The organism is Cryobacterium sp. TMT4-31 (assembly GCF_004403385.1).
In the GTDB taxonomy this organism is placed as follows: domain Bacteria; phylum Actinomycetota; class Actinomycetes; order Actinomycetales; family Microbacteriaceae; genus Cryobacterium; species Cryobacterium zongtaii.
In genome coordinates, this window is the sequence record NZ_SOGI01000022.1 from 1 (window position 1) to 57,671 (window position 57,671).

Annotated in this window: 49 protein-coding genes and 1 tRNA gene (1 of these 50 running past the window's edge); 16 read left to right on the forward strand and 34 right to left on the reverse strand. The window is 66.3% G+C overall.

Annotation, left to right across the window (positions count from 1 at the left end; translation table 11 throughout):
* The first annotated feature begins 148 nt into the window (after nucleotides 1-148).
* The gene (locus tag E3T19_RS04985) at nucleotides 149-718 is read left to right on the forward strand and encodes a histidine phosphatase family protein (protein WP_241980024.1); all 570 of its coding nucleotides are present in this window, start codon (nucleotides 149-151) and stop codon (nucleotides 716-718) included.
* 58 nt (nucleotides 719-776) lie between these two features.
* On the opposite strand, the gene E3T19_RS04990 is transcribed toward E3T19_RS04985, so the two are convergent.
* Both E3T19_RS04990 and E3T19_RS04995 read right to left on the reverse strand, forming a co-directional pair.
* On the reverse strand, nucleotides 777-1,862 hold the full coding sequence (locus E3T19_RS04990) for a glycosyltransferase family 1 protein (RefSeq protein ID WP_134408262.1): 1,086 nt from the start codon (nucleotides 1,860-1,862) through the stop codon (nucleotides 777-779).
* Nucleotides 1,863-1,882: 20 nt separating this feature from the next.
* Nucleotides 1,883-2,812, reverse strand: coding sequence for an alpha/beta fold hydrolase (locus tag E3T19_RS04995; protein ID WP_088456222.1), 930 nt, complete (start codon nucleotides 2,810-2,812; stop codon nucleotides 1,883-1,885).
* 146 nt (nucleotides 2,813-2,958) lie between these two features.
* Here E3T19_RS04995 and treS point away from each other — a divergent pair, with 146 nt between their 5' ends.
* Nucleotides 2,959-4,656 carry a maltose alpha-D-glucosyltransferase gene (treS, locus tag E3T19_RS05000; RefSeq protein ID WP_103459805.1) on the forward strand — a complete coding sequence of 566 codons (1,698 nt, stop codon included), beginning with the start codon at nucleotides 2,959-2,961 and terminating at the stop codon, nucleotides 4,654-4,656.
* Between the two features lie 65 nt (nucleotides 4,657-4,721).
* On the opposite strand, the gene E3T19_RS05005 is transcribed toward treS, so the two are convergent.
* From E3T19_RS05005 to glgA, 3 genes are all read right to left on the reverse strand, one after another.
* The gene (locus E3T19_RS05005; RefSeq protein ID WP_066595443.1) at nucleotides 4,722-4,973 is read right to left on the reverse strand and encodes a type B 50S ribosomal protein L31; all 252 of its coding nucleotides are present in this window, start codon (nucleotides 4,971-4,973) and stop codon (nucleotides 4,722-4,724) included.
* Between the two features lie 133 nt (nucleotides 4,974-5,106).
* Nucleotides 5,107-5,889 (reverse strand): ABC transporter ATP-binding protein, encoded by a 783-nt coding sequence (locus E3T19_RS05010; protein ID WP_134408245.1) that lies wholly within the window; start codon nucleotides 5,887-5,889, stop codon nucleotides 5,107-5,109.
* Between the two features lie 40 nt (nucleotides 5,890-5,929).
* On the reverse strand, nucleotides 5,930-7,111 hold the full coding sequence (gene glgA / locus E3T19_RS05015) for a glycogen synthase (RefSeq protein ID WP_088456225.1): 1,182 nt from the start codon (nucleotides 7,109-7,111) through the stop codon (nucleotides 5,930-5,932).
* A gap of 81 nt (nucleotides 7,112-7,192) precedes the next feature.
* On the opposite strand from glgA, the gene E3T19_RS05020 reads away from it, so the two are divergent.
* Together E3T19_RS05020 and serB are read left to right on the forward strand one after the other, a co-directional pair.
* Nucleotides 7,193-8,437 carry a glucose-1-phosphate adenylyltransferase gene (locus tag E3T19_RS05020; RefSeq protein WP_088456226.1) on the forward strand — a complete coding sequence of 415 codons (1,245 nt, stop codon included), beginning with the start codon at nucleotides 7,193-7,195 and terminating at the stop codon, nucleotides 8,435-8,437.
* Nucleotides 8,437-9,081 (forward strand): phosphoserine phosphatase SerB, encoded by a 645-nt coding sequence (serB, locus tag E3T19_RS05025; protein WP_198418768.1) that lies wholly within the window; start codon nucleotides 8,437-8,439, stop codon nucleotides 9,079-9,081. The genes E3T19_RS05020 and serB overlap by 1 nt, the downstream gene beginning before the upstream one ends.
* A 54-nt stretch (nucleotides 9,082-9,135) precedes the next feature.
* Here serB and fabG read toward each other — a convergent pair whose 3' ends face one another.
* Nucleotides 9,136-9,846: a 3-oxoacyl-ACP reductase FabG gene (fabG, locus tag E3T19_RS05030; protein WP_088456228.1), complete on the reverse strand. Its 711-nt coding sequence runs from the start codon at nucleotides 9,844-9,846 to the stop codon at nucleotides 9,136-9,138.
* Nucleotides 9,847-10,023: 177 nt separating this feature from the next.
* Between fabG and E3T19_RS05035 the strand changes: the two genes are divergently transcribed.
* The 3 genes from E3T19_RS05035 to E3T19_RS05045 are packed head-to-tail and all read left to right on the forward strand — an operon-like array spanning nucleotide 10,024 to nucleotide 11,458.
* Nucleotides 10,024-10,392, forward strand: a complete 369-nt coding sequence (locus tag E3T19_RS05035; RefSeq protein WP_241980026.1) for a DUF3099 domain-containing protein — start codon at nucleotides 10,024-10,026, stop codon at nucleotides 10,390-10,392.
* Nucleotides 10,389-10,619, forward strand: coding sequence for a hypothetical protein (locus tag E3T19_RS05040; protein ID WP_088456229.1), 231 nt, complete (start codon nucleotides 10,389-10,391; stop codon nucleotides 10,617-10,619). The genes E3T19_RS05035 and E3T19_RS05040 overlap by 4 nt, the downstream gene beginning before the upstream one ends.
* Nucleotides 10,616-11,458, forward strand: a complete 843-nt coding sequence (locus E3T19_RS05045) for an SURF1 family protein (protein ID WP_103459809.1) — start codon at nucleotides 10,616-10,618, stop codon at nucleotides 11,456-11,458. The genes E3T19_RS05040 and E3T19_RS05045 overlap by 4 nt, the downstream gene beginning before the upstream one ends.
* 70 nt (nucleotides 11,459-11,528) lie before the next feature.
* Here E3T19_RS05045 and E3T19_RS05050 read toward each other — a convergent pair whose 3' ends face one another.
* The 7 genes from E3T19_RS05050 to sufB form a co-directional block, all read right to left on the reverse strand.
* Nucleotides 11,529-13,127: an ABC-F family ATP-binding cassette domain-containing protein gene (locus E3T19_RS05050; protein WP_088456231.1), complete on the reverse strand. Its 1,599-nt coding sequence runs from the start codon at nucleotides 13,125-13,127 to the stop codon at nucleotides 11,529-11,531.
* Nucleotides 13,128-13,247: 120 nt separating this feature from the next.
* Complete coding sequence (locus tag E3T19_RS05055) at nucleotides 13,248-13,898, reverse strand: TetR/AcrR family transcriptional regulator (protein WP_166788796.1); 651 nt, start codon at nucleotides 13,896-13,898, stop codon at nucleotides 13,248-13,250.
* A 171-nt stretch (nucleotides 13,899-14,069) separates the two neighbouring features.
* On the reverse strand, nucleotides 14,070-14,399 hold the full coding sequence (locus E3T19_RS05060) for a metal-sulfur cluster assembly factor (protein WP_088456233.1): 330 nt from the start codon (nucleotides 14,397-14,399) through the stop codon (nucleotides 14,070-14,072).
* A 4-nt stretch (nucleotides 14,400-14,403) separates the two neighbouring features.
* Nucleotides 14,404-15,168: a Fe-S cluster assembly ATPase SufC gene (gene sufC, locus E3T19_RS05065; protein ID WP_088456234.1), complete on the reverse strand. Its 765-nt coding sequence runs from the start codon at nucleotides 15,166-15,168 to the stop codon at nucleotides 14,404-14,406.
* An 84-nt stretch (nucleotides 15,169-15,252) separates the two neighbouring features.
* A complete protein-coding gene (locus E3T19_RS05070; RefSeq protein WP_134408246.1) occupies nucleotides 15,253-15,579 on the reverse strand; it encodes a non-heme iron oxygenase ferredoxin subunit in 327 nt (108 codons plus the stop codon).
* Between the two features lie 2 nt (nucleotides 15,580-15,581).
* Nucleotides 15,582-16,808 carry a Fe-S cluster assembly protein SufD gene (gene sufD / locus E3T19_RS05075; protein WP_134408247.1) on the reverse strand — a complete coding sequence of 409 codons (1,227 nt, stop codon included), beginning with the start codon at nucleotides 16,806-16,808 and terminating at the stop codon, nucleotides 15,582-15,584.
* A complete protein-coding gene (sufB, locus tag E3T19_RS05080) occupies nucleotides 16,809-18,227 on the reverse strand; it encodes a Fe-S cluster assembly protein SufB (RefSeq protein WP_088456237.1) in 1,419 nt (472 codons plus the stop codon).
* A 285-nt stretch (nucleotides 18,228-18,512) separates the two neighbouring features.
* Here sufB and E3T19_RS05085 point away from each other — a divergent pair, with 285 nt between their 5' ends.
* Entirely contained in the window at nucleotides 18,513-19,454 is a 942-nt protein-coding gene (locus tag E3T19_RS05085; RefSeq protein ID WP_088456238.1) for a heme A synthase, read from the forward strand.
* A gap of 149 nt (nucleotides 19,455-19,603) precedes the next feature.
* On the opposite strand, the gene E3T19_RS05090 is transcribed toward E3T19_RS05085, so the two are convergent.
* Nucleotides 19,604-20,527 carry a heme o synthase gene (locus E3T19_RS05090; protein WP_088456239.1) on the reverse strand — a complete coding sequence of 308 codons (924 nt, stop codon included), beginning with the start codon at nucleotides 20,525-20,527 and terminating at the stop codon, nucleotides 19,604-19,606.
* Between the two features lie 294 nt (nucleotides 20,528-20,821).
* Here E3T19_RS05090 and tkt point away from each other — a divergent pair, with 294 nt between their 5' ends.
* Genes tkt through pgl form a run of 6 tightly spaced genes read left to right on the forward strand, consistent with a single transcriptional unit; the run spans nucleotide 20,822 to nucleotide 28,984 of the window.
* Nucleotides 20,822-22,915 carry a transketolase gene (tkt, locus tag E3T19_RS05095; protein WP_088456240.1) on the forward strand — a complete coding sequence of 698 codons (2,094 nt, stop codon included), beginning with the start codon at nucleotides 20,822-20,824 and terminating at the stop codon, nucleotides 22,913-22,915.
* Nucleotides 22,916-22,958: 43 nt separating this feature from the next.
* A complete protein-coding gene (gene tal, locus E3T19_RS05100) occupies nucleotides 22,959-24,071 on the forward strand; it encodes a transaldolase (protein WP_134408248.1) in 1,113 nt (370 codons plus the stop codon).
* Nucleotides 24,068-25,675 carry a glucose-6-phosphate isomerase gene (locus tag E3T19_RS05105; protein ID WP_088456242.1) on the forward strand — a complete coding sequence of 536 codons (1,608 nt, stop codon included), beginning with the start codon at nucleotides 24,068-24,070 and terminating at the stop codon, nucleotides 25,673-25,675. Before tal ends, E3T19_RS05105 begins: the two co-directional genes overlap by 4 nt.
* A 44-nt stretch (nucleotides 25,676-25,719) precedes the next feature.
* The gene (gene zwf, locus E3T19_RS05110) at nucleotides 25,720-27,261 is read left to right on the forward strand and encodes a glucose-6-phosphate dehydrogenase (RefSeq protein ID WP_088456243.1); all 1,542 of its coding nucleotides are present in this window, start codon (nucleotides 25,720-25,722) and stop codon (nucleotides 27,259-27,261) included.
* The gene (locus tag E3T19_RS05115) at nucleotides 27,258-28,217 is read left to right on the forward strand and encodes a glucose-6-phosphate dehydrogenase assembly protein OpcA (protein ID WP_088456244.1); all 960 of its coding nucleotides are present in this window, start codon (nucleotides 27,258-27,260) and stop codon (nucleotides 28,215-28,217) included. The genes zwf and E3T19_RS05115 overlap by 4 nt, the downstream gene beginning before the upstream one ends.
* The gene (pgl, locus tag E3T19_RS05120; RefSeq protein WP_088456245.1) at nucleotides 28,214-28,984 is read left to right on the forward strand and encodes a 6-phosphogluconolactonase; all 771 of its coding nucleotides are present in this window, start codon (nucleotides 28,214-28,216) and stop codon (nucleotides 28,982-28,984) included. Before E3T19_RS05115 ends, pgl begins: the two co-directional genes overlap by 4 nt.
* Nucleotides 28,985-29,047: 63 nt before the next feature.
* Here pgl and E3T19_RS05125 read toward each other — a convergent pair whose 3' ends face one another.
* The 16 genes from E3T19_RS05125 to polA all read right to left on the reverse strand — a co-directional run bounded on the left by E3T19_RS05125 (nucleotide 29,048) and on the right by polA (nucleotide 50,124).
* Nucleotides 29,048-29,416 carry an RNA polymerase-binding protein RbpA gene (locus E3T19_RS05125; RefSeq protein WP_066595496.1) on the reverse strand — a complete coding sequence of 123 codons (369 nt, stop codon included), beginning with the start codon at nucleotides 29,414-29,416 and terminating at the stop codon, nucleotides 29,048-29,050.
* Nucleotides 29,417-29,538: 122 nt separating this feature from the next.
* Entirely contained in the window at nucleotides 29,539-29,790 is a 252-nt protein-coding gene (secG, locus tag E3T19_RS05130; protein WP_066595498.1) for a preprotein translocase subunit SecG, read from the reverse strand.
* Between the two features lie 115 nt (nucleotides 29,791-29,905).
* Nucleotides 29,906-30,697 carry a triose-phosphate isomerase gene (tpiA, locus tag E3T19_RS05135; RefSeq protein WP_088456246.1) on the reverse strand — a complete coding sequence of 264 codons (792 nt, stop codon included), beginning with the start codon at nucleotides 30,695-30,697 and terminating at the stop codon, nucleotides 29,906-29,908.
* Entirely contained in the window at nucleotides 30,688-31,902 is a 1,215-nt protein-coding gene (pgk, locus tag E3T19_RS05140; RefSeq protein WP_088456247.1) for a phosphoglycerate kinase, read from the reverse strand. Before pgk ends, tpiA begins: the two co-directional genes overlap by 10 nt.
* 14 nt (nucleotides 31,903-31,916) lie before the next feature.
* On the reverse strand, nucleotides 31,917-32,921 hold the full coding sequence (gene gap, locus E3T19_RS05145) for a type I glyceraldehyde-3-phosphate dehydrogenase (RefSeq protein ID WP_088456248.1): 1,005 nt from the start codon (nucleotides 32,919-32,921) through the stop codon (nucleotides 31,917-31,919).
* A 78-nt stretch (nucleotides 32,922-32,999) separates the two neighbouring features.
* Nucleotides 33,000-33,626 (reverse strand): superoxide dismutase, encoded by a 627-nt coding sequence (locus E3T19_RS05150; RefSeq protein WP_088456249.1) that lies wholly within the window; start codon nucleotides 33,624-33,626, stop codon nucleotides 33,000-33,002.
* A 139-nt stretch (nucleotides 33,627-33,765) separates the two neighbouring features.
* The gene (whiA, locus tag E3T19_RS05155; protein ID WP_088456250.1) at nucleotides 33,766-34,746 is read right to left on the reverse strand and encodes a DNA-binding protein WhiA; all 981 of its coding nucleotides are present in this window, start codon (nucleotides 34,744-34,746) and stop codon (nucleotides 33,766-33,768) included.
* Between the two features lie 58 nt (nucleotides 34,747-34,804).
* Entirely contained in the window at nucleotides 34,805-35,680 is an 876-nt protein-coding gene (rapZ, locus tag E3T19_RS05160; RefSeq protein ID WP_088456251.1) for an RNase adapter RapZ, read from the reverse strand.
* Nucleotides 35,681-35,739: 59 nt separating this feature from the next.
* Nucleotides 35,740-37,698, reverse strand: a complete 1,959-nt coding sequence (gene uvrC / locus E3T19_RS05165; protein ID WP_134408249.1) for an excinuclease ABC subunit UvrC — start codon at nucleotides 37,696-37,698, stop codon at nucleotides 35,740-35,742.
* Nucleotides 37,699-37,710: 12 nt separating this feature from the next.
* Nucleotides 37,711-40,578, reverse strand: coding sequence for an excinuclease ABC subunit UvrA (gene uvrA, locus E3T19_RS05170; protein WP_241980028.1), 2,868 nt, complete (start codon nucleotides 40,576-40,578; stop codon nucleotides 37,711-37,713).
* A gap of 65 nt (nucleotides 40,579-40,643) precedes the next feature.
* The gene (gene uvrB / locus E3T19_RS05175; protein ID WP_088456254.1) at nucleotides 40,644-42,707 is read right to left on the reverse strand and encodes an excinuclease ABC subunit UvrB; all 2,064 of its coding nucleotides are present in this window, start codon (nucleotides 42,705-42,707) and stop codon (nucleotides 40,644-40,646) included.
* A gap of 9 nt (nucleotides 42,708-42,716) precedes the next feature.
* Complete coding sequence (coaE, locus tag E3T19_RS05180) at nucleotides 42,717-43,361, reverse strand: dephospho-CoA kinase (protein WP_088456255.1); 645 nt, start codon at nucleotides 43,359-43,361, stop codon at nucleotides 42,717-42,719.
* Between the two features lie 121 nt (nucleotides 43,362-43,482).
* Nucleotides 43,483-44,940 carry a 30S ribosomal protein S1 gene (rpsA, locus tag E3T19_RS05185; protein WP_088456256.1) on the reverse strand — a complete coding sequence of 486 codons (1,458 nt, stop codon included), beginning with the start codon at nucleotides 44,938-44,940 and terminating at the stop codon, nucleotides 43,483-43,485.
* Nucleotides 44,941-45,108: 168 nt separating this feature from the next.
* Nucleotides 45,109-45,708: a DUF4166 domain-containing protein gene (locus tag E3T19_RS05190; RefSeq protein ID WP_103479493.1), complete on the reverse strand. Its 600-nt coding sequence runs from the start codon at nucleotides 45,706-45,708 to the stop codon at nucleotides 45,109-45,111.
* 10 nt (nucleotides 45,709-45,718) lie between these two features.
* Nucleotides 45,719-47,395 carry a DUF885 domain-containing protein gene (locus tag E3T19_RS05195; protein ID WP_134408251.1) on the reverse strand — a complete coding sequence of 559 codons (1,677 nt, stop codon included), beginning with the start codon at nucleotides 47,393-47,395 and terminating at the stop codon, nucleotides 45,719-45,721.
* A 26-nt stretch (nucleotides 47,396-47,421) separates the two neighbouring features.
* Nucleotides 47,422-50,124: a DNA polymerase I gene (polA, locus tag E3T19_RS05200; protein WP_134408252.1), complete on the reverse strand. Its 2,703-nt coding sequence runs from the start codon at nucleotides 50,122-50,124 to the stop codon at nucleotides 47,422-47,424.
* Nucleotides 50,125-50,178: 54 nt separating this feature from the next.
* Between polA and E3T19_RS05205 the strand changes: the two genes are divergently transcribed.
* A complete protein-coding gene (locus E3T19_RS05205) occupies nucleotides 50,179-50,619 on the forward strand; it encodes a PaaI family thioesterase (protein ID WP_088456260.1) in 441 nt (146 codons plus the stop codon).
* 90 nt (nucleotides 50,620-50,709) lie between these two features.
* Here E3T19_RS05205 and E3T19_RS05210 read toward each other — a convergent pair whose 3' ends face one another.
* The gene (locus E3T19_RS05210; protein WP_066595563.1) at nucleotides 50,710-51,315 is read right to left on the reverse strand and encodes an ANTAR domain-containing response regulator; all 606 of its coding nucleotides are present in this window, start codon (nucleotides 51,313-51,315) and stop codon (nucleotides 50,710-50,712) included.
* 38 nt (nucleotides 51,316-51,353) lie between these two features.
* Here E3T19_RS05210 and E3T19_RS05215 point away from each other — a divergent pair.
* A tRNA-Leu gene (locus E3T19_RS05215) sits at nucleotides 51,354-51,439 on the forward strand.
* Between the two features lie 263 nt (nucleotides 51,440-51,702).
* Here the strand turns inward: E3T19_RS05215 and pyk are convergent.
* From pyk to gltB, 3 genes are all read right to left on the reverse strand, one after another.
* A complete protein-coding gene (gene pyk, locus E3T19_RS05220) occupies nucleotides 51,703-53,148 on the reverse strand; it encodes a pyruvate kinase (protein ID WP_088456261.1) in 1,446 nt (481 codons plus the stop codon).
* A gap of 87 nt (nucleotides 53,149-53,235) precedes the next feature.
* Nucleotides 53,236-54,693 carry a glutamate synthase subunit beta gene (locus E3T19_RS05225; protein WP_088456262.1) on the reverse strand — a complete coding sequence of 486 codons (1,458 nt, stop codon included), beginning with the start codon at nucleotides 54,691-54,693 and terminating at the stop codon, nucleotides 53,236-53,238.
* Nucleotides 54,686-57,671 carry the 3' portion of a glutamate synthase large subunit gene (gene gltB, locus E3T19_RS05230; protein WP_134408253.1) on the reverse strand. Its footprint extends 1,592 nt past the window's final position, so only the last 2,986 of its 4,578 coding nucleotides appear in the window; its start codon lies off the right edge, out of view; it ends in the stop codon at nucleotides 54,686-54,688. The genes E3T19_RS05225 and gltB overlap by 8 nt, the downstream gene beginning before the upstream one ends.

Sequence of the window (57,671 nt, forward strand, 5' to 3'; positions counted from 1 at the left end):
ACCTCCGGACGGGTTGGGGAACTAGACAGCTCCACCCTCCACCGGAGGTCTTCGTCATTTCAAGACGTCACACATCAACCAACGTCCCTGGGCAGTACATCTAGCCGGCCAGCCGCCGAGCAGCACCCGTCCAGCAGAAGGCAGCGTTGTGATCACCAAGTTCGCGATTGTCAGGCACGGCCAGACCGACTGGAATCTCGAAAGACGGATTCAGGGCAGCACCGACATCCCGCTGAATTCCACGGGCCGGGCTCAGGCGGCGGAAACCGGTCTGCGACTGAGCCGTCGCCACTGGGACGCGGTCGTGACCAGTCCTCTGCTGCGTGCGCACGAAAGCGCCAGGATCATCGCCGGTGAGCTGGACCTCCCGGCGCCGCTCGTTGTTCCCGAGCTGACCGAGCGTCACCACGGCCAGATCGAGGGGCTGACCTTTGCCCAACGCCAGGCGCGGTTCCCGGACGGTTCCTCGGTGCCGGGACTCGAAACCCGCCAGGCCGTGCTCGACCGGGTGCTGCCGGCGTTGGAAGACATCGCCCTGACCTACGCTGGGCGGGAGATGGTCGTGGTCTGCCATGGCGGTGTGATCGGCACGCTTCTCCGCTACGCCACGGACGGCACCAGGCCGGCCGCGGGTGAGCTCATCCCGAACGGTTCGATTCACGAGTTCCGGTGGGAGAGCGGCCGGCTCCAGCTGGAGGACGTCGTTTCGGCGCGCTGAGAGACCGCGCTGGCAGACCGCGCTGAGAGACCGCGCTGTACCGCGCCGTAAACCGCGGTCAGCGTCGGCGGGAGGCCGCCTGGGTGCTCTGCAGCACCCGGAGCAGCCGTTCGGCGGACTCGGCCCAGGTGAAACGCCCGGCCTGAATCACGGAGAGCCGTGAACGGCTCAGCCACTCCCCCGGCGCCTCGAGTCCGCGCACCGCGGCCGCCAGCGCATCCGGGTCCAGCGGCGGGACATAGCCGGCCGCATCGCCGCCGATCTCCCGGAAGATGGGGATATCGCTCACCAGCACCGGAATGCCCAGGCTCATCGCCTCGACCAGGGGGATGCCGAAGCCCTCGTCGAGGGACGTCGTCACCAGGGCCGTGGCGCTGGACAGCAGGGAGACGTATTCCTCGTCACTGACTCCGTTGTGGAAGACCAACGTCGCCTGAGGGGCGAGGGCGGTCAGCCGGGCGCGTTCGGCGTCACCGACGCGGCTGAGCAGGTGCAGCTCATACCCGGGCAGGGCCGCGGCTGCTCGCACCAGGGTGTCCACGTTCTTGTATGGCATGAACGAACCCATGTAGATCAGGCGTGTGGTCTCCGGTCCGGATCGCTCACTCGGCGCCGACGCCGCGGCGACGGAATCGGCCGCGTTGGGCACCACGGAGACCGGCCGGCGGGTGAGCCGGTGGCGGTTGATCAGCGCGCCGGTGGTTTCCGACACCGTCACGACGCCGTCGGACCGGTTCAGCAGCATCCGTTGGGGCACCCAGGACAGGTGGTACAGCCGCCAGAGCAGGCGGATACCGATGGAGAAGTCTCGCGGCGGGGTGCGATTGCGGTAATAGATCAGGTCGTGCACGGTCAGCACCAGCTTGTAGCGCCTGCCCCACGAACCCATTGTCTGCATCGGGCTGAACACGATGTCGGGGGCCAGCCTGTTCACGGTCAGGGCCACCAGCGGTTCCAGCAGGCTGGTGGGCGAACGCACGAGTTGCCACGGCAGCGCCGGCAACATTGCCAGCTGCCGGTGGTCGCTGATCAGCATCGTCACCGGATGCAGTCGGCCCAGTTCGGTGACCAGACCGGCGGTGTACCGGCTGATGCCGTCGTGCCGGTCGATCCGGGTGTAGCGGCAGTCGAAGACTATCCGCAGGGGGCCAGAGGCCGAGGCCGTCACGACGCGGCTGCTTCGGGTGCGCCGGCCGGGCTGACCGGATCGAGGAAGGCACGCAGGGCTTGCGCCGCGTCCTCCGGAACCTCGTAGTGGATGAGGTGGCCTACCCCGGGCAGGACGTGCAGCCGGGCATCCGGGAACTGGGCGCGCAGCCGAACCTGGGCGGGCACCGGGGTGATGTCATCCTTCTCGGCGGCGATCAGCAGGGTGTGGGTATCGATGGCGGCGGCGTATTCGCTGACGTCGTGGCTGACGGATGCCGTGAACGCCTCCAGCACCACCGTCCGGTCCGCGAAAGCGGAGAAGTACCTGTCGTGCTGGTTGTGAATCCAGCGTCGCCGTTGCCGACTCCGGGTTTTGGCCATGGTGATGCTCATCACCCGCACGATCACCCGGTTGCGCAGGAGCGCGAACCCGAGCCGTTCGGGAAGCTTGGACGCCAGCCAGTAGTAGAAGACGGCAAGCCGGGTCAGGATGCCCCGGGGCCCGGACAGGGCGGGGGCGGCGATCGGGTTGACCAGTACCAGTTCCTGGGCGGGCAGGCCGCCCGGTGCCGCGGCGGCCGCGGCGACGACGATCGACCCGAACGAGTGGCCGAGGACCACGACCCGGCCGGGCAGCGCCAGGAGGCGCAGGAACTCGGCCAGCCAGGCGGCATAGGAGTCGATGGAGTGCGGTGCCGTGTCGAATGCCGCCGATTCGCCGAAACCGGGTAGGTCCGGCGAGATGATGCGCAGACCCTGGAGCTGGGCGACGACGGCTTCAAGGCCGTGGTGGTCGCCGCGGAACCCGTGCACCATCACGATTGTCGTCGGGCTTCTGGGGTCTCCGTACTCCCAGTAGCGGGTGTCGCTGCCCAGCACGGCGAGGGTGTGGGCGCGCGCGTCCATGAGGGTGAGCAGGTCGGCGTAGGGCGAAGGAACGATCATCGCTCCCAGTTTAGGCTGGCGGCGAGCGAGTGGCCCGACCGAAGTTGCACCGATCGACCTAGAATCGGTCGTATCTGCACCATCCACATCCGCGTCGGGTGGTGGCCGCCCCCGGCCACGGCCGCGTCAGGGACGGAAGGAACGCCGTGAGCTTCACCGCACCCATCCAGCTGCCCGGGTTGACCCTCGATCCAAGGTGGTACCGTCGCGCGGTGTTCTATGAGGTGATGGTCCGGTCATTCCTCGACAGCAACGCGGATGGCACCGGGGACCTGTCCGGGCTGATATCGAAGCTGGACTACCTGCAGTGGCTGGGTATCGACGCGCTGTGGATCCCACCGTTCTTCACGTCCCCGCTGCGTGACGGCGGCTACGACGTGGCCGACTACCGCACGATCCTGCCTGAGTTCGGCACCCTCGACGAGTTCAAGGAACTCGTCACGAAGGCGCACGAGCGCAACATGCGCATCGTCATCGACCTGCCGCTCAACCACACCTCCGACCAGCACCCGTGGTTCCAACAATCCAGGCAGCAGCCCGACGGAGAGTTCGGTGACTTCTATGTGTGGAGCGACGACGACGGCAAGTACCCGGACATCCGGATCATCTTCACGGACACCGAGGACTCGAACTGGGCTTTCGACTCCGTCCGGCGCCAGTTCTACTTCCACAGGTTCTTCTCCCACCAGCCCGACCTGAACTACGACAACCCGGCCGTGCACGACGCAATCCTCGGCGTGGTCCGGTACTGGCTGGACCTGGGCGTTGACGGGTTCAGGTTGGACGCGATCCCCTATCTGTACGAGTCGGACGAGGGTAACGGCGAGGGCGAGCCGCTGACGCACGAGTTCATCAGACGGCTGCGGGCCATTGTGGACCGGGACTATCCGGGGCGCATCATGATCGCCGAAGCCAACCAGTGGCCGCGGGAGGTGGCCGCCTTCTTCGGTACCGAGGATGAGCCGGAGTGCCACATGGCCTTCGACTTCCCGGTGATGCCCAGGATCTTCTATTCGCTGCGCTCCCAGCGCGCCGATGAGCTCGTGCGGGTGCTCTCCGAAACGACCGACATCCCCGAGGGCGCCGGCTGGGCGGTATTCCTGCGCAACCACGACGAACTCACCCTGGAGATGGTCAGCGAGCAGTACCGGCAGGCGATGTACGGCTGGTACGCCTACGACCCACGCATGCGCGCCAATATCGGTATCCGCCGTCGCCTGGCACCGCTGCTGGACAACAGCCGCTCGGAACTCGAACTGGCCCACGCCCTGCTGTTCTCCCTGCCGGGGAGCCCGTTTTTGTACTACGGCGATGAGATCGGGATGGGCGACAACATCTGGCTGCCCGACCGGGACAGCTCCCGCACGCCGATGCAGTGGACACCGGACCGCAACGGCGGGTTCTCGGCGGCGGACCCCGGCAAGTTGTACCTGCCGGTTGTGCAGTCACTGGTCTACAACTTCGGCCAGACCAACGTCGAATCCCACCTCGCGCAGTCCGGTTCGCTGCTGCACTGGATCCGCAACGTCATCCACGTACGCACCAACCATCCAGCGTTCGGGTTGGGGTCGCTCACCGTGCTGTCCACCGATCACGAGTCCATCCTGGCCTTCACCAGGGTGTACGCCGGTTCGGGGTCGAGCTTCGGCGACCAGCCGGAGACCCTGCTCTGCGTGTTCAGTTTCGCGCACAACCCCGTCGCGTTCCGGATCCAGGAACCCGACCTGGCGGGCACCCGGCTCTACGACATCTTCGGCGGGGCCGTGTTCCCCTCCTTCGACGAGGAGGGCGGGCTCACCCTCACCCTGGGTGCGCAGAGCTTTTACTGGTTGCACTGCGGCTGACCGGAGGGCGCAAAAAAAGGGCGACCTGCCTCAGCAGGTCGCCCTTCAGGCGTAATGCGGCGTGGTTACTTGCCGAAGCCCTTGTAGCGCGAGTTGAACTTCTCCACGCGTCCGGCGGAGTCCATGATGCGCTGCTTGCCCGTGTAGAACGGGTGCGACTCGGAGGAGATTTCCACGTCGATGACCGGGTACGTGGTGCCGTCTTCCCACTCGATGGTCTTCGAGCTGGAGACCGTCGAACGGGTAAGGAACGTCGCACCCGACGCGAGGTCGCGGAAGACCACGGGAGCGTATGTGGGGTGAATGTCAGACTTCATGGAGACTTCCTTGTTGCGTTTCGATGGGTGGGATCTGGCTCGCCGGTTGCGGCAGAAAAGTGTATCGGTCACGAGGACCAGCTACCGAGTTTAGCAGAATCTTGAGGCCGGGAGTGGCCAGACGCTGGAAAGCTCAGATTGCGCGTGCCGAGTAGCGTCCGTCGGTCTCGGTGAGTTCGATCGGGAGACCGAACGCCTCGGTGAGAGTGTCGGAGGTCAGCGCCTCGGCCAGGGGGCCCGCGCTGACGACCTTGCCGCCGGCGAGCAGCAGCACGTGGGTGAATCCACGCGGGATTTCCTCCACGTGGTGGGTGACCATGATGATGGCCGGGGAGTTGGGCTCGCTCGCGTATCCGCTGAGCAGGCGCAGCAGTTCTTCCCTGGCACCGAGGTCGAGGCTGGCGGCCGGTTCGTCCAGAAGCAGGATCTCCGGGTCGGTCATGATGGACCTGGCGATCTGCACCCGCTTCTGCTCGCCGTCGCTGAGGGTGCCGAACTTACGGTCGGCGAGGTGATCCAGCTTCCATTCGCCGAGGACGCGCTGGGCGTGACGCTCGTCGATCTCCTCGTATTCCTCGTTCCAGCGGCCGGTGACCGAGTATGCGGCGGTCATCACCACGTTCAGAACGGTCTCACCGGCGGGCACCCGGCGGGCCATGGCGGTGGACGCGAAGCCGATCCGCGGACGCAGTTCGAACAGGTCGCTACCGCCGAGCGGCTCTTCGAGGACCTCGGCCGTTCCCTGGGAGGGATGGATGAGCGCGGCCGCGATCTGCAGCGTGGTGGTCTTACCGGCACCGTTGGGGCCCAGGATCACCCAGCGCTGATCGCCGTCGACGCTCCAATCCACTGAGTCCAGGATGGTTGTGCCACCCCGGACGACGGAAACTCCGGTGAAGTGAAGAACGTTGACCATACAGCCATGTTATCGGGCGCCGCCCGGGCCCCCGGTCACGCTAGAGCAGCGCGGCGTAAATCTCCCGAGTGCTCGCGGCGATCTGACCCCAACTGAACATTTCCTCAGCACGCACTCGGCCGGCGCGGCCCATCTGCGCCGCCAGGGCGGGGTCGGCCAACACCTCGGTGAGGGTCCGGGCCAGATCGGACACGAAGATGTCAGGGTCGGTCGGGGTGCCGGTGCCGTCGGTGAGCTGGTTGATCGGTACCAGACGTCCCGTCACGCCATCCGCCACGACCTCGGGGATGCCGCCGGTTGCGGTGCCGACGACGGGCAGACCGCAGGCCATGGCTTCAAGGTTGACGATGCCCAGCGGCTCGTACACCGACGGGCAGACGAAAACGGTTCCGGCGGTGAGCACGGCCGACAGTTCGTGCTGCGGAAGCAGCCTGTCGATCCACACCACACCGGAACGTTCGCGTTGCAGAGCCTCGACCAGCTCGGTCACCTCGGCGAGGATGCCGGGGGTGTCGGGGGCGCCGGCACACAGCACGAGCTGCACCTCCGGCGGCAGCAGGGCGGCCGCACGCAACAGGTACGGCAGACCCTTCTGGCGGGTGATCCGGCCGACGAACACGACGGAAGGCCGGTCGGGATCGATCCCCAGGGCGCGAACGACGTCATCGTCGGTGGTCGGCTTCCACCGGTCGAGGTCGATGCCGTTGTAGACAACGTGCACCCGCGACTCATCCAGCGCCGGGTAGCTGCGGAGGATGTCGGCGCGCATTCCGCCGCTGACAGCGATGACGGCATCCGCCGCCTCGAAGGCGGTCTTCTCGATCCAGCTCGACACGCGGTAGCCGCCGCCGAGCTGCTCGGCCTTCCACGGGCGCAGCGGTTCGAGGCTGTGCGCCGTGACGACGTGGGGCACGCCGTGCAGCAGTTTGGCGATGTGGCCGGCACCGTTGGCGTACCAGGTGTGCGAGTGCACCACATCGGCGCCCTGCACGTCCTGGGCCATCTGCAGGTCCACGCCGAGCGTGGTCAGCGTGGCATTGGCGTCGGCGAGTTCGGCCGGGACGCCGTAGGCGACGGTGTCGGCTTCGGCCCGCTGGGCACCGAAACACCGTACGGTGACATCGATGTCGGTACGGAGGGCCTTGACCAGCTCGGCGACGTGGACGCCGGCTCCTCCGTAGATCTCGGGCGGGTATTCCTTGGTAAGCAGATCGACGCGCATGCAGTAAAACTAGCGCAGGCTGAACGACGGACACACCCCCACACGCTGGTCGTTCCCCCCGTATGGCCCTACTGTGAAGGTATGAAGGCCAAGAAGATCTTTGGAATCGTTCTCGCAGGCGGCGAGGGGAAACGGCTGATGCCGTTGACCGAAGACCGCGCTAAGCCAGCTGTACCGTTTGGAGGGCATTACCGTCTGATCGACTTCGCGCTGTCGAACCTGATCAACTCCGGTGTCACCCAGATCGTCGTGCTCACCCAGTACAAGTCGCACAGCCTCGACCGCCACGTCTCGCAGACCTGGCACGTGTCCGGGGGCCTGTTCAACTCCTACATCGCCTCGGTCCCGGCCCAGCAGCGGCTCGGTAAGCGCTGGTTCAGCGGCTCGGCCGACGCCATCCTGCAGAGCCTGAACCTCATCCACGATGAGAAGCCTGACATCGTCGTCGTGGTCGGTGCCGACCACGTCTACCGGATGGACTTCTCACAGATGATCGAGGCGCACATCGCGTCCGGTGCGCAGGCGACCGTCGCCGCCATCCGCCAGCCGATCGGCCTGGCCGACCAGTTCGGCGTCATCGAAGTGGATGCCGCCACCCCGGACCGGATCAAGGACTTCCTGGAGAAGCCCAAGGACGCCGTCGGGCTCGCCGACGCGCCGCACGAGGTCTTCGCCTCGATGGGCAACTACGTCTTCAACGCCGATGCCCTGATCGAGGCCGTGCGCCGCGACGGCGAACGCACCGATTCCAGCCATGACATGGGTGGCGACATCGTTCCCGACTTCGTCTCACGTGGTGAGGCCGGTGTATACGACCTGCAGCGCAACGACGTGCCGGGGTCGACCGACCGCGACCGCTATTACTGGCGCGACGTGGGCACCATCGACTCGTTCTTCGAGGCCCACCAGGACCTGATCTCCGCCCTGCCGGTGTTCAACCTGTACAACCAGAGCTGGCCGATCTTCAGCCAGCAGCTGAACTCTCCGCCGGCCAAGTTCGTGCGCGACAGCAAGGGCTCCCTCGGTACCGCCATCGACTCCATAGTGTCGCTGGGCTGCGTCATCTCCGGCGCGCACCTGGAACGCAGCGTCGTCGGCCCGTGGGCCGTCATCGACTCCGGCGCCCACGTGGTGGACTCGATCGTGTTCGACAGGGTGCAGATTCGTCCGGGCGCCGTCGTGCACCGCGCCATCCTCGACAAGGACGTCATCGTTGCGGAGGGCGCCGCCATCGGCGTCGACCGGGACCGTGACCTCGCGCGGGGCTTCAGCGTCACCGAATCCGGGATCACCGTGGTCGGCAAGGGCGTGCACGTCCACCCGTGATCCCTGCAGCCCGATTCCTGGTCGTCCTTGATGCCGATTCGACCCTCATCGAGAACGAAGTCATCGAGCTTCTCGCCGACGCGGCCGGTTCCCTCGCCCTGGTGGCCGAGGTGACCGACCGCGCCATGCGCGGCGAGCTTGATTTCGCGGCGAGCCTGCGGCAGCGGGTGACCACCCTGGCCGGCCTGTCGACCGATGTCTTCGCCGAGGTGGGCGCACTCATTCGCCCCACCACCGGGGTGCACGCGCTCATCGACGGTATACACGCCGGCGGTAGCCGGGTCGGGGTCGTCTCGGGCGGCTTCCACGAACTGCTGGACCCGCTGGCCGAGACCCTGGGCCTCGACCACTGGCGGGCCAACCGTCTCGAGGTGCGGGACGGCCGGTTGACCGGCGGTCTGATCGGTCCGATCATCGATGCCACGGCCAAGGCGCACGCGCTCACCGAATGGGCGGCCCTGGACGGCATCGACCTGTGCGGGACCGTCGCCGTCGGGGACGGTGCCAACGATCTCACCATGATGCGGGTGGCCGGCCTGGGAGTCGCTTTCAACGCCAAACCCGTGGTCCGCCGCTCGGCTGACCTGGTCATCGACACCGCCGACCTCAGCCAGATACTGCCGCTGCTGGGTCTGCGCGGCTGACCCGACCCGGGGTTGCCCGGGTCGGTCCAGTCGTCTGTGGTCCGCGGCTACGGCCTAGTGGCCCATGCCCAGTCCACCGTCGACGGGGATCACGGCGCCGGAGATGTACGCCGCGTCGTCGCCGGCGATCCAACTGACCACCCGGGCGACCTCGCTCGGGGACGCGAACCTGCCGGCCGGGATGTTGCGCTTGTACTCGGCCTGCTGTGCCTCGGGCAGTGCGGCCGTCATATCGGTCTCGATGAAACCGGGGGCGACGACGTTCGCGGTGATGCCGCGGGCACCGAGTTCGCGGGTGACGGACCGGGCCAGGCCGACCAGGCCGCTCTTGGACGACGAGTAGTTGACCTGTCCGGCGGAACCGTAGAGGCCCACGACGCTGGAAATCAGCACGATCCGGCCGAACCTCGCCTTGAGCATGCCCTTCGAGGCCCGCTTCACCACCCGGAACGCTCCGCTGAGGTTGGTGTCGATGACCGAGGTGAAGTCCTCCTCCGACATACGCATCAGCAGGGTGTCCTTGGTGATTCCGGCGTTGGCCACGACGACCTCCACGGGGCCGTAGGCGGCCTCGATTTCGGTGAAGGCGGCGTCGATGGAGGCGTAGTCGGTGACGTCTGCACGCACGGTGAGACTTCCGGCCGGGCCTTCGCCCGAGCGGGCGGTGATGGCGACCCTGTGGCCCTTGGCGAGGAATTCCTCGGCGATGGCGTAGCCGATGCCGCGGTTGCCTCCCGTTACCAGAACTGTTCGTGCGGTCGCCATGGCGCGGTCCTTTCAGTGGGAACGCCCGCCGATCGGCGGGCACAGATTCATTTAGCTTAGAGCGTCCCGTGATCGGACCCGGGGAACGGACAGTGGACGTAGTCTTGAATCAGCGCGCAGACAGGCGTAATGGGACCCCGGACGGTTGAGATCGTCACCGTCAGTTGAGCGATGGGCATGATGAAGCAGCAGCAGCAGTCGATTACGACGCTCCCTCTGTCGCCGGAGGAGGAGCGGCGACGCCGCATGATCCGGTACACCGTGACCATGGGTATCCGCATGGTGTGTATCGTGATGATGCTCTTCGTGCAGGGCTGGTGGTTGGTGGTCTGCGCGCTCGGGGCCATCCTGCTGCCGTACTTCGCGGTCATCGCCGCGAACGTGCATGGCGACCAACGGTCCCAGACCGTGCTGCGTCCCGGCGCGGTGGCCGTGCTCCCCCGCCCCGGCGCGACTGGTCCGGATGACAGCAGCACAGACGACAGCAGCACAGACGACAGCAGCGCAGACGACAGCGCTCCACACGACAGCAAGGACCCCCGGTGATTGGATTCGGCGCAGCACCGGAAACGACCAGTTGTTCCCGCGCCGGCTGCCGGGACACCGCGCTCTGGCGCCTGGACTGGCGCAATCCCCGCATCCACGCGGAGGACCGGGTCAAGACCTGGCTGGCCTGCGACGAGCACCTCGAGTTCCTGCGAGACTTTCTCTTGACCCGCGATTTCCCGCTCCGGGTGAGCGCTCTCACTCTCGATGAAGCGGAACCGGCGTGAACGGCTGGCGATTCCTGCTCTCCAGGCAATGGGCCGGCTACCTCGCGCTCACGATCGTGTTCGCCGTCGTGTGTTCGGGACTGGGCACCTGGCAGCTCGCCCGCCGTGCGGAGGCGCAGGCCGAGATCAGCCGGGTGGATGCGAACTTCGACGCCGAGGGGGTGCCCATCACCGAGGCCCTGCCCACGCTGGACTCCTTCGAGGAATCCCAGAAGTGGTTGCCCGTCACACTGACCGGAACCTATCTCACCGACGAGGAACTCCTCGTGCGCAACCGGCCGCTGAACATCAACCCGGGATTCGAGGTGCTCACTCCCCTGCTCCTGACCAACGGCGATGTCTTCATCGTCAACCGCGGCTGGATTCCCACCGGCGAAAACCAGAACGCACCGGACGCCGTGCCCCAGGCCCCCTCCGGTGAGGTCACCGTGATCGCCCGCCTCAAGCAGGGCGAGCCGTCATTGGCGGGGCGCAGCGCCAGCGGAAACCAGATCGCCACGATTAACTTGACCGAGATCGCCGACCGCCTCGGCACCGAGACCTACACCGGCGCGTACGGCCTGATGAAATCGGAGGACCCGGCTCCAGCCGACCGGCCGACGGCCGTCACTCGCCCGGTCCGCGATGAGGGCCCGCACCTCTCCTACGCCTTCCAGTGGTTCGTATTCGCCCTGATGGCCTTCATCGGTCTCGGCTGGGCCGCCCGGCAGGAGTATCGCACCGTCAACGCCGACGTCCCGGAGGAGCAGGACCGGGCCGCTGAGCGTGCCCGTCGCCAGGCGGCCAGGCCGCGCAGCGATGCCGAGATCGAGGACGAGCTGATCGATCAGCGCCCTTAGCCTGGTCAGCTCGCCGGGAAACGAAAAAACCCGCCGCCCCGTGAGGGACGGCGGGTTTTCTTGTGCTGCATCAGGCCAGCGTGATCAGGTCCAGGTAGTCCTTGTTCCAGTGGTCCTCCGTGCCGTCGGGCATGATGAGCACCCGCTCGGGGTTCAGCGCCTCAACAGCACCCTCATCGTGGCTGACCAACACCACAGCGCCGGTGAAGTGCGCCAGGGCATCCAGGATCTCTTCACGGCTGGCCGGGTCCAGGTTGTTGGTGGGTTCGTCGAGCAGCAGCACGTTGGCGCCGGAGACCACGATCATGGCCAGGGCCAGACGGGTCTTCTCTCCACCGGAGAGAACCCCGGCAGGCTTGTGCGAGTCGTCGCCGGTGAACAGGAACGAACCGAGCACCCGCCGGGCTTCCATCTCGGTGATGTTCGGGGAGGAGGAGATCATGTTCTGAAGCACGCTGCGCTTCACGTCGATGGTCTCGTGTTCCTGGGCGAAGTAACCGATCCGCAGCCCGTGACCTGGCACGATTTCGCCGGTGTCGGGCTTGTCCACACCGGCGAGCATCCGGAGCAGGGTCGTCTTGCCGGCACCGTTGAGGCCCAGGATGACAACTTTGGAACCACGGTCGATGGCGAGGTCGACGGCCGCGAAGATCTCCAGCGAGCCGTAGCTCTTCGAGAGGTCGGTAGCCATCAGCGGGGTACGACCGCACGGGGCAGGCTCGGGGAAGCGCAGCTTGGCGACCCGGTCGACTGCGCGCACGGCGTCAAGGCCGGAGAGCAGCTTCTCGGCGCGGGCAACCATTTGGTGGGCGGCGGCGGCCTTGCTGGCCTTGGCGCCGAACTTGGCGGCCTGCAGCTGCAGGGTCGACGCCTTCTTTTCGGCGTTGGCGCGTTCCTTTTTACGACGGTCGGCGTCGGCGACGCGCTGGCGCTGGTAGTTCTTCCAGTTCATGTTGTAGATGTCGATGACCATGCGGTTGGCATCGAGGTAGAAGACCCGGTTGACGGTGTCGCCGACGAGTTCGATGTCGTGGCTGATGATGATGCAGCCGCCACGGTAGTTCTTCACGAACTCGCGCAGCCACACCACTGAATCGGCGTCCAGGTGGTTAGTGGGCTCGTCGAGGATCATGGTCTCGGCAGCGGAGAAGAGGATGCGGGCCAGTTCGATACGACGGCGCTGGCCACCGGAGAGGGTGCGCAGTGGCTGGTCGAGGATCCGGTCGGGCAGGTTCAGGTTGCTGGCGATCGACGCCGCTTCGGCCTCGGCCGCGTAGCCGCCGAGCGCGTTGAACTCGTCCGTGAGGGTGCCGTAGCGCTTCATCGCCCGTTCGCTGGTCTTGCTGTCGGTCGAGCCCATCTCGATGCCGGCCTGGGTGAGACCGAGCGAGATGGTGCCGAGCCCACGGGCATCGAGGATGCGGGTGCGCGCGAGCATGTCCGGGTCGCCGGAGCGGGGGTCCTGCGGCAGGTACCCGATCTCACCTGACCGCTCGATCTTGCCCTTGGTCGGCATGGTCTCCCCCGCCAGGGTCTTCGTCAGCGTGGTCTTGCCTGCGCCGTTCCGGCCGACCAGGCCGATCTTGTCGCCGGCGGACACCCGGAAGCTCACGTCCTCCATGAGGACGCGCGCCCCAACTCGGATTTCGAGATCTTGCACACTGAGCACAGCAATAGTCCATTCAGAGGGGAGTCGTGGGAGACGGCCGAACGTGGCCAATTCACCAGTATATTTGCTCGCGCGCCGTTTCTGAGCCGAAGTGGCGGAACCGATACTGCCGAGGCGGGTTTACCGGGCCGGCAACCGCCCGCTCGGCAGCACTCCGGGCAGCGCGGATCGCAGCCAGGCCGTGTAGGTTTCACGCGACCAGCCCAGCCCGACAACCAGGGTGTGAAACACCTGAGGGTGACCGAGGGCCCAGATCGACGTCGCCGCCTCGTGGTCGCTCAGGCCGGACCGCAGGCCCAACTGCGCGCGGAGGGCACCGACGGCTTCGGCGTAGGCGTGCAGACTCCGGGCGGCCATGGTGACTTCGAGTTCGTGGATTTCAGGGTCGGTTCCGGCGGCCTCGTTCACCACCCGGTAGAGGGGCGCCGCCCGTTCGTTGTCGGCCGCGATCCAGCCCGCCAAGGCCCCGACGGCCGCGGCCGGTGTTGCGGCCCCGCTGATGCCGGCGGCGAGCTCGGCCACGGAACGTCCGGCGGCTCTTGATGCGGTATTGGCCGCGGCGAGAACCGCGGCAAGCACATCCACCTTTGAGCCGATGGTGTTGTAGATGGTTTGGACGGCCACGCCACCGCGTTCGGCGATGGCAGCGATCGACGTGCCCGCATAGCCGTGTTCCCGCATCAGGTCGGCCGCGGCCGTGACGATATCCCCCCGGGTGCCCGCCGTCTGAAGGTCTCGGCGGATCTGGCTGCGTGTTCGTGGGGTTTCCATCAGAATAGAATACCCCTCCATCCTTTGGCATGATGTTCCAAAGACCGATTCGGCGCCGCACCAGCCCCCTGGATTGCGCGGCGACGCTGGTTAACGCACGAACCGCGCCGGGTTACGGATGCGGTGGCATCCGTCCCGGCGCGGGACTGGTAGTGCGGGTGCTGAGGTCGGTCAGATCGCGAAGCCCAGGGCTCGCATCATGTCGCGGCCGTCGTCGGTGATCTTCTCCGGACCCCACGGCGGCATCCACACCCAGTTGATACGGAACTGCTCCACGACGCCGTCCAGCGCCTCTGCGGTCTGTTCCTCGAGCACATCGGTGAGCGGGCAACCGGCCGAGGTGAGAGTCATGTGGATGATGAGCGCATCATTCTCGTCGTCCCAACCGAGGTCGTAGATGAGCCCGAGGTCCACGACATTGATGCCGAGTTCCGGGTCCATGACGTCCTTGAGGGCCTCTTCGATCTCGTCGAAGCGCGCCGGGGTGAGTGTCGAAACCATGGCTCTAGCCTACGGGCGTCTCGGCGAGGAAGCGATCGTAGCCTTCGTCTTCCAAACGGTCGGCAAGCTCCGGGCCACCCTGCTCGGCGATCCGTCCGTCAACGAACACGTGCACAAAATCAGGCTTGATGTACCGCAGGATGCGCGTGTAGTGCGTGATCAGGAGCAGACCGAGGCCGGTGTTCTCCTTGGCGCGGTTCACGCCCTCCGACACGATCTTCAGGGCGTCGACGTCGAGGCCCGAGTCGGTCTCGTCGAGGACGGCGAACTTGGGCTTGAGCAGTTCGAGCTGCAGGATCTCGTTGCGCTTCTTCTCGCCGCCTGAGAAGCCCTCGTTGACGTTGCGCTCGGCGAAGCTCTTGTCCATGCGCAGCTTGGCCATCGACTCGCGGACATCCTTGATCCAGGTGCGGATCGCCGGCGCCTCGCCGTCGATGGCGGTCTTGGCCGTGCGGAGGAAGTTGGTCACCGTGACGCCGGGAATCTCGACGGGGTACTGCATGGCCAGGAAGAGGCCAGCGCGGGCGCGTTCGTCGACCGTCATGGTGAGCACCTCGGCGCCGTCGAGCAGGATCGACCCGCTGTCGACGTGGTACTTCGGGTGACCGGCGATCGTGTACGCCAGGGTGGACTTGCCGGAACCGTTCGGTCCCATGATCGCGTGGATCTCGCCCTCGTTGATGGTGAGGTTGACGCCGCGCAGGATCTGCTTGGTGCCCTGGTCGGTCTCGACGCTGACGTGCAGGTCTTTGATCTCAAGAACAGACATTTTTCAGTATCTCTTTCGTTGTCCGCGTGGTGCGGGCTTCAGTGTGTGGGGCCGGGTGCGGCTGTGCCTATTCGGCGGGGCGCATCAAACGGCGATGGTGACCAGAGGATCGATGAAGACGTCGCCGTCGATCAGGTCGACCTTGTAGACGGGAACGGGCTCGTAGGCCGGCAGGGTCCGGGGACGCCCGGTCTGCAGGGAGAACTTCGAGCCGTGCGCCCAGCATTCCAGGGTGTCGCCCTCGACGAAACCTTCCGACAGCGAGATGTCGCCGTGGGTGCAGGTGTCGCCGATGGCGAAGACGGCGCCGTGGGAGTCACGGACGACGGCGATGTTCACGCCGCCGATCTCAACCTTGATGGCCTCGTTGGGTTCGAGTTCGTCGAGTGCACAAATCTTGGTGGACGCCATGTTCAGTTGCCTTCTGTTCCGCGGAGCTCGTCTTCGATGGCGCCCTGCAGGCGCTCCTCGAGCGGCTTCGATCCGATGTGCTGCACGATTTCGCTGAGGAAGCCGCGGACGACGAGGCGTCGTGCCTCGATTTCGCCGATGCCCCGGGACTGCAGGTAGAAGAGCTGCTCGTCGTCGAAGCGACCCGTCGCGCTGGCGTGACCGGCACCGAGGATGTCGCCGGTCTCGATCTCCAGGTTGGGGATGGAGTCCGCCCTGGTGCCTTCGGTGAGGACCAGGTTGCGGTTCTGCTCGTAGCTGTCGGTGCCCGGCGCGGTGCGGCCGATCAGCACGTCGCCGATCCACACGGTTCGGGCGCCGGCGCCCTGTAGGGCGCCCTTGTAGGTGACCCGGCTGCGGCTGTTCGGTGCGTCGTGGTTGACGTACACCTGCTGCTCGAGGTGCTGGCCTGCGTCGGCGAAGTAGAGGCCGAACAGCTCGGTGTCGCTGCCCTGACCGGCGAGGTGGACCGACGGGTTGACCCGCACGATGCCGCCGCCGAGGGAGACGACGACGTGCTTGAGGCGGGCGTCGCGGCCGATGGTGGCGAAGTGGTTGGCCAGCTGTACGGCGTCGGCGTTCCACTCCTGCACGGTGACGACCGTGAGGTTCGCGGATTCGCCCACGATGATCTCGACGTTCTCGGAAATGCGGGCGTCGCCGGTGTTCTGCAGGATCACGACGGCCTGGCTGAACGGCCGGGCCTCGATGATGGTGTGCGCGGCACGGGGCGCGGAGCCGAGGTTCGCCCGGGTGAGCGTGATCTCCTTGGCTTCCTCGCCGCTGACGGTGATGGCCAGGGCCTTCTCGAAGGTGCTCCAGGCGTTGGCGGCGGCGCGTTCTTCCGGCGCGCCGGCGGTGCCGATGCGGGAATCCGTGCGGTCGACCCAGGAGACGTCGACGTCGGCGTGCGACGCCGTGTCGATGTCATAGGCCGAGCCGTCCAGAACCCCGCCGGTCAGGTCGGTGAACTTGGCGACCGGAGAAAGCTTCCAGACCGCTTCCCTGCCGGTGACGGCGGGGAAGTCGGCGACGTCGAAGCTCTTGAACCTGGCGGATCTGGTCTGCACGGGGATGAAGCCGAAGCGGCCGTCCGAGTGCTCCTTGATGCCGTGCTGTTCCGCGGTGGGCAGAGCCTCTGACGAGGTAGGTGAGGACGTGGGGGCTGTTGAAGTCGAGGCGGCGGACATTTAGCCGACGGATCCTTCCATGCCCATTTCAATGAGCTTGTTGAGTTCGAGGGCGTACTCCATCGGGAGCTCCCTGGCGATCGGTTCGATGAAGCCGCGCACGATCATGGCCATGGCTTCGTCTTCGGGCATGCCGCGGCTCATCAGGTAGAAAAGCTGTTCTTCGCTGACTCGCGAGACCGTGGCCTCGTGGCCGAGCTGAACGTCGTCGACCCGGATATCGATGGCCGGGTAGGTGTCCGAGCGGGACTGGGTGTCGACCAGGAGGGCATCGCACCGCACGGTGTTGGCGGAGTGGTGCGCCGTGGCATCCACGCGCACCTCTCCGCGGTATCCGGCGCGGCCGCCGCCGCGGGCGATCGACTTGGAGACGATCGAGGACTGGGTGTACGGGGCCATGTGGATCATCTTGGCGCCGGCGTCCTGGTGCTGGCCGGGTCCGGCGAAGGCGACGGACAGGGTCTCGCCCTTGGCGTGCTCCCCCATCAGGTAGATCGACGGGTACTTCATGGTGACCTTGGAGCCGATGTTGCCGTCGATCCACTCCATGGTGGCGCCCTCGGCGGCTGTGGCGCGCTTGGTGACCAGGTTGTAGACGTTGTTCGACCAGTTCTGGATCGTCGTGTAGCGAACGCGGGCGTTCTTCTTGACGATGATCTCCACCACGGCGGAGTGCAGCGAGTCCGACTTGTAGATCGGGGCGGTGCAGCCTTCGATGTAGTGCACGTAGCTGCCCTCGTCGGCAATGATCAGCGTGCGCTCGAACTGGCCCATGTTCTCGGTGTTGATCCGGAAGTAGGCCTGCAGCGGGATCTCAACGTGCACGCCGGGCGGCACGTAGACGAAGGAGCCGCCGGACCACACGGAGGTGTTCAGCGCGGCGAACTTGTTGTCACCGGACGGGATGACACTGCCGAAGTACTCCTCGAAGAACTCCGGGTGTTCCTTGAGCGCGGTGTCGGTGTCCATGAAGATGACGCCCTGGGCTTCGAGTTCCTCGTTGATCTGGTGGTAGACCACTTCGGACTCGTACTGGGCGGCGACGCCGGAGACCAGGCGCATGCGTTCGGCTTCGGGGATGCCGAGCTTCTCGTAGGTGTTCTTGATGTCGTCGGGCAGGTCTTCCCACGTCTGGGCCTGCTTCTCGGTCGACCGCACGAAGTACTTGATGTTGTCGAAGTCGATCTCGGAGAGGTCTGCTCCCCAGGTCGGCATGGGCTTGCGCTCGAAGAGGGCCAGGGCCTTCAGACGGCGTTCCAGCATCCAGGCCGGTTCCTGCTTGAGGTTCGAGATGTCGGTGACAACCTCGGGCGAGATACCGCGGCGGGCGGAGGCGCCGGCAGCGTCGGAATCGGACCAGCCGAATTCGTAAACCCCCAGCCCGTCAAGCTCGGGTCGGTTCAGCAATACGTCAGACATCTTTACCTCTTCTCCTACCCACATCAACCCGGATATCAGTCCGGTCATTCCCGTACCGAGCGCATCGGCCGACCGTTTGGTCGGACGTGCACGGCGGTCCGCGCGTGAGTTGTGTGGATGGCTATGTTGCGTACCTAAGATGAACAGGGCCGGTCGTGCGGCGTTGGACGAGTGAACGTCGCGCACACGGAGCCCGTGAAACACCTAATTCTACAGGCTAGTGATCGTATTAGTAGTGCGACCCGGCGTATTCACATACGCGCGCACCAGCAGGGAGCAGAACCCGTGAACCGGATTATCGAGTGGTTGCCCACCCAAGTGGACCGTCGCCTGAGGGTGCTCGGCTGGGTGTACCTCGCCGCGCAGATCTTCCTGGTCGGCACCGGTGGGCTCGTCCGCCTCACCAGCTCCGGCCTCGGCTGCCCCACCTGGCCCAAGTGCACCGCCGACTCGATCGTGAACACGCCCGAGATGGGCATTCACGGTGTGATCGAGTTCGGCAACCGACTGCTGGGTGTTCTGCTCGGCCTCGTGGCGATCGCCGCGTTCGTTGCCGTGCTGAGGATGCGACGCAGCCGCCCGGATCTGTTCCGGCTCACCCTGCTGGCCGGTCTGGGCATCCCGGCCCAGGCCGTCATCGGCGGAATCAGCGTGCTCACCCAGCTGAACCCGTACGTGGTCGGGTTGCACTTCGTGATCTCCGTCGGCCTGGTCGGCCTCTGCACGGCATTCGTCTACAGGCTGTACACCACACCGGGGCCGCGCGAGCGGGTGATCCCGCTCGGATTCCTGATCGTGACGCACCTCACCAGCTTCGCCGTGGCGGTCACCATTGCCGTCGGCATCCTCACCACCGGCTCCGGGCCGCACGCGGGCGACGCCGACGCGCCCCGCAACGGCCTGGACTCGGAGCTGCTGCAGCACGTGCACAGCTGGCCCGCTTACGTCACCGTTGCCCTGACCGTCGTCCTCGTCGTCTGGGCCGTCACCCGCCGCCTTCCGGTGCGCCGCTGGGTCGTGCTGCTCCTGGCGGTCGAGATCGCCCAGACCGCCGTCGGCCTGATCCAGGCGAACCTCGGCCTGCCCGCCATCCTCGTCGGCATCCACATGGTGCTGGCCTGCGTGCTCGCGTCGGCGATGACCGCCGTGGTGCTGAACCTCAAGCAGCCCGTGGTGTCGGACGCTCCCCCGGCGCCGAAGGCTCCCGCGGAGTCCCTCGCTCGCTGACCAGCGCCGCTCACGCGCTCGCCTGCGCTCCAGGACCCTCTCGAGAGCGGTGACACGGTCACCTCGGCGTGCTCGAAGCAGCCACATCCCCGCTTTCGCGGCCGGCGTGCCCCAAGAGAGCGCGTGGCCCGGCTCGGAGCTGGGCCCGCTTAGAAGGGCAGCAGCGGGTCGACGCCCACGGCGACGAAGACCAGGGTGAGGTACGCGATCGAACCGTGGAACACCCGCATCGGCGACACGTGCTCGTGGCGGATGGCGAGGTTGTAGAGGCGGTGGGTCTCGTAGATGAACCAGGCACCCGAACCGACCGCTACCAGGGTGTAGAGCAGTCCCATTCCGGCGATGGGCACCAGCAGCAGCGAACACGCCACGGTGGCCCAGGCGTACAGGATGACCTGCAGGCCAACCTGCGCGCGTCCGCGCACCACTGACAGCATGGGCACTCCGGCGGCCTGGTAGTCGTCGCGGTACTTCATTGACAGCGGCCAGTAGTGCGGCGGTGTCCAGAGGAAGATGATCATGAACAGGATGAACGGCGGCCAGGACAGGTCGCCGGTCACGGCGGCCCAGCCGATCAGCACGGGCATGCAGCCGGCGACGCCGCCCCAGACGATGTTCTGCGCGGTGCGGCGCTTGAGGATCATCGTGTAGAAGACCACGTACAGCAGGATGGCGCCCAGCGACAGTGCCGCGGCGACCCAGTTGGTGAACAGGGCCAGCCAGGCGATCGAGATGCCGCCGAGCACCCAGGCGAACACCAGGGCCTGCCGGTCGGTGAGTTCGCCGGTGACCAGCGGACGGCCCTTGGTGCGGTTCATCAGGCGGTCGATGTCACGGTCGAGGTAACAGTTGAACGCACCGGCCGAGCCCGCGCTAAGCGCACCGCCGATGAGGGTGGCGAGCACCAGCCACAGGTCCGGGATGCCCCCGGTTGCCAGGATCATCGTCGGGGCCGTCACGACGAGTAATAATTCGACGACGCGAGGCTTGGTCAACGAAATGTACGCACGGATGGTGTTCCGGATCCGTTCGTTACGATCCGTCACCCCGTGTTCGCGGGGGTTCTCGGCCATCTCGGGTGCTTCTCGTGCGCTTCGCATATTGCCGCAATTCTAGATCATCCTGCCGTCTCTCACGCCCGGGTCTTCAGTGCGACATCGCCGCAATGCTCGCGAAACAACGTCACCAAGCCGGGGTCCGTATACTTGAATGGCTCGCCAATCTAAGGTGCATGCATCCGTGAGCCACCTGAAACGGGCACTCTCTTGCGCACCTCGATGCCGATAACGACGTCGGCGGGCAATTACTCTCCAGCGGCGCGGGAAAATGAGCGTGCCGCCTTGACGGATTCAGAAGGGTCAGTTCACGTGGCAGCATTGCAGTGGGATTCCATCGACAACAGGGCAGTTGACACCGCCCGCATCCTCGCGGCCGACGCCGTGGAAAAGGTCGGGAACGGCCACCCGGGTACCGCCATGAGCCTCGCCCCGGCCGCGTACCTGCTGTTCCAGAAGGTCATGCGTCGCGATCCCGCTGACAACGAGTGGATCGGCCGCGACCGGTTCGTCCTCTCGGTCGGCCACAGCTCACTCACCCAGTACGTGCAGTTGTACCTCGGCGGCTATGGCCTCGAGCTCGACGACCTCAAGGCCCTGCGCACCTGGGGCTCCAAGACCCCCGGCCACCCCGAGTACGGCCACACCGACGGCGTCGAGATCACCACGGGTCCGCTCGGCCAGGGGCTCGCCTCCGCTGTGGGCTTCGCCTACGCCTCGCGTTTTGAACGCGGCCTGTTCGACCCCGAGGCCGCGGCCGGCACCAGCCCGTTCGACCAGTTCGTCTATGTCATCGCCGGCGACGGCGACCTGCAGGAGGGCATCACCGCCGAAGCGTCCTCGCTCGCCGGTCACCAGCAGCTCGGCAACCTCATCGCGATCTACGACTCCAACCAGATCTCGATCGAAGACGACACCAACATCGCCTTCACCGAGGATGTCGCGGCCCGCTACGACGCCTACCACTGGCACGTGCAGACGGTGGACTGGAAGAAGACCGGCGAATACGTCGAAGACGTCGCCGCTCTCAACGACGCCATCGAGGCGGCCAAGGCCGTCACCGACAAGCCGTCGCTGATCATCCTCAAGACCATCATCGGCTGGCCGAGCCCGAAGAAGCAGAACACCGGCAAGATCCACGGCTCCGCCCTCGGCGCCGAGGAACTCGCCGGCGTGAAGGAAATCCTCGGCTTCGACCCCGAGAAGACCTTCGAGGTGTCCGACGAGGTCATCGCACACACCCGCAAGGCCCTCGACCGTGGTGCAGAGCAGCACGCCGAGTGGACCGTGCGCTTCGACGCGTGGGCCGCAGCGAACCCGGAGCGCAAGATCCTGCTCGACCGCATCCTCTCCGGCGACCTGCCCGACGGTGTCGAGGCGGCCCTGCCCGTCTTCGAGGCCGGCACCGAGGTCTCCACCCGCGCGTCGTCCGGCAAGGTGCTCAACGCACTCGGCCCGGTCATCCCCGAGCTGTGGGGCGGCTCGGCCGACCTCGCCGAGTCGAACAACACCACCATCAGCAACTCCGCCTCGTTCATTCCGAGCGAGCACTCCACGGGTGAGTGGACGGGCAACCCGTACGGCCGCGTCCTGCACTTCGGCATCCGTGAGCACGCGATGGCCGCGATCCTCAACGGCATCGTGCTGCACGGAAACACCCGCCCGTTCGGTGGCACGTTCCTGATCTTCAGCGACTACATGCGCCCCGCCGTGCGTCTGGCCGCACTCATGAAGGCGCCGTCGATCTTCGTCTGGACCCACGACTCCGTCGCCCTCGGCGAGGACGGCCCCACCCACCAGCCGATCGAACAGCTCGCGTCACTTCGCGCCATCCCCGGACTCGACGTGGTGCGCCCCGGCGACGCCAACGAGGTGTCCTGGGCCTGGAAGACGATCCTCGAGCGTCGCAACGGCCCGGCCGGCATCGTCCTGACCCGCCAGAACATCCCGGTGTTCGAGCGCGGAGACGGTGACGCAACCGGCGACACCTTCGCCTCGGCCAAGAACGTCGCCAAGGGCGCTTACGTGCTCGCCGAAGCACCGAACGGCACCCCCGATGTCATCCTGATCGCCACCGGTTCCGAAGTACAGCTCGCCGTCGCTGCCCGCGAAGCGCTGAAGGCTGACGGCATCAACGCACGGGTCGTGTCGGTACCGAGCCTGGAATGGTTCGAGGAGCAGTCCGCCGAATACCGCGAATCCGTTCTGCCCAAGGCGATCACCGCCCGGGTTTCGGTTGAGGCCGGAATCGCGTTGACCTGGCACAAGTACGTCGGTGACCGCGGCCGCAGCGTCTCGATCGAGCACTTCGGTGCCTCGGCCGACTACAAGACCCTGTTCCGCGAATTCGGCATCACCACCGAAGCCGTCGTCGCCGCCGCCAAAGAATCCCTCGCCGCGCTCTGAGCGCGACACCCATTAGCGCAGCATTCAAGGAGATTTGATTTTCATGACTGAAACCACCCCCACCGCCGCACTCTCGGCCGCCGGCGTCAGCATCTGGCTGGACGACCTGTCCCGCCAGCGCATCCAGTCCGGCGGACTGAAGACGCTCATCGCCGGAAAGAACGTCGTCGGCGTCACCACCAACCCGACGATCTTCGCCGGCGCGCTGAGCAAGGGCGAGGCGTACGCCTCCCAGGTGGCCACGCTGGCCGCCGCCGGCACCACCGTCACCGACGCCGTGTTCGAGATCACCACGGATGACGTCGCCGCAGCCTGCGACATCTTCCGACCGATCTACGACGCCACCAAGGGCTTCGACGGCCGCGTCTCGATCGAGGTCGAGCCCGGCTTCGCCCACGACGCCGAGAAGACCCTCGCCCAGGCTCAGCAGCTCTGGAACAAGGTCAATCGTCCGAACGCGATGATCAAGATCCCCGCGACCGTCGAGGGCCTCGAGGCGATCACCGAGACCATTGCCCTGGGCATCAGCGTCAACGTCACCCTGATCTTCAGCCTCGAGCGGTACCGCGCTGTCATCAACGCGTACCTCAGCGGCCTGGAGAAGGCCAAGGCTGCCGGCATCGACCTGTCGACGATCCACTCCGTGGCGTCCTTCTTCGTGTCGCGTGTCGACACCGAGATCGACAAGCGCCTCGCGGCCGTCGGCACCGATGAGGCCCTCGCCCTGCAGAGCAAGGCCGGCGTCGCCAACGCCCAGCTGGCCTACCAGGTCTTCGAGCAGTCCTTCACGACCGAGCGTGCCTCCGGGCTCCTCGCGGCCGGCGCCAACAAGCAGCGTCCGCTCTGGGCATCCACCGGCGTCAAGTCGGCCGACCTGCCCGACACCCTCTACGTGACCGAACTGGTCGCCCCCGAGGTCGTCAACACCATGCCGGAGAAGACCCTCGAGGCCACCTTCGACCACGGTGTCATCGTCGAAGGCGCCGTCACCGGCGCCTACGAGGCAGCCAACGCCGTCCTGGACGCCATCGCCGCGCAGGGTGTCTCCTACGACGACGTGACCCGCGTCCTCGAAGAGGAAGGCGTCTCGAAGTTCATCATCTCCTGGAACGAACTGCTGGACACCGTCACTGCAGCACTCGAGGCCGCCAAGTGAGCTTCCACATCTCGGTGAGCGGCGCGGCCGCTGAGGCCGTGCGCACCGTGGTGCCGACCCTCGTGGCCGACCTCGTCGCCTCCGGCATCACGTCGCTGGACCCCGCCCTGTGGGGCCCGGAGGCCGAAGAAGAAGCCGGCAAGCGGCTCGGTTGGACCGAGTCCGTCGTGACCTCGCGTCCCCTCGTCGCCGAGATCCTCGCTCTGCGCGAGGAACTGCACGCCAAGGGTGTCAGCCACATCGCGCTGGCCGGCATGGGCGGTTCGTCGCTCGCACCAGAGGTCATCACGCTCACCACCGGCGTGGACCTGACCGTGCTCGACGCCACCGACCCCGGCCAGGTGCTCGCGGCCCTCAACGACCGACTGGAGTCGACCGCCCTCGTGGTGTCATCCAAGTCGGGCGGGACCGTCGAGACCGACAGCCAGCGCCGTGTCTTCGAACGCGCATTCCGGGACCTCGGTATCGACCCCGTTGACCGCATCATCGTGGTCACCGATCCCGGCTCGCCTCTCGAGGCGTCCGCGACCGAGGCCGGCTACCGCGTTTTCAACGCCGACCCGACGGTCGGCGGTCGTTTCTCGGCGCTGACCGCGTTCGGCCTGGTGCCGTCCGGTCTGGCCGGCGTCGACATCGGACAGCTGCTCGACGAGGCCGAAGCGGTCTCGTTGGCGCTGGCGGTCGACTCCGTGGACAACCCCGGGCTGATCCTCGGTGCGGCCATCGCCTCGACCAGTCCCCGCCGGGACAAGCTGGCCATCGTTGCCGACGGCACCCACATCGTGGGTTTCGCCGACTGGGCCGAACAGCTCATCGCCGAGTCGACCGGCAAGATCGGTACCGGCATCCTGCCCGTCGTGCTCGATCTTGACGCACCGGAGCTCACCGCGGCGCTGCCCGACGTGCAGATCGTGCGCGTTGTGGCGGATGCCGGTGACGAGGTCTTCGTCGACCACGACGGTGCAGACGAGATCCGCGTCAGCGGAACCCTCGGCGCGCAGTTCCTGGTCTGGGAATACGCGACGGTCATCGCCGGCCGGTTGCTCGGGATCAACCCGTTCGACCAGCCGGACGTCGAATCCGCCAAGATTGCGACCCGGGGCCTTCTGGACTCGCGTCCGGAGCCCGAACCCGCGGCGTTCATCTCCGACGGCATCGAGGTTCGCGGCACGCCCCACGTGATCGGTGCCGCGAGCGACTTGGCCAGCGCCATCGACGCGCTGCTCGAGGAACTCGGCCCCGACGGGTACGTCGCCGTGCAGGCCTACGTGGACCGTCTGGCGCTCCCCCAGCTCGCCGAGCTGCGTGGTCTGCTCGCGACGTTGTCCAAGCGCCCGGTCACGTTCGGCTGGGGACCCCGGTTCCTGCACTCCACCGGTCAGTTCCACAAGGGTGGCACCCCCACCGGTGTGTTCCTGCAGATCCTCAGCACCCCCGCTGAGGACCTCGACATCCCTGACCGTCCGTTCACGTTCGGTGAGCTCATCCAGGCTCAGGCCGGTGGCGACGCCAGCGTCCTCGCCGACAAGGGCCGCCCCGTGCTCACCCTGACGTTGACCGACCCGGCCGCGAACATCAGCACGCTGTTCAACGCGCTCCGCTAAGTCACGTCTTCGCGCCGTACCGCATAAATCCTCGAAGGAGCTGCATGTCCCCGGTGGAAATCACCCCGGAGTTCAATCCGTTGCGTTCGCCCTCCGACTATCGCCTGAACCGGATCGCGGGGCCCTCCAGCCTCGTCATCTTCGGCGTTACCGGAGACCTGTCGCGGAAGAAACTCATGCCCGCCGTCTATGACCTGGCCAACCGGGGGCTTTTGCCGCCGGGGTTCGCCCTCGTCGGGTTCGCCCGCCGGGATTGGGACAACCAGGACTTCATGCAGGTGGTGCACGACTCTGTCAAGGAGTACGCACGCACCGAGTTCCACGAGGATGTCTGGGCCCAGTTGGCCGAGGGCATCCGCTTCGTGCCGGGCACCTTCGACGACGACGCCGCGTTCGAGCTCCTCAAGGAAACCATTGAGGAGCTCGACCGCGAGCGGGGAACCATGGGCAACCATGCGTTCTACCTGTCGATCCCCCCGAAGGCGTTCCCCCAGGTGACCGAGCAGCTGCGCAGGTCCGGCTTGGCGGAGCAGAAGAACGGTCAATGGCGACGTGTCGTCATCGAGAAGCCGTTCGGTAGCGACCTCAAAACGGCTCGCGAGCTCAACGACGTCGTCGAGTCGGTCTTCCCGGCCGATTCGGTGTTCCGCATCGACCACTACCTGGGCAAGGAGACGGTGCAGAACATTCTGGCGCTGCGCTTCGCGAACCAGTTGTACGAACCGATCTGGAACGCCAACTACGTCGACCACGTGCAGATCACCATGGCCGAAGACATCGGCGTCGGCGGACGTGCCGGCTACTACGACGGAATCGGCGCCGCCCGCGACGTCATCCAGAACCACCTCCTGCAGCTGTTGGCCCTCACCGCGATGGAGGAGCCCATCTCCTTCGACGCCGCCGACCTGCGCACCGAGAAAGAAAAAGTCCTCGCCTCCGTGCGCCTGCCGGAAGACCTGGCAACGGGGACCGCCCGTGGCCAGTACGCCGGCGGCTGGCAGGGTGGCGAGAAGATCCTCGGGTTCCTCGAGGAAGACGGCATGAACCCCGAGTCGCTGACCGAAACCTACGCCGCTCTGCGCCTCGAGATCGACACCCGGCGTTGGTCGGGTGTGCCGTTCTATCTCCGCGCCGGCAAGCGCCTCGGCCGCCGGGTCACCGAGATCGCCGTTGTCTTCAAGCGGGCACCGCAGTACCTCTTCGAGAAGAGCCAGACGGCCGCACTGGGCGAGAACGCCCTGGTCATCAGGGTCCAGCCCGATGAGGGCGTCACGATCCGGTTCGGCTCTAAGGTTCCCGGTGTCGGCATGCAGGTGCGCGACGTGACCATGGACTTCGGCTACGGTCACGCGTTCACCGAAGCCAGCCCCGAGGCTTACGAACGTCTGATCCTGGACGTGTTGCTGGGCGACCCGCCGCTCTTCCCCCGCCACGAGGAAGTCGAGTTGTCCTGGAAGATTCTCGACCCGATCGAAGAATTCTGGACCACCCAGGGCCAGCCGGAACAATACCGACCCGGAACCTGGGGGCCCGCATCAGCCGACGAACTGCTGTCACGAGACGGCCGGAACTGGAGACGCCCATGATCGTCGATCTGCCGGACACCACCACGGCCAAGATCTCCAAGGCACTGGTGCGCATCAGGGAAGAGGGCGGCGCTGTCGCCCTCGGCCGGGTGCTCACCCTCATCATCGCGGCCGAGCTCGGCCACGAGGAAGATGCCATCGAGGCCGCGAACGATGCGTCACGTGAGCACCCGATGCGGGTCATCGTGCTCTCCACCCAGGCAGAGGGCACCGCAGCGCACGAACCCAGGGTGGACGCCGAGATCCGGGTCGGCGGAGACGCCGGCGCGAGCGAGGTCATCGTGCTGCGCGCCTACGGTGACGCCGCCAGCGACCCGGAGAGCCTCGTCACCGGACTCCTGCTGCCCGACGCCCCCGTCGTGGCGTGGTGGCCCGGCGAGGCCCCTGCGGTGCCCGCCGAGTCGCCGTTGGGACGCATCGCCTACCGGCGAATCACCGACGCGTCCGCTCAGCCCGACCCGCAGGCCGCTCTCACGCGCATCTGTTCCACCTACCGGCCGGGTGACACCGACTTCGCCTGGACGCGGTTGACCCTGTGGCGTGCTCAGCTCGCCGCGGTGTTGGACCAGCCGCCGTACGAGTCCATCACCGCCGTGTCCGTCAGCGGTGCGCTGGACTCCCCCTCCACCACCCTTCTCGCGGCCTGGTTGCAGCTGCAGCTGCAGGTGCCGGTCGACTACGAACTCACGTCGGGCCAGCACGCGAACGGCATCCACGGCGTGCACCTCACCCGGGCGTCCGGGGTGATCTCGCTCGAGCGCGAGGTCCCCGGCATCGCCACCCTCACGCAGTCCGGCCAGCCCGTGCAGGACCTGACCCTCAAGCGCCGCAGCCTGCGCGACTGCCTGAGCGACGAGCTGCGCCGCCTCGACCCCGACGAACTGTACGGCGAGGTCATCACCCGCGGCCTGCCCCAACTGGCGGGTCCCACCACATCGACCGGAGACCACTCATGACACACGACAGGCGCGTGCTCGTACACGCCGACAAGTCGGCCCTGATCGACTCGGTCGCCGCCCGATTCATCACCAAGATGGCCGACATCCTGCACGAGCAGGGACACGCCCACGTGGTCCTGACCGGCGGAACCGTCGGAACCGGTGTGCTCGAAGCCATCAACGCCTCCCCCGACCGCGACAGCGTGGACTGGGCCAAGATCGACTTCTGGTGGGGCGACGAGCGCTGGGTTCCGCGCACGCACGCCGACCGCAACGAGGTACAGGCGCGTGCGGCATTGCTGGACCATATCGACATCCCCGCAGCGAACGTGCACTCGTTCCCGGCGTCGGATGAGGGCCTGGACCTGGATGCCGCCGCCGATCGTTACGCGGCCGAGCTCAAGACCCAGGCGGCACCGGATTCTTTGGTGCCCCAGTTCGACGTCACTTTCCTCGGGGTCGGGCCTGACGGCCACATCGCGTCGCTTTTCCCGCACATGCAGGGTATCCGGGAGAACGACCTCACGGTCATCGCGGTGCTGAACTCCCCCAAGCCCCCTTCGGAGCGGCTCAGCCTCACCCGATGGGTGATCAACTCGTCCGAGCGCATCTGGCTCGTTGTGTCCGGCACCGACAAGGCGTCGGCGCTCGGCCTGGCGCTGGCCGGCGCGAGTCGTGACGAGGTGCCCGTCGCCGGCATCCGCGGTCGCCACTACACCGATTTCTTCGTCGACGGCGAGGCCGCCGCGGAGGTTCCGGAGAACCTGATCGCTCAGCCGCACTGAGCCCGTCAGACACTGAAAAAGCGCATCGGTTCCTCGGAACCGATGCGCTTTTTCTTGTGTCAGCTAGTTGGTGGCGCTGAGCTTCCCGCGACGCACCCGAAGCTGCTGGAGAGCCTCCTCCAGGAGGGATTCCGCTTCCTCTTCGGTGCGGCGTTCCTTCACGTAGGCCAGGTGCGTCTTGTACGGTTCCAGCTTGACCACCGACGGCGGGTTCTCTTTGTCGCGACCGGCGGGGAGTCCCGACGACGGGCAATCGATGGTGTCGGGGATCTCTTCGTCAGGCAGGTTGGCGGCGAAGTACCGAACGGTCTCGTTGCCGAGTGCGTCCCAGTAGGAGACGCGGATGCGATCAGCGTGAAAACCACGGTCCTGCTCGCCCATGGGGCCGGCTCCGACTCGCGAGCCGCGAATTGCGCTTCCACCAGATGCCATTGTGTTCCTCCGCTATAAAAACTGTTCGGCGTGTTCGGGTTGTACTGCTGCGTTCCGGTCCCGCCGTGGGTGACCGGATACGGTTGGCGTCGCGGGTGGGGTCCCGCGACGCTACGACGTCGTTAGGCGCCGGTATCGAATTTGGTGATCAAGCCCAGCACGACGATGCAGGAAATCCACAGTACGGCCAGGATGATGGTGATGCGGTTGAGGTTACGTTCCGCAACGCCGGAGGCCCCGAGGTTCGAGGTGACCCCACCGCCGAACATGTCGGATAGACCCCCACCGCGCCCCTTGTGGAGCAAAATGAGCATGGTGAGCAGGAGGCTCGTGATGCCGAGCAAAACCTGCAATACAACCTGGAGAATCTCCACGCGAAACCTTTCACAAAACGATGGGCGCTAGAGCTCCACCAAGACCACTGGCAATTATAGCCTGACGGCAAACAAAACCCGCCGCACCCCCCGGAGGGGGTACGACGGGGCCACTTTACAGTCCGACGTGCTTCTGGAAGCGAACGATGCTGGAGAACTCGGTGATGTCCAGGCTCGCGCCTCCCACCAGTGCTCCGTCAACGTTCGGTTCCTTCATGAAGCCGGCGATGTTGACGCCCTTGACGGAACCCCCGTAGAGGATCCGGGTCTTGTCGGCGACGTCCTGGCCGAGCACCTCGGCCAGAGTCAGCCGCAGCGCGGCCGCAACCTGTTCTGCCTGGTCGGGCGTTGCCGCCTGGCCGGAGCCGATGGCCCAGACCGGTTCGTACGCCACGACGATGTCTGCGGCGTTGTCGACTCCGGCAAGCGCAGCCTTGAGCTGTGCGACCGGAACGGCGCTGGGACCGTGCAGTTCCAGGTCTGCGGCGGTTTCGCCGACGCAGATGATGGGAACCAGGTTGTGCTTCAACGCGGCGGTCACCTTGGCGGCGACGACCTCGTCGGTCTCGTTGTGCAGGGTGCGTCGCTCAGAGTGGCCGATCAGCACGTACTGGCATTCAAGCGCGGCCAGGAAGGCCGCCGAGATCTCGCCGGTGTACGCACCGGACTCCTGAGTGGAGACGTCCTGTCCGCCGTAGGCCAGGGGCAGCTTGTCCGCTGCGACCAGCGTCTGCACGCTGCGCAGGTCGGTGAACGGCGGGAACACGGCGACCTCGGTGGAGGTGAAGTCGTGTCCGGCGTCCTTGAGGCTCCACGCCAGCTTCTGCACGAAGGCGATGGCCTGGAGGTGGTCCAGGTTCATCTTCCAGTTTCCTGCAATCAGGGGAACACGCGTGTTTACTGCCATCCGAGGACCTCCAGTCCTGGCAGTCGCTTACCCTCGAGGAACTCGAGGCTGGCGCCACCGCCGGTAGAAATATGACCGAACTGGTCATCGTTGAAACCGAGGATGCGCACGGCAGCGGCGGAGTCTCCTCCGCCGACAACGCTGAGCCCATTGACCTCGGTGAGTGCGGCGGCAACCGTGCGGGTGCCGTCCGCGAAGGGTGCCAGTTCGAAAACGCCCATCGGGCCGTTCCAGAACACGGTCTTCGACACCCGGATGATTGCAGCGAATGCGGCCGCGGTGTCGGGTCCGATGTCCAGGCCCAGTCCGGCAGCGCCGAACGGGGTGTCCTCGATCTGATCGGCCGGCGTGGTGACGTACTCGGCGTCTGCCCCGAACTTGGAGGCGACGACGACGTCGGTCGGCAGGACGATCTTCACACCGAGACGGTCGGCCTCGGCGAGGTATCCGCGAACGGTCTCGATCTGGTCGACCTCGAGCAGGCTGGCGCCGACCTTGTGGCCTTGGGCCGCGAGGAAGGTGAACAGCATGCCGCCGCCGATCAGGAGCGAGTTCACCCGCGGCAGCAGGTGGCCGATGACCCCGAGCTTGTCCGACACCTTCGAGCCGCCGAGGATCACCGTGTACGGCGCCTCGGGCTTCTCGGTGAGGCGGTCGAGTACGTCGAGCTCTGCTGCGATGAGCAGGCCGGCCGCGCTCGGCAGGATCTGGGCCAGGTCGAAGACGCTGGCCTGCTTGCGGTGGACGACGCCGAAGCCGTCGGAGACCAGGGCATCGCCGAGCGCCGAGAGCTCGGTGGCGAAGGCCACCCGCTCGGTTTCGACCTTGCTGGTTTCGCCCGCGTTGAAGCGCAGGTTCTCCAGTACGACGATGTCACCGTCTGTCAGAGCCGCGACCGCGGCCTGGGCAGATTCTCCGACGGTGTCGGTGGCGAACGCCACCGGGGAACCGATCAGTTCGGCCAGACGCGCCGCAACGGGCGCCAGGCTGTACTTGGGGTTGACCTGGCCGTCAGGGCGCCCGAGGTGAGAAACGATCACCAGACGGGCACCCTGCTCGACCAGAGCCTTGAGGGTGGGCAGGGACGCCCGCACGCGGCCATCGTCGGTGATCTGACCGTCCTTCAACGGAACGTTCAGATCACACCGAACGATGACGCGCTTGCCGTGGAGCGATCCCAGCGATTCGATAGTGCGAAGCGTCACTGCGTGTCCCTTAGTTAGATGCGCTCGGCGACGAACTCGGTGAGGTCAACCATGCGGTTGGAGTAGCCCCACTCGTTGTCGTACCAGGAGGACAGCTTGACCTGGTCGCCCAGGACGCGCAGCAGGCCGGCGTCGAAGATCGAGGAGTGCGGGTCGGTCACGATGTCGCTGGAGACGATCTCGTCCTCGGTGTACATCAGGATGCCCTTGAGGGGGCCCTCTGCTGCTGCCTTGTACGCGGCCTTGATGGCTTCGACGGTGACCGGCTTCTCGGCGATGACGGTCAGGTCGGTGATGGAACCGGTGGGCACGGGTACGCGCAGGGCGAAGCCGTCAAGCTTGCCGGCGAGCTCCGGGAGGACGATGCCCAGGGCCTTGGCGGCGCCGGTCGAGGTCGGGATGATGTTGACGGCGGCGGCGCGGGCGCGACGCAGGTCGCTGTGCGGGCCATCCTGCAGGTTCTGGTCTGCGGTGTACGCGTGGATGGTGGTCATCAGGCCACTCTTGATGCCGAAGTTGTCGTTGAAGACCTTGGCCAGCGGTGCGAGGCAGTTCGTGGTGCAGGACGCGTTGGAGATGATGTCGAACTTCGCGGAGTCGTAAGTCTCCTCGTTGACGCCCATGACGATCGTCGCAACGTCGCCGGTGGCGGGAGCGGAGACGATGACCTTCTTGGCACCGGCGGTGATGTGCTTGCGCGCATCGTCGGCCTTGGTGAAGCGACCGGTCGACTCGATCACGATGTCGACGCCCAGGGCGCCCCAGGGGAGGTTGGCCGGGTCGCGCTCGGCGAGAACCTTGATCGGCTTGCCGTTGACGAGGATGGAGTCGCCCTCGACGGAGACGGTGGCGTCCAGACGGCCCGTGATGGAGTCGTATTTGAGGAGGTGCGCCAGGGTCTTGGTGTCGGTGAGGTCGTTGACGGCGACAATTTCGATGTCGCTGCCCTGGGCCAGTGCGGCGCGCAGGTAGTTGCGGCCAATGCGGCCAAATCCGTTAATGCCAATCTTTACAGACAAAATAGCTCCTGTTATTGATGACGCGTGTGGCGCCGGGTGGTGGGAAGGAAAAGAACTGAAGGTGTGAGTGGGGAGACTCTAGGAGAGCAGCAGGAGTCCGCTGGTCTTCTCGCGAGCGGCGACGAATCGCGCCTGGACGTTCTCCCAGTCGACGATGTTCCAGAACGCCTTGACGTAGTCGGCGCGCACGTTCTGGTAGTCGAGGTAGTAGGCGTGCTCCCAGACATCGAGCATGAGGATCGGTACCGTGCCGGCCGCGAAGTTGGCCTGCTGGTCGAAGAACTGCTGGATGATCAGGCGCTGACCGACGGAGTCCCAGGCCAGCACTGACCAGCCGGAACCCTGCACGCCCATCGCGGTGGCCGCGAAGTGCGCCTGGAACTTATCAAAGGAACCGAAGAAGTCATCGATTGCGCTGGCGAGTTCACCGACCGGCTTGTCGCCACCGTTCGGGGACATGTTGGTCCAGAAGATCGAGTGGTTGACGTGGCCGCCGAGGTTGAACGCGAGGTCCTTCTCGAGCTTGTTGACGTACACGAGACTGCCTGAGTCGCGAGCCTCCGCCAGCTGGGCGAGGGCGGTGTTGGCGCCGGTCACGTAGGCCTGGTGGTGCTTGCTGTGGTGGAGTTCCATAATGGTGCCGCTGATACTCGGCGCGAGCGCAGAGTAGTCGTAAGCCAGTTCAGGCAGGGTGTATTCGGCCATAGCTCGTATCTCCTCATTGTGTGGCAGCGACGCGATTTCTCTCGTCATCTGCACTGTAAGTGACCTTTTTAGTCTACTCAGGTGAATAGGGGACGTTAGTCCCCTATTACCGGTGTGCAGGCCGTCAGCAGAGGGGTGATCAGACGTCGTCGAGATCGGCCGGCAGGTTGGCGTCGGTGCCGGGGATGCCCAGGTCGACGGCCTTCTTGTCTGCCATCGCCAGGAGGCGCCGGATCCGGCCGGCCACCGCGTCCTTGGTCATGGGCGGGTCGGCGTGGTGGCCGAGTTCGTCGAGGCTGGAGTCCCGGAAGGACAGGCGCAGCTCCCCCGCATATCGCAGGTGTTCCGGGATGTCGTCGCCGAGGATCTCCATCGCCCTGTCGACCCGGGCGCACGCCGCGACCGCGGCCTGGGCGGAGCGGCGCAGGTTGGCGTCGTCGAAGTTCACCAGGCGGTTGGCCGTGGCACGCACCTCGCGGCGTTGGCGCAGCGCTTCCCAGTTGAGCACGGTTTCCGCGGCGCCCATCTGCACGAGCATCGCGCCGATGGCGTCACCGTCACGGATGACGACGCGGTGGACGCCGCGTACCTCGCGGGCCTTCGCGACGATGCCGAGGCGCCCGGCGGCACCCACGATGGCCATGGCGGCCTCGTTGCCCGGGCAGACGACTTCGAGGGCGGCGGAGCGACCGGGGTCGGTCAGCGAGCCGGCCGCGAGGAACGCACCACGCCAGACCGCGGCGATCTCTTCCTTCGAACCCGTCGTCAGACGGTTGGGCAGTCCACGGATGGGGCGGCGGCGGGCGTCGAGCAGTCCCGTCTGCCTGGCCAGTGTTTCGCCGCCGTCGAGCACCCGCACGAGGTAGTGGTTGGTGCGGCGGAGCCCGGACGCCGTGATCACAGACACGTCGCTGCGCACGCCGTACAGTTCGGCGAGGTCCTTCCGCACCCGGCGGGCCAACAGCGGGGTATCGAGTTCCGACTCGATGGCGATTCGACCGGAGATCATGTGCAGACCGCCGGAGAAACGCAGGATCGTCGCCAGTTCGGCCGCGCGAACCGTGGTCTTCGAAACCTCGACGCGGGATAGTTCATCTTTGACGTCGATGGTGAGTGCCAATCGTCATTTCCATTCTGTTGTTCGGGCCGGCCGTCACGTTGGACGGCAGACCGTGTCGTTATTCTCGTCCGAGGTCGCGGTGCTTGAGGCTTACCGCGACGCCGGGAAATTCTTGGAGCAGGCCGGCGAGTTCCCTCGCCATGGCCACCGAGCGGTGCTTGCCTCCGGTGCAGCCGATGGCGATGGTGGCGTGACGCTTGTTCTCGCGCTGGTAGCCGGCGAGCACCGGTCGGACGGCGGCCGCGTAGCTGGTGATGAACTCACGCGCACCGTCCTGGCCGAGCACGTATTCGCTGACCTCGGGGTCGAGGCCGGTGTGCGAGCGAAGTTCGGGGATCCAAAACGGATTCGGCAGGAACCGGGCGTCGGCGACCATGTCGACATCGGTGGGTAACCCGTACTTGAACCCGAAACTCATCACGGTGAGGTGCAGCCCGGCCGCGTTCTCCGCAGCGAAGCGCTCGGTGATCGTGGTGGCGAGCTGGTGGATGTTGAGATCCGACGTGTCGATGACGATGTCGCAGGATTCTCGCACGACGGCCAGCCGGGTGCGCTCGGCGGAGATGCCGTCCAGGATCGTCCCCTCACCCTGTAGCGGGTGGGGGCGCCGAACCGCTTCGAATCGGCGGACGAGCACATCGTCACGCGCTTCGAGGAAGATCACCCGGACCTGGGTGCCGCTGCGGAGCGCCTGGACGAGTTCCTGGAAATCGCCGAAGAAGTCCCGGCCACGGATGTCGACGACGGCCGCGATCTTGGGCAGGCTGGTGCCCGCCCGTCCGACGAGCTCGACCAGTGGGCGCAGCATCTGCGGCGGCAGGTTGTCGACCACGTACCAGCCGAGGTCCTCCAGCGCGTTGGCGACGGTCGATCGACCGGCGCCGGACATGCCGGTAACGATCAGCATTTCCTGCTTTTCGGTGTCCGTGCTCATGCTGGATTACGCCTTCGGTCGAAGTTAGTGAATGTCCAGCCTACCGACCGGGGGCGTCTCTAGGCGCGCAGGTGCCGGTGAATGCCCTCGGCGAGGGCAGGTCCGATCCCCCGGATCTCGGCGATCGAGTCGACCGACGCCTCTCTGAGGCGGGCGACCGACCCGAAGTGCACCAACAGCACTTTGATGCGGGCGGGGCCCAAGCCGGGAATTTCGCCGAGGATGGTGTTGATGTCCCGCTTGCGTCTGGCGCGCTGATGAGTGATGGCGAAGCGGTGCGCTTCGTCGCGGATGCGTTGGATGAGGAACAAGGCGTCGCTGTTGCGCGGCAGGATCACCGGGTACTCGGAATCCGGCAGCCAGATTTCCTCCAGCCGTTTCGCGATGCCGCACAGGGTGATGCCCTGGACTCCGGACTCCCGCAGGGCGCGTGCCGCTGCCGCGACCTGCGGTTGCCCGCCGTCGACGATGAGCAGGTTCGGTTGGTAGCGGAATTTCGCTCGTTTCGCTGTTGGGTCCGCCTCGTCCGCGGCGGGCTCGTCCGCGCCGGAGGCCTCCGCGACGATCATGCCGTCAAGCGGGTTGGCCGGCACCGCGATGACGCCGCCCTTCGGTAGAGCCTCCGGGGTGGCGTCGTCGGGAACCAGGTAGGCCAGCCGCCGGGTGAGGACCCGATACAGGGAATCGGTGTCGTCGGTGGACTCCGGGACACCGAACCGGCGGTACTCGTCCTTCCGCGGCAGCCCGTCCTCGAAGACCACCATGGAGGCCACGATGTTGGTCCCGCCGAGATGCGACACGTCGTAGCACTCCATCCGGAGCGGGGCGGATTCCATGCCCAGTGCCTCCTGGAGGTCCTCGAGGGCCTTCGATCTGGCGACGAAGTCGGAGCTGCGCCGGGTCTTGTAGAGCATCAGCGCCTGCTTGGCGTTCTGGGTGGCCGTGACCAGCAGGGCGGCCTTCTCGCCGCGCTGGGCCGCGACGAGCCGCACCTTGCGGTGCGCGATCTCGCCGAGCCAGCCTTCGAGGGCGTCGGCGTCGTCCGGCAGCTCCGGCAGCACGATTTCCCGGGGCGGCACGGCGTCGCCGGTGTACGCGGTCTGCATGATCGAGTCGATCAGTTCACTGATGCTCAGGTCGAGTTCCTTGTCGACGACCCAGCCGCGCACACCGCGGATGCGCCCGCCGCGGACGATGAACAGTTGAACGGCCGCGGCGAGCTCGTCCTGTTCGATCGCGAACAGGTCGATGTCGACGTTGTCGCGCAGCACGACGGCGCTCTTCTCCAGCACGGCGTTGAGCGCCTTCACCTGGTCGCGCCGCCTGGCGGCGGTTTCGTAGTCCTGCGCCAGAGCGGCGTCCTTCATCTGGGCCGTGAGGCTGTTGATGAGCTTGCGATCCTGGCTGCCCATGAAACTGACGAATTCGTTGACGATCTTGCGGTGTTCCTCGATGCCCACCTTGCCGGAGCAGGGCCCGAAGCAGCGACCGATCTGGCCGGCGAAGCAGGGCTTGCCCGACTGCATGGCACGCTTGTAGTTGGCGTTGTTGCAGGTGCGGATCGGGAAGGCCTTGAGCATCAGGTCGATGGTCTCGTGCACGGCCCACACCTTGGGGTACGGCCCGAAGTAGCGGGCGCCCTTGATGCCGGACGTGCGGGTCACGAGCGCCCGCGGTGCCTCGTCCGCCAGGGTCACCGCGAGGTACGGGTACGACTTGTCGTCCTTGAACTGCACGTTGAACGGCGGGTCGAATTCGTTGATCCAGGTCCACTCGAGCTGCAGCGCCTCGATCTCTGTGCCCACGGTCGTCCATTCGACGCTGGCCGCCGTCGTCACCATCCGCCGGGTGCGTTCGTGCAGGCTGCTCAGCGGCGCGAAGTAGTTACTCAGCCGGGCACGCAGGTTCTTGGCCTTGCCCACGTACAGCACCCGTCGGGAGGCGTCGCGAAACCTGTAGACACCGGGTTGGGTGGGGATCTCCCCGGGCTTGGGGCGATAGCTCAGAGCGTCAGACATGTTCTCCTGCGCCTACCGTGTGGCGAGGACCTCCTTCAGGAATGCTCCGGTGTGGCTCTTCTTCACTGCCGCGACGTGCTCGGGCGTTCCGGTGGCGAGCACCTTGCCCCCGCCGGAACCGCCCTCCGGACCCAGGTCGATGACCCAGTCGGCCGACTTGATCACGTCGAGGTTGTGCTCGATGACGATGACGGTGTTGCCCTTGTCAACGAGGCTGTTCAGCACCAGCAGGAGCTTCCGTACGTCCTCGAAGTGCAGGCCGGTGGTCGGCTCGTCGAGAACGTACACGCTGCGCCCGTTGGAACGGCGCTGCAGTTCGGTGGCCAGCTTGACCCGCTGCGCCTCACCGCCGGAGAGGGTCGTGGCGCTCTGCCCCAGGCGCACATACCCGAGCCCCACCTCGACGAGGGTTTTGAGGAACCGGTGGATCGCCGAGATCGGTTCGAAGAACTCGGCGGCCTCGCTGATCGGCATGTCGAGGACCTCGGCGATGTTCTTGCCCTTGTAGTGCACGGTGAGGGTGTCGCGGTTGTACCGCGCTCCCCCGCAGACCTCACAGGCCACGTACACGTCGGGCAGGAAGTTCATCTCGATCTTGATGGTGCCGTCGCCGGAGCATGCCTCGCAGCGGCCGCCCTTGACGTTGAAGCTGAACCTGCCGGGCAGGTAGCCGCGGGCCTTGGCCTCCATGGTCTCGGCGAACAGGTTGCGGATTTTGTCGAACACGCCGGTGTAGGTGGCCGGGTTCGAGCGCGGGGTGCGTCCGATGGGGGCCTGGTCCACGTGGATCACCTTGTCGAGCTGGTCGAGGCCGGTGACCTTCGTGTGCCGGCCGGGCAGCTTCCGGGCGCCGTTGAGCCGGTTGGCGAGGACCCTGTACAGCACGTCGTTGACGAGGGATGATTTGCCGGACCCGCTGACGCCGGTGACGGCGGTGAAGACGCCCAGCGGGAACTTGACCGTGACTTTCCGCAGGTTGTTCGCCTCGGCACCCACCACGGTGATCTCACGGTCGGGGTCCAGCGGCCGACGTGTCGCCGGGGTGGCGATCGACTTCCGGCCGGAGAGGTAGTCCGCGGTGAGGGACTTCGTGTTGGTGAGCAGGTCAGCATACGACCCCGAGTGCACGACGTGTCCGCCGTTGACGCCGGCGCCCGGTCCGATGTCGACCACCCAGTCAGCGGTCTTGATGGTGTCCTCGTCGTGTTCCACGACGATGAGGGTGTTGCCCAGGTCGCGGAGCGCGACCAGCGTCTCGATGAGGCGCCGGTTGTCGCGCTGGTGCAGCCCGATGCTGGGCTCGTCGAGGACGTAGAGCACCCCGGTCAGTCCCGAACCGATCTGGGTGGCCAGCCGGATGCGTTGGGCCTCGCCGCCGGACAGGGTCGCGGCCGCGCGGGCCAGGCTGAGGTAGTTCAGGCCCACCCGAAGCAGGAAGTCCAGTCGCACCTTGATCTCGCGCAGCACCTGGGCGGCAATGGTCTTCTCGCGTTCGGTGAGTTCGAGCTTGTCCATGAAGTCCCGGGCATCGGCGAGGCTGAGTCGGCAGATATCGGCGATGCTCATCTCGTGCACGAGAACGGCGAGTACCTCAGGCTTGAGCCGGGTGCCGTCGCAAACCGGGCAGTCCACCTCGCGCAGGTATTCCCCCCAGCGCTGGCGCTGGGTGTCGGTTTCGGCCTGCAGGAACTGGCGCTCGATGTAGGGCACAACACCTTCGAAACCGGAGGTGTAGCTCATCTCCCGGCCGTAACGGTTCTTCCATTTGACCTTGACCTCGAAGTTGTCGCCGCGCATGACAGCGGTGCGCACCTCGGCCGGGAGCTTCTTCCACGGTGTGTCGAGCGAGAACTTGAGGTCGCGGGCAAGCCCGTCCAGGAGCTTCTCGTAGTACTGGAAGAGTCCCTTGCCCTGGGTGGTCCAGGGCAGTACGACACCCTCAGCGATGCTCAGGTCCGGGTCGCCGAGAAGTAGGTCCTCGTCGACGGACATACGGGTTCCCAGGCCGGAGCATTCGGGGCAGGCACCGAACGGTGCGTTGAACGAGAAGGTGCGCGGTTCGATCTCGGTGAGCTGCACGGGGTGGTTGTTCGGGCAGGAGAGCTTTTCTGAATAGCTCTGCCAGGCCTCGTCGCCGGTGAGGTCGACGAAGTTGACCTGCACGAGGCCGTCGGTGAGCTTGAGCGCCGTCTCCAGGGAGTCGGTGAGCCGGCTGAGCAGGTCGGGGCCGGCGACGAGGCGGTCGACGACCACGGAGATGTCGTGCTTGAGCTGCTTCTTCAGCGTGGGTGGTTCGTTCAACTGGATCTGGACGCCGTCGACCATTGCGCGGGAGTACCCGCCGGCGGCGAGCTCCTTAAACAGGTCGACGAACTCGCCCTTTTTCTGCGACACGATCGGGCTCAGGATCTGGTACCGCACGCCGGTTTCCATTTCCATGAGCTGATCGGCGATCTGCTGCACGGTCTGCGACTGGATGATCTCCCCGCAGACGGCACAGTGCGGCACCCCGATACGTGCCCAGAGCAGGCGCATGTAATCGTAGATCTCGGTGATGGTGCCCACGGTGGACCGCGGGTTGCGGTTGGTGGATTTCTGGTCGATGGACACGGCGGGGCTGAGCCCCTCGATGAAGTCGACGTCGGGCCTGTCGACCTGCCCGAGGAACTGGCGCGCATAGGCCGACAGGGATTCGACGTACCGCCGTTGGCCCTCCGCGAAAATCGTATCGAAGGCGAGCGATGATTTGCCCGACCCGGAGAGACCTGTGAACACCACGAGCGAATCGCGGGGGATGTCGAGGTTGACGTTGTGCAAGTTGTGCACGCGTGCACCACGGACGCTGAGTTGAGAGCCCTGCTCTACCTTGGAAATTGACACCATTCGAGTCTATGCAGTACCACCGACACCGCAGTGCCACCGACAGCGCAGTGCCGCCCGACCCGCTAGCTCAGGTGGCCGGCCTTCTCCATCTGACGAAGCTCCCGCTTGAGCTCGGACACTTCGTCGCGCAGCCTGCCGGCCAATTCGAACTTGAGTTCGCCGGCGGCCTCGAGCATCTGGGCGTTGAGGTCGGCGATGATCGATTCGAGGTCGTTGGCGCCGTTGGCCGCGAGGCCCTTGCGCACCGACGGTGTGGGGCTGCGGCGGCGGGCGTCACGGCCGGCCAGCAGCTCGGCGGTGTCAGCCTCCTCGCGGGAGAGCGCGTCGGTGATGTCGGCGATGCGCTTGCGGAGCGGGGTGGGATCGATGCCGTGCAGGGTGTTGTACTCCACCTGCTTCTCCCGGCGCCGGTCGGTCTCGTCGATGGCCCTGGCCATCGAGTCGGTCATCCTGTCGGCATACATATGCACCTCGCCGGAGACGTTGCGCGCGGCGCGACCGATGGTCTGGATCAGCGAGGTGGACGAGCGCAGGAACCCTTCCTTGTCGGCGTCGAGGATGGCCACCAGGGACACCTCGGGCAGGTCGAGGCCCTCCCGGAGCAGGTTGATGCCCACCAGCACGTCGTACAGGCCCTGGCGCAGCTCGGTGAGCAGCTCCACCCGGCGCAGGGTGTCGACGTCTGAGTGCAGGTACCGCACCCGAACGCCGGCCTCGGTGAGGAAGTCGGTGAGTTCCTCGGCCATCTTCTTGGTCAGGGTGGTCACCAGCACCCGCTCGTTGAGTTCGACGCGCAGACGGATCTGCTCGAGCAGGTCATCGATCTGACCGGCGGACGGCTTGACGATGATCTGCGGGTCGATCAGACCGGTCGGGCGGATGATCTGCTCGACGATGCCGTCGGCGATGCCCATCTCGTACTTGCCGGGGGTGGCGGAGAGGTACACGGTCTGGCCGACCCGGCCCTTGAACTCGTTCCACTTGAGCGGGCGGTTGTCCAGCGCGCTGGGCAACCGGAACCCGTGCTCGACCAGGGTGCGCTTGCGTGACGAGTCGCCCTCGAACATGGCGCCGATCTGCGGCACCGTCACATGGGACTCGTCGATGACCACAAGGAAGTCGTCGGGGAAGTAATCGAGCAGGCAGTGCCCGGGCTCCCCCGCGCTTCTCCCGTCGATGTGCCGGGAGTAGTTCTCGATGCCGGAGCAGAATCCGATCTGTTCCATCATCTCCAGGTCGAAGGTGGTCCGCATCCGCAGGCGTTGTGCTTCCAGCAGCTTGCCCTCGCGTTCCAACTGGCCCAGCCGTTCCTCCAGTTCTTCCTTGATCGTCACCATCGCCCGCTGCATGACGTCGGTGCTGGCCACGTAGTGGGAACCGGGGAACACCGACACGGCATCGAGCTTTCGCACGACATCGCCGGTGAGCGGATGCAGGCTGTAGAGCGCCTCGATTTCGTCACCGAACATCTCGATGCGGATGGCGAGTTCTTCGTACATCGGGATGATCTCGATGGTGTCGCCGCGCACCCTGAAGTGGCCGCGGGAGAAGTCGACGTCGTTGCGCTGGTACTGCATGGCCACGAATTTGCGGATCAGCCAGTCCCGGTCAACCTTTTGGCCGACCTGCAGCGCCACCATGGCTTCCAGGTAACCCTCGGGGGTGCCCAGGCCGTAGATGCAGGACACCGTGGAGACGACGATGACGTCGCGTCGGCTGAGTAGCGAGTTGGTGGTGGAGTGCCGGAGCCGTTCGACTTCCTCGTTGATCGAGGAGTCCTTCTCGATGAACGTGTCGGTCTGCGGCACGTACGCCTCCGGCTGGTAGTAGTCGTAGTACGACACGAAGTACTCGACGGCGTTGTTGGGCATCAGTTCGCGGAACTCGTTCACAAGCTGCGCGGCCAGGGTCTTGTTGTGGGCGAGGACCAGGGTGGGGCGTTGTACCTGCTCGATCAGCCAGGCTGTCGTCGCGGACTTGCCGGTTCCGGTGGCGCCGAGCAGCACGATGTCGGTTTCACCGGCGTTGATCCGGCCGGTGAGTTCGGCGATGGCGCCGGGCTGGTCGCCGCTGGGCGTGTACTCGCTCACGACCTCGAAGGGATGAACGGCGCGGGTGGGTTCCATGCTTCCAGTCTAAGGAGCGCCACCGACACTGGAGTCGGAGTGGGCGGGCCGGTGGTTTGCGCGAAGCTTCGAATCCCACAGCCGGTCGACCTGGGCCAGGGTCTCGTCGAGGGAGCCCATCGAGTCGATCACGACGTCGGCGACGGCGAGGCGGTCGGCGTCGCCGGCCTGGGCGCTGATCCGGCGGCGGGCGTCGTCTTCCGGCATGCCGCGCAGCTCGACCATGCGGCGCACCCGAGTCTCGGCTTCGGCGTGGACGACCACGATCAGGTCGAAGGGGTGGCCGACGGACGCCTCAACCAACAGGGGAACGTCGTAGACGACGACGGCCTCAGGGTCGGCGCGCTCGGCGGCGGCGATGGCCGCGCTGGAGAGCGCACGCACGGCGGGGTGGACCACGTTGTTGAGGACGCTGAGGGCGGTGGGGTTGCCGAATACTATCGAGCCCAGGCGGGCGCGGTTGAGGCTGCCGTCCTCGGCGATGACTTCGGGGCCGAAGATGTCGGCGATATGGGCCAGCGCATCGGTGCCCGGCGCCACGGCGGCCCGGGCGAGCTGATCGGCGTCGATCACCGCGGCTCCGTGCTCGGCGAATCGCTTCGCCACGGTGCTCTTGCCCGATGCGATCCCGCCGGTCAACCCAATCAAGTACACCGCCCCATGCTAACGGAGGGGCGCTGCTTAACCGGTACAGGCCGGACCCCGAAGGGCCCGGCCTGTGCTGGTCCCGGCATGCGCCGGGCAGGTGATGCTAGTTGCTAGTTGTTGCCAGCTTCTAGTTGTTGCTGGACAGCTTCTCGCGCAGTGCGGCAAGCGCCTCGTCGTCGGCGAGGGTGCCGGCTCCGGCAGCCTCACTGGTGAACGAGTTACCGGCTGCGGACGCGACATCGCCGGGGGCGATGATCTCGTCGTTCGCGGATGCGACCTGCTTCTTGTGTGCTTCCCAGCGAGCCTGGGCTGCAGCGTAGTCCTGCTCCCACTTCTCGCGCTGGGAGTCGAAGCCTTCGCGCCACTCGTTGGTCTCCGGGTCGAAGCCCTCGGGGTACTTGTAGTTGCCCTGGTCGTCGTACTCGGTGAGCATTCCGTAGAGTGCCGGGTCGAACTCGGTGCCCTCGGGGTCGACACCATCGTTGGCCTGCTTGAGGCTCAGCGAGATGCGGCGACGCTCCAGGTCGATGTCGATGACCTTGACGAACACCTCGTCGCCGACAGAGACAACCTGCTCGGCGAGTTCGACGTGCTTGCCGGACAGCTCGGAGATGTGGACCAGGCCCTCGATGCCCTCTGCAACGCGAACGAACGCGCCGAAGGGGACGAGCTTGGTGACCTTACCCGGTGCAACCTGGCCGATGGCGTGGGTGCGGGCGAAGACCTGCCACGGGTCTTCCTGCGTGGCCTTGAGCGACAGGGAAACGCGCTCGCGGTCCAGGTCGACCTCGAGGATCTCGACGGTGACTTCCTGACCGACCTCGACGACCTCGCTGGCGTGCTCAATGTGCTTCCAGCTGAGCTCGGAGACGTGTACCAGACCGTCAACGCCACCCAGGTCGACGAACGCACCGAAGTTGACGATCGACGAGACGACGCCCTTGCGGACCTGTCCCTTCTGGAGGTTGTTGAGGAACGTGGTGCGGCTCTCGGACTGCGTCTGCTCGAGCAGGGCGCGGCGCGACAGGACGACGTTGTTGCGGTTCTTGTCGAGTTCGAGGATCTTGGCCTCGATCTCCTGGCCCAGGTACGGGGTCAGGTCGCGAACACGGCGAAGCTCGATGAGCGATGCCGGCAGGAAGCCGCGCAGGCCGATGTCGACGATGAGCCCGCCCTTGACGACCTCAATGACCGAACCGGTGACGACTCCGTCGGATTCCTTGATCTTCTCGACGTCGCCCCATGCACGCTCGTACTGAGCGCGCTTCTTCGACAGGATGAGACGGCCTTCTTTGTCTTCCTTCTGAAGAACGAGTGCCTCGACCAGGTCGCCGACCTTGACGACCTCAGAGGGGTCGACGTCGTGCTTGATGGAGAGCTCGCGGGAGGGGATGACACCCTCGGTCTTGTAGCCGACGTCGAGGAGGACCTCGTCGCGGTCGATCTTCACAACGGTGCCCTCGATGAGGTCGCCGTCGTTGAAGAATTTCAGAGTCTTTTCGACCGCGGCAAGGAAGTCTTCAGCAGATCCGATGTCGTTGATGGCGACCTGCTTGGGTGCCCGTTCGGTCGTTGCGATTGTCATGTAGTAGTTGCTCCAGGATGGACATATTCGGGCCAGAAGGGAAGGTCGTGCGATACGTGTTCAAGATCCGCGACTGGCAGCGGCTAATTCGTCACAAGCGTGACAGTGAAGCTTAGCTGTTTCGGGAGCGCCCCGGCAACCCGTTCTCGGCGGCGGCGGCAACGCATCTCACGCGTCTTCGATCGAGTACCGAAAGGACCCCGAGTATTCGTATACCCGCCCGACGAACGGCAGGCTCACGGTGACCTGCACGTGCTGCCGCTGGTCACCGTCGTCGAAGCGTTCCGTCAGGTGAACCAGGGGCGCGCACAGCCGTGGGACCGGAACCCGGCGACCGGCGAGGTGCACGTAGACACCTGCGGAATCCAGGTGCAGGGCACCGTCGACAATGCGGGCGTCAAGGCGGGTTTCCAGGCGTCCGCTCCGGCCGAGGCGGTCGGCGAGGCCGCCGGCATCCGCGCCGATGACATCGATCATGTCGCGGGACCCGGCCGGAAATTCAAAGCGGCGCACAGCATGCACCCGATCGGGTCCCGGCCGGTTCACGACCAGGAAGGGCACGTCGTGTTCCCAAACCGGGAACAGCACAGCGTCGCGGGCCAGCAGCGCCAGAACCGGCCACAGCCAGCGCCGCGGGGTGCCGACCCTGTCGAAGGTCCCCCGGCCGAGGCCGTGCCGACCGGCCGGGATAGCCGTGAAGTAGGCGCGCAGCTGTGGGTGCAGTCCCGTCAGGTCACCGCCGAGGGCGGCCTCGTACGGCGACGGCATCGGCACCGGGTCAGTTCTGCAAAGCCGACCGGAGGGTGTCGAGGCCGACCCCGCCGAGGTCGAGGGCGCGGCGGTGGAACTCCTTGATGTCGAAGCCGGTTCCCTCGCGGGCCTTGGCGTCATCGCGCAGTTGCTCCCAGATGCGTTGGCCCACCTTGTACGACGGTGCCTGGCCGGGCCAGCCGAGGTACCGGTTCACCTCGAACTTCACGAAGCCGTCGTTCATGTTCACGTTTCCGGCCAGGAAGTCGAAGGCGTAGTCGGCGGTCCAGGTCTGCGACCCGTCCGGCACCTTCTTGCCCAGGTGCACTCCGATGTCGAGCACGACCCTGGCAGCGCGCATCCGCTGCCCGTCGAGCATGCCGAGCCTGTCGGCGGGATCGTCCAGGTAGCCCAACTGCTCCATCAGCCGCTCGGCGTAGAGCGCCCAGCCCTCCGCGTGGCCAGACGTGCCGGCCAGCTGGCGGCGCCAGGTGTTCAGGGACGCCCGGTTGTAAACCGCCTGGCCGATCTGCAGGTGATGGCCGGGGATTCCCTCGTGATAGACCGTGGTGAGTTCGCGCCAGGTGTCGAATTCGGTGACGCCGACGGGCACCGACCACCACATCCGGCCGGGGCGGGAGAAATCATCGGTGGGTCCGGTGTAGTAGATGCCGCCCTCCTGGGTGGGGGCGATCAGGCACTCCAGACGGCGGATCTCCTCGGGAATGTCGAACTGGGTGGCGCCGAGTTCGGCGACGGCCCGGTCGCTGGTCTCCTGCATCCAGCGTTGCAGGGCGTCGGTGCCGTGCAACTTCCGGGCCGGGTCGGTGTCCAGGAACGCGATCGCCTCGAGAACGGTGGCGCCGGGCTTGATCTGCCTGGCCACGCTCTCCTGTTCCTCTGTCATGCGGGCGAGTTCCTGGATGCCCCACTCGTACGTTTCGTCGAGGTCGATGGTGGCGCCGAGGAAGTGCCGCGACCTCAACGCGTAGAGGTCCCGGCCGACGGCATCCTGCTCGGTGGCACGGGGCTCGAGCTCGTCGGCGAGGAACGTCGCCAGCCGCTCGTAGGCGGTGGCCGCCGCGTGGGCTCCGGCACCGAGGTCGGTGGCCAGGGAGGCCGGCAGCGAACCGTGCTCGAGGCCGGCGTCGGCGACGAAGTGGTTGAAGAACCCGTCGTTGGCGGCGTTGCGTCTGGCCTGGTCGAGCACCTCGCGCACCTGCCGCCGGGCCGGCGTGGTGCCCTGCTCGATGCCGAGGCGCAGGGTTTCGATGTAGCCCGTGATGGCCGCCGGCACGGCGCCCAGGCGCGCGGAGATGTTGCGCCAATCCTCGACCGTGGCGGTGGGCATGAGGTCGAAGACCTCGCGGATGCCCTGCGCGGGTGACGCGATGACGTTGAGGTCGCGCAGCTGCAGGCAGGCGGCGGAGCTCTCCAGGTCCAGCGCGAGGCTGCTGCGCAGATCGGTGCGGGTGACCCTGTCAACGTCGTCGACCGGGACGCTGTCGTCCAGCAGCCGGATGGTGGCGGCCGCGGCCTGCACGTAGGCGGCGTGGCCGTCCGGCGAATAGTCCGCAAAGCCCGAACCGTCCGCCGACCGGCCGATATAGGTGCCCACAGTGGGATCGAGCGACACCAGGGTGTCGACCCACCCCTCGGCGATCTGGTCGACGGGGGTGGGTGTCCGGCCTTCGTTCAGAGTCATCCCCCGAGCCTAGGACATGGCCCAGGTCAGTGCGCTGCGGCGTCCCAGTTGGCCCCGCGGCCCACCTGCACGTCCAGCGGCACCAGCAGGTCGGCCGCGGACTCCATCCGCTGGGTGACGACGTGCTGCAGAGCGTCCCACTCCCCCGGGGCGACCTCGAAGATCAGTTCGTCGTGAACCTGAAGCATCATGCGGCTCTGCAGGTCCTGTTCGCGCAGGTCGAGCGCGATGTTGTTCATCGCGATCTTCATCAGGTCGGCGGCAGAACCCTGGATGGGTGCGTTCAGAGCGGCCCGTTCGGCGTTGTCCCGCAGCACCCGGTTGGGGCTGTTCAACTCGGGGAACGGCCGGCGGCGGCCGAAGATCGTCGTGGTGTAGCCGTCGACCTTGGCCTGCTCGACCACCCGGCGCAGGTAGTCGCGTACGGCGCCGAACCTGGCGAAGTAGTCGGCGATGAGCTGCTTGGCCTCGCGCGATTCGATGCGCAGCTGCTTGGACAGGCCGAAGGCGCTGAGCCCGTAGGCAAGCCCGTACGACATGGCCTTGACCTTGTTGCGCATCTCCCCGGTCACGTCCTCAGGTGCGACACCGAAGACCCTGGCGCCGACGAACCTGTGCAGGTCTTCGCCGGCGTTGAACGCCTCGATGAGGCCGGCGTCCTCGGAGAGGTGCGCCATGATGCGCATCTCGATCTGCGAGTAGTCGGCGGTGAGGAGGCTTTCGGAGCCGGACCCGGCATGGAACGCGGCCCGGATGCGGCGGCCTTCCTCGGTGCGGACGGGGATGTTCTGCAGGTTCGGGTCGGTGGAGGAGATCCGGCCGGTGGCGGTGCCGATCTGCACGTAGGTGGTGTGGATGCGGCCGGTGTCGTCGATGGCCCGGTCCAGGGTTTCCACGATCTGGCGCAGCTTCGTGGCGTCCCGGTGCTTCAGGAGCAGGTCGAGGAACGGGTGCGGGTTGCTGGCCTGCAGATCGGCGAGGGCGCCGGCATCCGTGGTGAAGCCGGTCTTGTTGGCCCGGGTGCGCGGCATGCCCAGCTGATCGAAGAGCACCTCCTGCAGCTGCTTGGGAGAACCGAGATTGACCTCGCGGCCGATCTGGGCGTAGGCGCCGGCCGCGAGCTCCGCTGCGGTGTCGCCCAGCTGTACGGACAGGGCCGCGAGTTCGGTGTGATTGACCGCGACGCCGGTCAGTTCCATGGCTGCCAGTGTCATCAGGGTGGGCATCTCGATGTCGGTCAGAACGGTTCGCGAACCCGAGTCGAGCAACGCGGTCACGGCGGCGGCGAGGCGCACCGTGTACCAGGAGTCCACGGCGACGCCGCCGGCGACGCTCTCATCCGGCACCAGCTGGTTGGGGTCGACGACGGGCACGGTCTCGTCGAGGTAGCGCTTGACGAGGTCGGCGAGAGTCTTGTCAGGGCCGCCCGGGCGCAGCAGCCAACCGGCCACCAGGGTGTCGATGGCCAATCCGTTCAGCACCAGGCCGGCGCGGGTGAGGGCCTTCACCTGCGGCTTGGCGTCGTGCATGACCTTGGGGCTCGGGCCCGCGAGCCATTCCTCGAGCGGCCGGTAATCGGCCCGACCGGGCTGCCAGGCCACCGTCGCGGTCTCGGTGGCCGTGGCCAGGCCGAAGCCGATCGGCAGGCCGTTGAGGAGCTCAACGGTGACGGAAAGGGCGGTTCCGGTCGTGGTCACCCGGTCCAGCCAGGTGGCGAGTTCCTCGTCGAGCAGTTCGCGCTGCACCGGTGCCTTCGCCGCCGCGGGGACCTCGGTGACCGGAGCCGCGCCGGCGGCGTCACCGGTGGCGGTCCCGTTGCCATTGCCGTTGGCGTTGGCGTTGGCCTCGAGCTTGATCACCCTGTCCAGCAGGGTGCGGAACTCCAGGCGCCCGAAGACCTCACGCACGGCGTCCTCGTCGATCGGTCCGCGCACCAGGTCGCGCAGCTCGACGGGCAGGTCGAGGTCGGTGACCAGCCGGTTGAGGCGGCGGTTGCGGATCGCATTGTCCTTCTGCTCGCGCAGGTTGGCGCCGACAACGCCGGTGATCTCGTCGGCGTGCTCGAGGATCGCGTCGAGGCTGCCGAACCTCTCAAGCCACTTCACGGCCGTCTTCTCGCCGACCTTGCTGATGCCGATCAGGTTGTCGCTGGTCTCGCCGACCAACGCGGCGATGTCCGGGTACTGTTCGGGGGCGATGCCGTACTTCTCGCGCACCTTGGCCGGGTCATACCTGGTCAGCGCCGAAACGCCCTGGCTGGCCGGGTAGAGCAGGGTGACGGTGTCGTTGACCAACTGGATCGTGTCCCGGTCGCCGGACACCACGAAGACGTCGTAGCCCTCGGCGGTGCCGCGGACCGACAGCGTCGCGAGGATATCGTCTGCCTCGTAGTCGTCCTTGGTCAGGGTGGTGATATTCAGGGCCTTGAGGGCTTCCTGGAGCAGGGGCACCTGGCCCTTGAACTCCGACGGAGTGATCGCCCTGGTGCCCTTGTATTCGGGGTAGTCGCGGGTGCGGAAGGAATACCGGGAGATATCGAATGCCACGGCGATGTGGCTCGGATTCTCGGTGCGGAGCAGGCTCAGCAGCATCGACAGGAACCCGTGGATGGCGTTGGTGTGCTGCCCGTCCTGGGTTTGGAAGCTGTCGATGGGCAGGGCGTGGAACGCCCGGTACGCCAGCGAGTGGCCATCGATGATCATCAGGGTAGGCTTTTTTGATTCCGACACAGTCCCAGCCTACAAGCCGCCTCCGGTGGGGCTGAGCCGAGCCACGAGGTGACCATGACCGAGCAGAACCCGCCCGAGAGCACCACCGACTTCCTCGCCTGGACGAAGGCACGCGGCGCCGGCGACCTGGCCGACAAGATGGGCATCGAGTTCACCGAGTTCTCACTCGAGAGGGCCGTGGCGCGGATGCCCGTCGAGGGCAACACCCAGCCGGCCATGCTGCTGCACGGCGGCGCCTACGTGGTGATGGGCGAGTCGCTCGGGTCGATGTCGGCCAATCTGCACGCCGGCCCCGGCAAGCTCGCCGTGGGCATCGAGATCAACGCCAGCCATACCGGCTCGGCCACCTCCGGGTATGTCACCGCCGTGTGCACCCCGATCCACCTGGGGCGCACGCTCACCACCCACGAGATCGTGGTGACCGACGATGCGGGCCGTCGCTGTTCGACGATCCGCATCACCAACCTGATCCTGGACCAGCCGGCAGCACGCTGATCCGCTCTGCGAGCACGAAAAAGCGGGCCCCTCACCGGAGGGACCCGCTTTTTTCGTGACGGTGGTGCCGGCTGCTTTGTGGCTGGCCGACTATTTCTTGGCGGAGAGCTGTTCGATGATCGCCTGTGCGACATCGTGCATGGTCAGACGGCGGTCCATGGACGCCTTCTGGATCCATCGGAACGCCTCCGGCTCGGTCAGGCCCATCTTCTCGTTGAGCAGGCCCTTGGCCCGGTCGACGAGCTTGCGGGTCTCGAAACGTTCGACCAGGTCGGCGACCTCGGCCTCGAGGGTGATGATCTGGCTGTACCGCGAGAGGGCGATCTCGATCGCGGGCAGCAGGTCGTTCGGGGTGAACGGCTTCACGACGTACGCCAGGGCGCCGGCCTCGCTCGCGCGCTCGACCAGTTCCTTCTGGCTGAACGCAGTGAGCAGTACGACCGGGGCGATGTGGGCCTTGGTGATGCGTTCCGCGGCGGAGATCCCGTCGAGGTGCGGCATCTTGACGTCCATGATCACCAGGTCGGGGCGGAGCTCGGTGGCCAGGGCCACAGCGGTCTCACCGTCGCCGGCTTCGCCCACCACTTCGAATCCGTTGTCTCGGAGGATCTCGACGATGTCGAGCCTGATGAGGGATTCATCCTCCGCTACAACGACGCGGCGGGGGGGTACTGGAGTTGTCTCTTGGTCGGTCACAGCCAAAAGCCTACGGTATTCTGGTGCAGGTGTTGTGAGCCGGTGTGGCGGAATGGCAGACGCGGAGCACTCAAAATGCTTTGTTCGCAAGGACGTGTGGGTTCGAGTCCCACCACCGGTACCACTTCACCGCATGCCCGTTGCCCGGTTCCACCGGCGGCGGGCATGCGGTGTTTCTGTCCCTGATCGGCGTCCTCCTCCCCCGCAGCCGGGCCTCCAGCGCCCGCACACGCCCGTCTCAGCGATCGGTCGCCGCATCCGTCCGTTGTGTCCGTCAGTCGACCGCACAGTCGTCCATCGACCGTGCACGGCCGCCCAGAGGGTCTTCGCCACGGATACGACAACAGCCCCGCGGATTTCTCCGCGGGGCTGTTGTCGTACTGCTGGTTACTGCTGGGCGTACGCCGGAGCGACACCGTTGTGGGCGTCACCGATGCGGTGAACCCGGATGTCGTTCGTCGAACCCGCGATTCCGGGAGGGGATCCGGAGATCACCACGACCTTGTCGCCGATCTCAGCCAGGCCCTGGCCGAGCAGGATGTCGTCGACCTGACCGAACATCGAGTCGGTGTGGGTCACCCGGTCGACCAGGTACGTCTGCACGCCCCAGGTCAACGCGAGGCGACGACGGATGCTCGCCTCGGGGGTGAAGGCCAGCATCGGGATCGAGGAGCGCAGGCGCGACATACGACGCGCGGAGTCTCCTGACTCGGTGAAGATGCAGAGGTACTTGGCCTCGACGAATTCAGCGACCTCGATGGCGGCCAGCGTGATGGCGCCGCCCTGGGTGCGCGGCTTGTTGGTGAGCGGTGCGATCCGCTCCAGGCCGTGCTCCTCGGTGGAGGCCACGATGCGCGCCATCGTCTGAACGGTGACCACCGGGTATTCGCCGACGCTGGTCTCGCCGCTGAGCATGACCGCGTCAGCACCGTCGAGCACGGCGTTGGCGACGTCGGACGTCTCCGCGCGCGTGGGAACGGGGCTGTGGATCATCGATTCGAGCATCTGCGTTGCGACGATGACCGGCTTCGCCATGCGGCGGGCCAGTTCGACGGCGTGCTTCTGCACGATCGGGACGGCCTCGAGCGGAAGCTCGACACCCAGGTCGCCACGGGCCACCATGATCGCGTCGAACGCGTCGACGATGCCCTCGAGTGCCTCGACGGCCTGCGGCTTCTCGATCTTGGCGATGACGGGAACCTTGCGGCCCTCTTCGGCCATGATCTCGTGCACCCGGTCGATGTCGGCCGCGTTGCGCACGAAGGACAGCGCGATGAGGTCGGTGCCGAGGCGCAGGCCCCAACGCAGGTCGGCCTCGTCCTTGACGGACAGGGCAGGCACGTTGACGGCAACACCGGGCAGGTTGATGCCCTTGTTGTTCGACACCGGGCCGGCGACGATGACCTTCGTGGTCACGACGGTGCCGTCGGTCTCGACGACCTCGACCTTGACCTTGCCGTCGTCGATCAGGAGGAAGTCCCCCTGCTTGACGTCGTTCGGCAGGCCCTTGTAGGTCGTGCCGGACAGTTCCTTGGTGCCGAGGATGTCCTCGGTGGTGATCTTGAAGATGTCGCCGACGGCGAGGTCGTACGGTCCGCCCTCGAACTTGCCCAGACGGATCTTCGGGCCCTGCAGGTCGACCATCACGGCGACGGCACGGCCGGAGTCGTTGGCTGCCTTCCGGATGTTGGCGTAAACGCCTTCGTGCACGGTGTAGTCACCGTGGCTCAGGTTCATACGGCAGACGTCAACGCCGGCGTCGATAATGGCGCGGATCTGTTCGTAGCTGGATGCTGCCGGCCCGAGGGTGGCGACGATTTTCGCGCGTCTCATACTGGTGGATCTCCGGTTTCCGCGCCGGTGTGGCGCATTGGTGCGTTCGGTTGGTTGGAGAATGGGCAGCGGAATCAGTTCGGACGCTCAGATGGCAAACGAATGATCCGTCGGCTTCACCGGGGCGGGCAGTTGAGTCTCGCCTTCGAGATACCGATCGACGGCTGCCGCAGCAGCGCGTCCTTCGGCGATCGCCCATACGATGAGCGACTGACCTCGGCCTGCATCTCCGGCAACGAATACACCCTCGTGGCTGGTCTGGTAATCACTATCACGGACGACATTACTCCGGTCGTCGAGCGGCAGATGCAGATCATGGGTCAGTTCGGCGCTGTCCGGACCGGTGAAGCCCAGTGCCAGCAACACCAGATCAGCGGGAATCTCCCGTTCGGTTCCGGCTTTGGGCACCCGTCGGCCATCGAGATATTCGGTTTCGGCGACCCGGATGGCACGCACCTCACCGGCGTCGTTGGCCAGGAACTCGATGGTGGACGCGAGGTATTCCCGGGTGCCGCCCTCTTCGTGGGCACTGGATACCTCGAACAGGGTCGGCGACATCGGCCAGGGCTGGTGTTCCGGGCGGCTGTCACCGGGCTGCTTGCCGATGGCCAGGTTGGTCACCGAGGCGGCCAGCTGACGGTTCGCGGTGCCGATGCAGTCCGCACCGGTGTCACCGCCGCCGAGCACGACGACATGCTTGCCTTCGGCGAGGATCTGGTTGTCGACGGTGTCGCCGGCGCCAACCTTGTTTTGCTGCACGAGGTATTCCATCGCGAAATGCACCCCGGGCAAGTCGCGCCCCGGAATCGGCAGGTCGCGGGGCACCATGGCGCCGGTCGCGATGACGACAGCGTCGTACCTGGCCCGCAGATCGGTCCAGGTGATGTCCACCCCGATGTTGACGCCGGCGCGGAAGCGGGTGCCCTCTGCGGTCATCTGGGACAGACGCAGGTCGAGGTGCTTCTTCTCCATTTTGAAGTCCGGGATGCCGTAGCGCAGCAGGCCGCCGATGCGGTCGTCGCGTTCGAACACGGCCACGGTGTGCCCGGCCCTGGTCAGCTGCTGGGCGGCGGCGAGTCCGGCCGGTCCGGAGCCGACGACGGCGATGGTCTTGCCGGTGAGTCGGCCGGGCGGCTGGGGGGTGACCCAGCCCTCGGCGAAGGCCTGGTCGATGATCGAGACCTCGACCTGCTTGATGGTCACCGCCGGCTGGTTGATGCCGAGGACGCAGGCGGACTCGCACGGTGCCGGGCAGAGCCGGCCGGTGAACTCGGGGAAGTTGTTCGTCGCGTGCAGACGCTCGATGGCCTGTCGGCCCTCGTCACGCCAGGTGAGGTCGTTCCACTCCGGGATCAGGTTGCCCAGCGGGCAGCCCTGGTGGCAGAACGGAACACCGCAGTCCATGCAGCGGCCGGCCTGGCGCTTGAGCACGGCGGAGTCGCCGGCCTCGTAGACCTCTTTCCAGTCCATCAGACGGATGGAGACCGGACGACGGGCGGGAAGTTCCCGGTCCGTGGTCTTCAGGAATCCCTTCGGGTCAGCCATTGGTTACCTCCAAGATGCGGTTCCAGACCACGTCGCCGTCGGGGTCGAGCCCCTCGGCCACGGCGCTCTGCCTCGTCGCCAGGACGGCTGCGTAGTCACGCGGCAGCACCTTGACGAAGTTCTTCATTGTCGTGTCGCGGTCGGCGAGGAGCCGCGCGGCCAGAACAGAATCGGTCTGTTCCAGGTGCTGTTCCAGCAGGTCCCCGACGATTTCGATGTCGGCGCTGCCGAGCGGCAGCAGGGTGAGTTCGCCGGAGTCCAGCGAGTCACGGTTGACGAGCTCCGAGCGCAGCCGGTAGATGTATGCGGTTCCGCCGGACATGCCCGCGCCGAGGTTACGGCCGGTCTCGCCGAGAATCACGGCGAGTCCACCGGTCATGTACTCGAGGGCGTGGTCGCCCACCCCCTCGACGACGGCGGTCGCACCGGAGTTGCGCACCAGGAATCGTTCACCGACGATGCCGCGGATGAAAATGCTGCCCAGGGTCGCGCCGTAGCCGATCACGTTTCCGGCGATCACGTTCTCCTCGGCAGCGAAGACGCTGCCGCGGTCGGGGCGCACGATGATCTGCCCGCCGGAGAGGCCCTTGCCGACGTAGTCGTTGGAATCCCCCTCGAGGCGCAGGGTGATGCCGCTGGGCAGGAAAGCGCCGAGGGACTGCCCCGCCGACCCGGTCAGGGTGACGTCGATGGAGCCGGCCGGCAGGCCGTTCTCGCCGTGCCGCAGGGTCACCTGGTGGCCCAGCATGGTGCCGACGGCGCGTTCGGTGTTCCGGATCGGCAGCGCGATCGTGACCTGGCCGCCGTGCTCGAGCACATTGGCGCTCTGCCTGATCAGCTCGACGTCGAAGTGCTCGTCGAGTTCGTGCTCCTGCTCCCGGCTGGAACGTCGCGGTTCGCCGGCGGAGAAGTCGGGGCCGACCAGGATCGGCGCCAGGTTGAGCCCGGATGCCTTCCAGTGGTTGAGGGCGCCGTTCACGTTCAACAGTTCCTTGCGGCCGGTGGCCTCGTCGAGGCTCCGGAAGCCGAGCTCGGCGAGGTACTCGCGCACCTCCTGCGCGATGAACTCGAAGAAGTTCACCACGTAGTCGGCCTTGCCGCTGAACCGCTTGCGGAGCTCGGGGTTCTGGGTTGCGACGCCGACCGGGCAGGTGTCCAGGTGGCAGACCCGCATCATGATGCAGCCCTCGACGATTAGAGGGGCGGTGGCGAAACCGAACTCCTCAGCTCCGAGCAGGGCGCCGATGACGACGTCACGGCCGGTCTTGAGCTGGCCGTCGACCTGGAGCACGACCCTGTCGCGCATCCCGTTCAGCATCAGGGTCTGCTGGGTCTCGGCCAGGCCGAGTTCCCAGGGGGTGCCGGCGTGCTTGAGCGAGTTGAGCGGGCTCGCGCCGGTGCCGCCGTCGTGTCCTGATACCAGGATCACGTCGGAGAGCGCCTTGGCGACGCCGGCCGCGACGGCACCGATACCGGACTGGCTGACCAGTTTGGTGTGGATGCGCGCGGTCGGGTTGGCCCGCTTGAGGTCGAAGATCAGCTGCTTGAGGTCTTCGATCGAGTAGATGTCGTGGTGGGGGGGTGGCGAGATCAGGCCGACGCCCGCGGTGGCGTGCCGAGTGCGGGCGACCCACGGGTAAACCTTGGTGGGCGGCAACTGGCCGCCCTCCCCCGGCTTGGCACCCTGGGCGAGCTTGATCTGGATGTCGTCGGCGTGGGTGAGGTACATGCTCGTGACGCCGAACCGGCCGGACGCGACCTGCTTGACCGCGCTCCGCCGTGTCGGGTCGAGCAGACGGTCGAGGTCCTCGCCGCCCTCACCGGTGTTGGACTTGCCGCCGAGCCGGTTCATCGCGATGGCGAGGGTCTCGTGAGCCTCCTGCGAGATGGAGCCGTAACTCATCGCGCCGGTGGAGAACTTCTTCACGATCGATGCGACCGACTCGACCTCGTCGATCGGGATGGGCTTTCGCTGCCCGATGTTGAAGGCGAACATGCCACGCAGCGTCATCAGGCTCTCCGACTGGTCGTCGACGAGCTTGGTGTACTCCTTGAAGATGTCGTAGCGGCGGGTGCGGGTGGAGTGCTGCAACCTGAAGATGGTCTCGGGGTTGAACAGGTGCGGGGAACCGTCGCGACGCCACTGGTATTCGCCGCCGGTGGCGAGACGCTCGTGCACGGTGACGGCGGCATCCGGCGGGTAGGCGCCGGTGTGGCGTTCGAGGTTCTCGGCCGCGATCACGTCGATCCCGACGCCGCCGAGCTTGCTCGTGGTGCCGGTGAAGTACTGGTCGATGAAGACCTGGCTCAGGCCGACGGCCTCGAAGGTCTGCGCGCCGGCGTAGGACGACACCGTGGAGATGCCCATCTTGGACATGATCTTGAGTACGCCCTTGCCGAGCGCCTTGATCACGTTCTTCACGGCCTTCTCGGGCGTGACGGTGGTGATGAAGCCGCTGCGCACGAGGTCCTCGCAGGTCTCCATGGCCAGGTACGGGTTGACGGCGCTGGCGCCGTACCCGATGAGGAGCGCCACGTGGTGCACCTCGCGCACGTCACCGGCTTCCACGACGATGCCGACCTTGAGCCGGTTCTCGGTGCGGATGAGGTGGTGGTGCACGGCCGCGATCATCAGCAGCGACGGGATGGGCGCGAGGTCCTTGGTGCTGTCCCGGTCGGACAGCACGATGAAGAGAGCGCCGTCCTCGATGGCCGCGTCGACCTCGTGGCACATTTCCTCGATCCGGTTGGAGAGTGCGCTGGGACCCTCGTCGAATCTGTAGAGGCCACGGATCGTGGTGGTGGTGCGGCTGCCGGGGGACGTGTCGATGTGCTGGATCTTGGCCAGCTCGTCGTTGTCGATGACCGGGAAGTCGAGCACCACCTGGCGAGCGTGCTCCGGGCCCGCCGCGAGCAGGTTGAGCTCGGGGCCGAGGCCCAGCTTGAGGCTGGTGACGACCTCTTCCCGGATTGAGTCC

Bases quoted from the DNA above. Each gene is read 5' to 3' on its own strand.
- E3T19_RS04995 (WP_088456222.1), bottom strand. From the start codon at position 2,812: ATGATCGTTCCTTCGCCCTACGCCGACCTGCTCACCCTCATGGACGCG.
- E3T19_RS05005 (WP_066595443.1), bottom strand. From the start codon at position 4,973: ATGAAGTCTGACATTCACCCCACATACGCTCCCGTGGTCTTCCGCGAC.
- E3T19_RS05010 (WP_134408245.1), bottom strand. From the start codon at position 5,889: ATGGTCAACGTTCTTCACTTCACCGGAGTTTCCGTCGTCCGGGGTGGC.
- glgA (WP_088456225.1), bottom strand. From the start codon at position 7,111: ATGCGCGTCGATCTGCTTACCAAGGAATACCCGCCCGAGATCTACGGA.
- E3T19_RS05020 (WP_088456226.1), top strand. From the start codon at position 7,193: ATGAAGGCCAAGAAGATCTTTGGAATCGTTCTCGCAGGCGGCGAGGGG.
- fabG (WP_088456228.1), bottom strand. From the start codon at position 9,846: ATGGCGACCGCACGAACAGTTCTGGTAACGGGAGGCAACCGCGGCATC.
- E3T19_RS05035 (WP_241980026.1), top strand. From the start codon at position 10,024: ATGATGAAGCAGCAGCAGCAGTCGATTACGACGCTCCCTCTGTCGCCG.
- E3T19_RS05055 (WP_166788796.1), bottom strand. From the start codon at position 13,898: ATGGAAACCCCACGAACACGCAGCCAGATCCGCCGAGACCTTCAGACG.
- E3T19_RS05060 (WP_088456233.1), bottom strand. From the start codon at position 14,399: ATGGTTTCGACACTCACCCCGGCGCGCTTCGACGAGATCGAAGAGGCC.
- sufC (WP_088456234.1), bottom strand. From the start codon at position 15,168: ATGTCTGTTCTTGAGATCAAAGACCTGCACGTCAGCGTCGAGACCGAC.
- E3T19_RS05070 (WP_134408246.1), bottom strand. From the start codon at position 15,579: ATGGCGTCCACCAAGATTTGTGCACTCGACGAACTCGAACCCAACGAG.
- sufD (WP_134408247.1), bottom strand. From the start codon at position 16,808: ATGTCCGCCGCCTCGACTTCAACAGCCCCCACGTCCTCACCTACCTCG.
- sufB (WP_088456237.1), bottom strand. From the start codon at position 18,227: ATGTCTGACGTATTGCTGAACCGACCCGAGCTTGACGGGCTGGGGGTT.
- E3T19_RS05090 (WP_088456239.1), bottom strand. From the start codon at position 20,527: ATGGCCGAGAACCCCCGCGAACACGGGGTGACGGATCGTAACGAACGG.
- tal (WP_134408248.1), top strand. From the start codon at position 22,959: ATGACTGAAACCACCCCCACCGCCGCACTCTCGGCCGCCGGCGTCAGC.
- zwf (WP_088456243.1), top strand. From the start codon at position 25,720: ATGTCCCCGGTGGAAATCACCCCGGAGTTCAATCCGTTGCGTTCGCCC.
- E3T19_RS05115 (WP_088456244.1), top strand. From the start codon at position 27,258: ATGATCGTCGATCTGCCGGACACCACCACGGCCAAGATCTCCAAGGCA.
- pgl (WP_088456245.1), top strand. From the start codon at position 28,214: ATGACACACGACAGGCGCGTGCTCGTACACGCCGACAAGTCGGCCCTG.
- E3T19_RS05125 (WP_066595496.1), bottom strand. From the start codon at position 29,416: ATGGCATCTGGTGGAAGCGCAATTCGCGGCTCGCGAGTCGGAGCCGGC.
- tpiA (WP_088456246.1), bottom strand. From the start codon at position 30,697: ATGGCAGTAAACACGCGTGTTCCCCTGATTGCAGGAAACTGGAAGATG.
- E3T19_RS05150 (WP_088456249.1), bottom strand. From the start codon at position 33,626: ATGGCCGAATACACCCTGCCTGAACTGGCTTACGACTACTCTGCGCTC.
- rapZ (WP_088456251.1), bottom strand. From the start codon at position 35,680: ATGAGCACGGACACCGAAAAGCAGGAAATGCTGATCGTTACCGGCATG.
- uvrC (WP_134408249.1), bottom strand. From the start codon at position 37,698: ATGTCTGACGCTCTGAGCTATCGCCCCAAGCCCGGGGAGATCCCCACC.
- uvrB (WP_088456254.1), bottom strand. From the start codon at position 42,707: ATGGAACCCACCCGCGCCGTTCATCCCTTCGAGGTCGTGAGCGAGTAC.
- rpsA (WP_088456256.1), bottom strand. From the start codon at position 44,940: ATGACAATCGCAACGACCGAACGGGCACCCAAGCAGGTCGCCATCAAC.
- E3T19_RS05190 (WP_103479493.1), bottom strand. From the start codon at position 45,708: ATGCCGTCGCCGTACGAGGCCGCCCTCGGCGGTGACCTGACGGGACTG.
- E3T19_RS05195 (WP_134408251.1), bottom strand. From the start codon at position 47,395: ATGACTCTGAACGAAGGCCGGACACCCACCCCCGTCGACCAGATCGCC.
- E3T19_RS05205 (WP_088456260.1), top strand. From the start codon at position 50,179: ATGACCGAGCAGAACCCGCCCGAGAGCACCACCGACTTCCTCGCCTGG.
- pyk (WP_088456261.1), bottom strand. From the start codon at position 53,148: ATGAGACGCGCGAAAATCGTCGCCACCCTCGGGCCGGCAGCATCCAGC.
- E3T19_RS05225 (WP_088456262.1), bottom strand. From the start codon at position 54,693: ATGGCTGACCCGAAGGGATTCCTGAAGACCACGGACCGGGAACTTCCC.